This is a genomic window from Novosphingobium sp. FSW06-99, from assembly GCF_001519065.1.
In the GTDB taxonomy this organism is placed as follows: Bacteria; Pseudomonadota; Alphaproteobacteria; order Sphingomonadales; family Sphingomonadaceae; genus Novosphingobium.
The window spans coordinates 1-43680 of sequence record NZ_KQ954269.1; the positions used below are offsets into that span (position 1 = coordinate 1).

Here is a 43680-nt window from a genome sequence, read left to right on the forward strand (position 1 = left end):
CGATGAAGGGATCAGCGGCGCAAAGGGACGGGAACAACGCCCAGCCTTCGACCGATTGATGCAGATGGTCACCCGCCGTGAGATCGACCTGATCGCAGTTTGGTCAGTGGATCGTCTCGGACGTTCACTGCAAAATCTCATTGGCTTCCTCAATGAGATCAATGAGCGCGGCGTCGATCTATATTTGCATACGCAGGGGCTCGACACATCGACCAGCGCGGGCCGCGCGATGTTCTCAATGCTCTCTGTGTTCGCCGAGTTCGAACGCGCGATATTGCGCGAACGCATCATGGCTGGCTTGGCCCGTTCGATCAAGAAACCCGGGCGTCCGCCCATCGATCCCGACAAGGCTGAGAAAATCCGCCGCGAACTCGGCAGGGGGACTTCGATCAACGCAACGGCAAAAAAGCTCAAATGCGGCGTCGGCACCGTCCACCGCATCAAGCAGAAGATGGCCGCCTAAATCGCAGAAAACCGTCGATGCGCCTAGAGACTATCGAGCCACGCAGAAAACTCTTCTCGGGTATAAACCGTCCCCGGCTGTTCCGCAGCCGCATTGAGCATTGCGACGAACTCAGGCGAAAGCTCCGCTCCATCGCAGATTGGGCAAGCCTCATCCTCACAATCGTCATGCTCGTCCGGCTCATCCATCTCAATCGGTCTCCCGTGTTGGTCGTCCAGCTTGCCCATAAATAATGGAGAAAACCTTGTTGCCTCATCCTGACCAAGGTTCAACTGGCCGTTTGCAGATCGTCAACGCGACCGTCTGGTTGATGATCGAGATCGGCGGCGAACGCGTGGAAATCGACATCAACCGCCTCATGCGCGAGCCGTTCTGGTCCATCAGTCTGCACAGCAAGCACGAGGGTGAGGTCATCCTGACACGTAATCCAGAGATCGAGGAAGAGTTCGCCAAGTTCAGCCTCACCATCGGAAAGACGGTCGATGGCTGACGATGAGGTCACAGCGGGGACAATAGGTTCGGGTGCTCTTCTGGCACTCGAACTCACCACCATTGAAAAAGCAGGACTTATCTCGGAAATCGATGAGGACTCCAATCACAGTCCTTCTCTGAGTCCTCTTCTGGGCACCACCGCTTTTCAAAGCGTTGAAAACACTGGGGGATCGTCGTCAAGACGGTCCTCTCAGCGTGTCTTCTACGGTTCCATGCTACGGTCTGGTGCCGATAGTTCGCTCGGAAAGTCGCAGAACTCTGCGGGAAGCCTCCAAATGAGCGCGCGCGACGGGCGGCAGCGACGTGATCAGCGCCGCGAATGTGAATGTCTATCTCGGCAAACCTCGGGGTGTGTTTGGATACCTCAGGCGGTATTGAGTGCGTCGATGATCGGACAGCCCGGCCGCTCGTCGCCTTGGCATTGTTCAGCGAGATCGAGCAGCGCCTTTCGCATCGCCTCCAGCGCAAGGGCCTTGCGATGAAGTTCATCGGCACGCGCCAGGGCGAGTCGCTTCACATCCATGCTCTGGCGGTCGCGATCATTCCATAGTCCCAGCAGCGAGCGGATTTCGTCGATGGGGAAGCCTAGATCGCGTGCATTTGCGATAAAGCGAAGGCGGTGTAGATCGGCATCGGCATAATCGCGATAGCCGCTGTCCCGGCGGGCAGGCGGCGGGATCAAACCGATCGTTTCATAGTGGCGGATCATCCGCTGAGAGACGCCGCTCGTCCGCGATGCCTGTCCGATATTCATAGCTTTGCCCTATTCAGCCGCAACGCATTGGTCACGACGGTGAAGCTTGACAGCGCCATGGCCACCCCCGCGATCATCGGTGACAGGAGCAAGCCCGTGACCGGATAGAGCACGCCTGCCGCTATCGGGACACCGATTCCGTTGAACACGAAGGAAAAGAAGAGGTTCTGCCGAATGTTGCGCATTGTCGCGCATGCCAGACGGCGCGCCCGCACCATCGCAGCCAGATCGCCATTGGTCAGGGTCATCCCGGCGCTTTCGATTGCGACATCCGTGCCTGTGCCCATTGCTACACCGACATCTGCGGCTGCGAGCGCAGGCGCGTCATTGATGCCATCGCCGGCCATCGCGACTTTGGCACCCTTTGACTTCAACTCGCCGATGATCCGCGCCTTGTCTTCGGGCTTGAGCCCGGCATGGACCTCGTCGATCCCGCCGATTGCCTTGGCCACCGCCTGCGCGGTTCCTTCGGCGTCGCCGGTTAGCATGACGATCCGCAATCCTTCCGCCTTGAGTGCGGCAATCGCGTCGCGCGCGGATTCACGGAGTGGATCGGCTACCGCGAGCAGTCCGGCGAGCTTGCCCTCGATTGCGACCAGCATCACGCCCGCGCCGTCGTGGCGATAGCGCTCGGCGGCTTCGGCCAAGGGCCTCGGATCGACACCAATCCGGCGCATCTGGGCGGCATTGCCGATGACCACATGCTTGCCATCGACCTGCCCGCAAACGCCCAACCCGGTTTGTGATTCAAACTGCTCAAGCGAACCCACCTCGAGCTTTGCTTCCTGTGCGGCACCCACAATGGCGTGCGCCAGCGGATGCTCGGATTGGCTCTCCACGGCAGCGGCCGCCGAGAGAACTATATCTTTGTTAAAGCCGTCACAGGGCTCAATCGCCGTTACCTTCGGGCGCCCCTCGGTCAGCGTACCGGTCTTGTCGATCACCAGAGTGTCGACGCAGGCCATCATCTGAAGCGCCTCGGCATCCTTGATCAGCACCCCGGCCCGCGCGCCGCGCCCAGTGCCGACCATGATCGACATCGGCGTGGCAAGCCCCAGCGCACAGGGACATGCAATAATCAGCACTGCAATGGCGTTGAGCAACGCATGACCGAAGCGCGGCTGTGGCCCGACCAGATTCCAGACAATGAAGGTTAGGATCGCGGTTCCAACCACCAGGGGCACAAACCAGCCCGACACACGGTCGGCGATCGCCTGGATCGGCGCGCGGCTGCGCTGTGCCTCGGCCACCATCTTGACGATCCGTGCCAGCACGGTGTTGGCGCCCACTGCACGGGCCTCGATCACCAGCGAGCCGGTGCCGTTGATCGTCCCACCGGTCACGACAGCATCGTGCTCTTTGAGCACTGGTGCCGGTTCGCCGGTCAGCATCGCTTCATCGACCGACGATCGGCCGTCGACCACCACACCATCGACCGGCAAAGCTTCACCGGGACGCACGCGCAGCTTATCGCCGGTCGCAACTTCGGAAAGGGGAACTTCTTCCTCGCTGCCATCTCCGCGCAGCCGACGCGCCGTCTTTGGCGCGAGATCCATCAGCGCGCGGATCGCTCGACCGGTCGCCGCGCGCGCGCGCAGTTCGAGCACCTGCCCAAGCAGCACCAGCGTCACGACCACGCCGGCCGCCTCGTAATAGACTGGCATGACCCCGTGCACGCGAAAAGAGGTCGGGAACAATCCAGGCGTTATCGTGGCCAGAAGACTATAGGCGAATGCAGCCCCGACGCCGAGCGAGACCAACGTAAACATGTTGAGGTTACGCGTGCGAATCGACGTCCAGCCGCGCTGAAAGAATGGCGCACCAGCCCACAGGACGATGGGTGCGGTGAGCGCAAGTTGGATCCAGGGCGAATAGGTCGGTGGCACGAACCTCATGCCGAGCATCTCGGCCACCATCGAAATCGCAAGCAACGGCACGCTTAGCGCCCCCGCCACCCAGACGCGCCTGGTAAAATTGGTGAGTTCTGGGTTCGGGCCGGTGTCGAGCGTCGGGTCTTCCGGCTCAAGTGCCATGCCGCAGATTGGGCAAGTTCCCGGACCGCCTTCCCGAATGCCGGGATGCATGGGGCATGTCCAAACTACTCCTGGTGTTGCTTTCGGCTCGGACAAACGCTGGTCGCTGAGGTAGGTTTCGGGGGCCGCGACAAATTTGCTCCGGCAGCCTGCGCTGCAAAAATGATAGCTGTGGCCAGCATGATCGGCGTGATGTGCGGTCTTCGTCGGATCGACGGTCATGCCGCAGACCGGATCCTTGACGGTGCCATTTTCTCGGTCGACATGCTGATTGTCGTCGCTTTGATGCTGCGCGTGAACGTTGCTGGTCATACGGGACTCCATGCGAATCATGATGGGGTCTGACATCATGTTAAGGTCAAGCCCGAAGTCAGTCGGGTCCATAATTAACCCATCCGTCGGCCACCGGCCGGCCATTCCCGTCGCGGTCATTCGTTCACGGACAACAGGAATGTCCGGTGTTTGGCTGGAACCGACGTTCTCGAGCCGGTCAGCGAACGGCGGTTAAGTCTCGGATCAGGACCTTCCGCCCGATCAGCTTGGATGTGAAAAGACTATGGTTTTTGACGAAGCCATGCCGTCTGCCAAACGATAAGACTTCCTGTTGGTTCGCCCCCCCCGTTGGGGGTTGGCTCAAGGCCGCCATACGAGCGGGGCATTCTTCATCTGAATGGTGGGCGATAAAAATTATCCCACAATTTGATTGCGGCTGGATTTGCGGGATAAAAAGCATCGCTTCCACCAAGCAGGTCTGCCAGTCGGCCACTGGTGATTTCGAGGCCTCCCATGGGCCGTTCGGGGTTGCTTTGCGGATGGTGGCCGGTGTCGACAACGCCCGATGGCAAATGGAGCCTCCGGGAGCGCCATCTAACCCGGCAGCAGCCCTGCCGCGCGATAGCTCGCAATCAGCGTATCGAACAGGGCGATGGCCGCACGGCTCCTGGCGATCACCTGCGCGCCCGCCACGGCCGCATAGATCGCGAAGGCGCGGTCCGCGCTCTCTTCGGCGCTGACAATGCCCGCCGCCGTGAGCTGCCGGCTCAGCCACGCGACATTAACGTCGGCAAAGCTCTGGACTTCCTTGAGCACGGCCTCGGGCAATTCGTCATGCTCGGCGGCCATGAAGCTGCTGAGGCACATGCGGTTTTCGCGCGCCAGCGACGCCCGAAAAATGTCCGGATAACGGCGCAACGCCTCCAGCGGATCGGATGCCGCCGCCGCGATCGCCTCGAGATCGGCGGCGATGTCCTGCCAATAACGCCGCGCCACCGCCGCGCCGAGCGCCGCCTTGTTGGCGAAATGGTAGTTGATGCTGGCCGCCTTGATGCCGACGGTCTCCGCCAGATCGCGGAAATTGAGGCCGCCATAGCCATAGGCCATCGCGGCTTCGCGCGCTGCCGTGAGGATCGCCTCTTTCGCGTTTTCTTTCATCGTATCCTGCTTGCTCATGATTCACCTGCCATATGACAGATAGGGGTTGACCAGGCAAGATTCGAGTCGTAAACGACACCTACCATCTGGCAGGCAGGTGGTGCTCAAACCAAGCGAGACACCCCATGACCGACAAGCTCACCCTCTTCACCTCTCCTTCGGCATTCCCCAATCCGCAGCGTCTGCGCATCTTCATGCACGAGAAAGGCATCGCCGATGCCTTCGCCGAGACGGTCTACGACATGACACCCGGCGGTCAACAGCGCGGCTGGCAGCACCTCAAGATGAACCCCTGGGGCGAAACCCCGACGCTGGCTCTGGCCGACGGCTCGTTTCTGAGTGAGACCGCCGCCATCGCGCGCTACCTCGACGACACGTTCGAGGGCCGCAAGATCATGGGCGCCACCGCCCTTGAGCGCGGCCTCGACCAGATGTGGGACAACCGGATCTGGGTGCACATCCTCTATCCGATCGTCACCGCCTTCCACGTGCTGCACCAGGGCCTGGGCCCCAAGCTGGAGTTGACCAGCAACCCTGCCTGGGGTGAGCATTCGCGCAAGGTGGCGCTGGCGCATGCGGGGCTGGTCGACCGGCATCTGGCGGATGGGCGCGCCTGGCTGCTGGGCGGCGATGCGCCGACGTTCTCGGACATCACGCTGGCCACGGCGATCGCGTTCTCCAAGTTCCCGGTCAATGCCACGCCGCTCGACGAGCGCTTCGAGCATATCGACGCCTTCTGGCAGCGCTGGCTGGGTCGGCCGACCTTCCTGGCCGCCTATGCCGATCGCAACAGCGGCGTCCCCGAACTGGACAACCGCGCCTGACCCGCGCCGCCAGCATCAACCGATGCTCAACCCGCACTGCAAATCCCCCGCACTGCAAATCCAAGGAGGCTATCATGCCGTTTGCCCGTATCGATCTCGTCCAGGGGAAACCCGCCAGTTACCGCTCCGCCATTGCCGATATCGTCTATCGCGGCATCGTCGATGTCCTGAAGGCGCCTGACGGCGACCGCTTCGTCGTCGTCGGCGAGCATCAGGCCGACAACCTGATCTACGATCCCGACTTCCTGGGCTTCAGCCGATCCCCCGACTTCATCCTGATCCAGGTGACCAGCACGGTCGGCAATGCGCGGGAGACGAAGTTCGCGTTCTACCGGTTCATCGCCGACGAACTGAAGCGCAAGCTCTCGGTCCGACCCGACGACATCATGATCAACATGGTCTTCGTTGCCCGCGAGGACTGGTCGTTCGGCAACGGCGAACCGTGGTGAGCCATCGGACGGCGAGCCATTGTTGCCGTCCATCGTCCGGAAAGACCGCGGGCCGGGAATGACTCACCCGGCCCCACCCCCATCGACAGAAGGAACAATCGCATGGATATCCTCGCAACGCTGAAAGCCGAGGGATGGCTTCGCGAACAGAACGCCATCGGCGGCGCATGGCGCGATGCCGACGACGGGCGTCGTTATGACGTTGCCGACCCGGCGACCGGCCGGCAGATCGGCACGATCGCATGGTCCGGCGCCGCCGAGACAACGGCGGCCATCCAAACGGCACAGGCTGCCTTCAAAAGCTGGTCCGCGTTGCTGGCGGGCGAGCGGGCCAACGCCCTACACCGCATGGCATCAATCATCCGCGACAACGCCGACCTCCTCGCAGCCATGCTGACGCTGGAACAAGGCAAGCCATTGGCCGAAGCGCGCGGCGAAATCCTGCTTGGCGCGAACTATGTGCAATGGTTTGCCGAAGAAGCGCGGCGGATCAACGGCGAGATCGTGCCATCGCCGTGGCAAGGGCGCCAGATCCTGGTGCTGCGCGAGCCCGTCGGGGTCGTCGCGGCGATCTCACCTTGGAACTTCCCGTTTTCGATGCTCTCGCGCAAGATCGCACCGGCTTTGGCGGCTGGGTGCACTGTGGTGGTAAAGCCGTCCGAGTTCACGCCTTATTGCGGGGTGGTGTGGGCGGTGCTGGCCGAAAAGGCCGGTATCCCCGGTGGCGTGATCAATGTGGTGACGGGTGACGCCGTCGCGATCGGCGGCGAGCTGACCGCCAACCCCCTGGTGCGCAAGCTGACCTTCACCGGCTCCACGCGCGTCGGCAAGTTGCTCTACCAGCAGTCGGGCGCGACGATGAAGAAGCTGTCGATGGAACTGGGCGGCAATGCGCCGTTCCTCGTCTTCGATGACGCCGATCTCGATCAGGCGGTCGAAGGCGCGATTGCCGCGAAGTACCGCAACAGCGGCCAGACTTGCGTGTGCGTGAACCGCTTCTACGTCCAGGACGGCATTTACGAGGCCTTCGCGGAACGCTTCACCCAGCGGGTCAAGCAACTCAAGGTCGGCAACGGCTTTGACGATGGGGTGACCCAGGGTCCGCTGATTAACGCCGCGGCGGTGCGCAAGGTCGAGGCGCATGTCGATGATGCCTTGGCCAAAGGTGGCGTGTTGCTCGCCGGCGGACAACGCGATGCGCTGGGCGGCACCTTCTTCGCACCGACCGTCATCCGCGATGCGACGCAGGACATGCTGATCGCCGATGAGGAGACCTTCGGCCCGGTCGCCGCGCTGTTTCGCTTCAGCGACGAGCAAGCCGCGATCGACGCCGCAAACGGATCGGAATTCGGCCTTGCCGCCTATTTCTATACGCGTGATCTGGCGCGCACCTTCCGCGTCGCCAGCGCGCTTGAAAGCGGCATGGTCGGCATCAACGCCGGGATCATCACCACCGAAGTCGCCCCTTTCGGCGGCGTGAAGGACAGCGGCATCGGCCGTGAAGGTTCTACCCACGGGATCGCGGAGTTCATGCAGACCAAGTATCTGAGCCTTGGCGGACTGTGACCATGGCGGGAGGCTGGTTCGCTGGCTTCCCGTCGGTCGGTCGGTGGGACAAATGTGTCGGGGTTGCACTGGCGCCGAGCCCTCACTATATGCAGACCGTTCTGTATATTTGGAGTGTCTGCTTGTGACCCAATCCCCCCGCGAACGGCTCGTGGAGACCGCGTTGCGGCTGTTTTATACGCAAGGTTTTCACGCGACCGGGATCGACAAAGTGCTGGCCGAGGCGGGCGTTGCCAAGATGACGCTCTACAAGCATTTCCGGTCCAAGGACGAGTTGATCCTGGCGGTCATCGACCTGCGCGACGAACGGTTCCGCGCCTGGCTGACCGCCGCCATGGACCAGCCCGGCCGTGACCCGCGCGACCAGATGCTGGGGATGTTCGACGCGCTGGACGATTGGTTCAACGGCCGCGCGATGGCGGCGCTTGGCTTTCACGGTTGTGCGTTTATCAAGGCCGCCGGGGAATTCGATGATCCTGATCACCCCATTCACTGCGCCGCGGCCGAACACAAGAAGCGGATTGTTGATCATCTGGCGCAATTGGCGCGGGCGGCGGGCGCGGCAAAGCCTGACGAACTGGCCGAACAGCTCGCGCTGTTGAAGGAAGGCGCCATCGTCACCGCGCAAGTTCGCGGACTGAGCGATGCGGCTCAACAAGCCAAGACCATCGCCCGGTGCTTGATCGAGAGCGCCTGCCCGCAATAGGCGCTTCACGCTGCGATGGGCCCGCGCGATCAGGGTCCCCCCCAGTTGCTGCTCGAGCCGCAGCGCCCAGGCGCGCCATGCGGTCCTGTCCGCGGCGGAGCGTCCGATCCGGCATGGTCTGGTGGATGGGTGAGGGGGAATAAGCCGGTCCGGGGCACAAAGATTCATGGCCTGCAAAAAAAGGCCATTGACCTAGACAGACTAGTCTGTATATCTCTACTCACGCCACGGGGAAGGCACATCCCGAACGCCTCCCACGCACGGCGCAAGCCATTGAGCAGGAGGTGTAACCATGATCAAGCCAACCGATATTCGCCCTCCCTTCACGCGCGAGACCGCGCTGAAGAAGGTGCAAGCCGCCGAAGATGCCTGGAACAGCCGCGACCCCGAACGCATTGCGCTGGCCTATTCCGAAGACACCGTCTGGCGCAACCGCAGCGAATTCCTGACCGGCCGTGAAGCCGTGAAGGCCTTCCTGCGCGCCAAGTTCGCCAGGGAAGGCGACTATCGCCTGCGCAAGGATCTGTGGTCGTTCCATGACAACCGCATCTCGGTGCGCTTCGAATATGAATCCTGCGATGCCGGCGGCCAATGGTGGCGCAGCCACGGCAACGAACAGTGGGAATTCGGCGACGACGGGCTGATGCGCATCCGCGAAGCCAGCATCAACGATGTTGCCATCGCTGCGGATGAGCGGCGGATCGCGGTCTAACCCCGCCTTACGGGGGCATCCGCGCGCACATCGCCCGCTGATCACCCCCGCCGAGATGAGGCCGGTGTCCACAGGACACCGGCCTCGATCGGCCGTTGCACTGGCGCCAAAAGCGCTGGCTGGTCCGTCTGTGCGACAAACGAAATCTGGCCCACGCAACCGTGTCAAGGATGGTGGGGCCGAGAGGCTCTGCTTGCTGTAGGAGTCTTTGTTTTCGCATCGTTTATCGCACAATGCTTTAGGCCGCCGGGCGGATCAGGGGTGATCGCGATGATTTGTTCCTGACGCGGCGCATGGGCAGGTTGCGGCAGTGCCGTTTGAAATAGACGATTTCGAGCAGTGTCGGCCAGATTTCGAGCGAGGAGCGGATCAGGCCGACTTCGTCATCGACCATGCGGCTGACATTCTGCTGAAAGAAATCGGGTTCGAAATCATAGAATGTCCGCGACAGTCCGGCCGCGAAATGGCCGAGCGCGTCGCGTCGCTCGGTCGACCGGGCATCGGCCATGCGTTGCAGCACACGGGCGTGCAGGGCGCGGGCGCTGTCGAGGATCTGTTCGCTGTCTTCCAGCGAGACCGAACCGTCGTAGTCGAACGTGATCGACCATTCGTCGGTCTTTTTCAGGCTGGTGCGGATCTTGCGCTTCAGCAGGCCGCAGATCGCCTCGTTGAACACTTCGGATGCCAGCGGGTTGCGCATGTAGCTGTTCTTGATGTGGGTCTGAGCGGAATCGACATGCGCGGCGACGATGTTGGGCTGTTGCACCCACAGGCGATAGATATAGTCCTCAAACCGTAGCCGGGTCGGGAAAAACGGTGGCAGGCCCGTGCGGTTGTCATAGCCGGCCACGCCGCAATCCATCCGCCAGTTGAGGTTGGTCAGGCAGGGGCGGAAATTCACCAGCACATATGTATCGTTCAGCCGCTCGGCGTCGACTTCGTCCGGGGCGTCGAGGAACATGTCGACGTAGTCGACCGCATCGATGTCGTTGGTGCCGGTGCGATACGTCTGCGCCATCTTCACCACCGCCCCGCGCGGCAGGCGCCCGTCCTGCAGGGTCAGCGCGTTTTCGCGCGCGAAACCGAGCGAGGTGTTGGATTCCAGATCCATCGCGCTGTCGATCACCAGTTCGCCCTGGTCATAATTGGCGGGGGCCTCTGCCACTGTCTTGCCCAGGATATCGCGGAACGATTCGAGGATGTCATAGGATTTTCGGGTGTGCCCGTTGGCACCGCGCGGGATCAGCTTGCCCCGGCTGATCTCGTTCTGGCCCAGCGCCTCGGGGCTGTCCTCGATCAGGGCATAGGGCCGCATGTCGTCATCGGCGCTGACCATCAGATCGCCCAGCGTGTACATCAGCGTAAAATTGCGGTTGCCGCCATAGCTCGGCCGGAACAAGTTGCGCACCAGCACGTCGAGCTTGCGGTCGCGCAGGCGCTTGCAGATGTACGAGACGAACTGTTCCTTTTCCGCAGGCCCGACATACCACAGCTCGTTGGTGGTGCGGGTTGCCTCCAGCGATCCGAAATATTTGTCGTGATTGGCGACCGAGCTGTCATCGAACACGATGATCGGCGCGGTCTGCCCACTGCGGGCGAAATTCTCGTCATAGGCTTCGACCGTTTCCCCGACATCGCGCAGGCGATAAGTCGGGATCACGAAATGTAGATCGGGTTCGGTCACAGCAGCGCTCCGGGTTCGGGGTGTCGGTGCGGGATGCTGTCCGGAAGGCTCTGCCCGGATCGCGGCCTGACGCGTTCGCAAGAGGGCAAGGACGTGCCACATGGCATCATGCCACACCGCCCCGATCCCAAATCTGCCATTCCGTCGTGGTGCCAGCGGCACATTGCCACATCCCTTGATGAGGCAATCCCTCTATTGGCGAGGGTATAAAGATACGAGATTGAACGTGGTGTTCGCCGTAATGTCCGCGTAAACATGGTGCCCGGTCATCACCGGGGCTGGTCACAGGTGCGCCTGCGCGGTGCAGACCCTCTGCCAATGCACCTTGGCTTCATCTGGATCACCGATGTCGAATGCTTGCGCATCGAAGGGCTGAACATCCCCGACTTTGCCGCCGGGGCACTCCCGGCGGCATGCGCGGCGATCGATCGCCTTTCAGTCTGATCCAGCCTGAACCAGCGCGTCGAGCGCGGCCTTAACGCTATCCGGCAGGGCAAGCTGCGCCGCAGCGAGGTTTTCCGCCAGATGGGCCGTGCTGGATGTTCCTGGGATCAGCAGCAGGTTGGGCGCGCGCGCCAGCAGCCAGGCCAGCGCCACTTGCAGCGCGCTCGCGCCCAGGCCGCTGGCGATGTCGGACAGCGCATCGGACTGGATCGGGCTGAACCCGCCAAGCGGAAAGAACGGCACATAGGCGATGCCCTGCCCGGCCAGCACATCGATCAGCGCGTCATCGTGCCGATGGACCAGGTTGTAGTGGTTCTGGACACAGACGACCGGCGCAATGGCCTGCGCCTCGGCCACCTGGCTGGCAGTGACGTTGCTGAGCCCGAGGTGCCGGATCAGGCCTTGTTCGCGCAGCGCGGCCAGCGCTGAAAACGGCGCTTCCAGCGATCCCTCGCTGGGGGCGTGGATATCGCCCATCAGGCGCAAGTTCACCACATCGAGCCGGTCGAGCCCGAGATTGCGCAAATTGTCGTGCACCGCCTGGGCCAGGGCATCCGGGCTTTGCGCAGGCAGCCACGATCCATCCGTGCCCCGCACCGCGCCGACTTTGGTGACGATCACCAGATCACCGGCGTAAGGATGGAGCGCCTCACGGATGATCTGGTTGGTGACATGCGGGCCGTAGAAATCGCTGGTATCGATGTGGTTGACCCCGGCGGCGACGGCGGCGCGCAGCACGGCAAGGGCAGCATCGCGGTCCCGCGGCGGACCGAACACGCCCGGCCCGGCCAGTTGCATCGCGCCATAGCCCATGCGGTGCACCACCTGGTCGGCAAGGGGGAAGGTTCCGGCTGCGGCAAGATTGGTCATCGTGGGTCTCCTTGAAGGGCAGGTCCGTATGATGGACTTTCCGGCCGTGATCGATAATCCATTCCATTCGGCACAGGCTGTACGGAATTTTGCACAATGCCCATCGAACTCGATGATCTGTCCGCGTTTGTCGCGGTGGCGCGCGCTGGCGGTTTTCGCGAGGCCGCGCGCATTTCAGGCACATCGCCCTCGGGCCTGAGCGAAGCGCTGCGGCGGCTCGAAACGCGGCTTGGCGTCAGGCTGCTCCACCGCAGCACGCGCAGCATTTCGCCGACGCAGGCGGGTGCGCAATTGCTGGCGCGGCTGTCGCCCGCGCTGGCAGAGATCGGTGCCGCGCTTGATGCCATACACGCCGACAGCAACGCACCGGCGGGCACCTTGCGGCTGAATGTCCCGGCCAATGTTGCGCGAACCGTGCTGCCGGACATCGTGCCGCCATTCCTGCGCGCCCATCCGCACATTCGCGTCGAGGTGGTGGTAGAGGACAGCTTTGTCGACATCCTCGCCTCGGGCGCCGATGCCGGCATCCGCTATGAGGAACGGCTGGAGCAGGACATGATCGCGGTGCCGATCGGGCCACGCACACAGCGCCTGGTCACTGCCGCCGCGCCGTCCTACCTCGCCGCGCGCGGGCGCCCGTTGCACCCGCGCGACTTGCTTGGCCATGCCTGCCTGCGCCTGCGCTTTTCCAGCGGCGCGACGGCGATCTGGGAGTTCGAGAAAGGCGACGAAACACTGCGCCTCGATCCACCCGGGCCGCTGCTGGTTCAGCCCGGATCGGCCTGCGACTTGCTGCTTGATGCGGCCCTGGCGGGGCTCGGGGTGATCTGTCTGTTCGAGGACTGGCTGGCCCCGCATTTGCGCAGCGGCGCGCTGGAGGTGCTGCTGGATGACTGGACCACCCCCTTCACCGGCCCAAAGTTGTACTATTCCGGTCGTCGGCAGGTGCCCCCGCCGCTGCGGGCCTTTATCGATTTCACGCGAGCCGCGTAATTGTTCCTGTCGCGCAAACGAGAAATCCGCCCATCTTGCGCATTTGCCCTCATTGCGCGGCAAAACCGATCTTAAAGCGCGGCGGATAAGCCTGGATGGGCAGAATATCCCAACGAATGGCCGATCCACCATGATTTCAAGCAACATTACGGCTCGGTTGATGGCACCGCTGGCACTGTCCATGCTGCTGCTTTGCGCGCTGGCCGGTGTGGTGCTGTGGACCCAGATCGATGTTGCACAGGCCAATACCTCGGCGATGGCGGCCCAGACCGATGCAATAGCCCTGGCCGAATTGCGCTCGACCAGTCGATCGCTGCAACGCGACGCGCTCAACCTGATTACCGAGACCGACAGCGACGAACGCACAAAGATCGCCACCAAGTTCGACCAGCGCATCGAGGCCATGGCATCGGGTCTGGAACGCCTGTCAACGCAGCCCGATCACAGCTTTGTGCCACCCGAATTCTTTACCGGGCAGCACCAGGTGGTCGATGCGTTGAAAACCACCGCCGCCAAGGCGCTGAGCGGGGATACCGGCGGAGCGCTCGACGATTTCCATCACGTCGTGCGCCCGGCGGAACGAGCCGCATCAAAGATTGCCGATCAGAGCATCGAGGCACTCGACCACAAAGTGGCCGACTTGCGCGCCTCTGCAGCGCAATCAACGCGGTTTGCCCAGATTCTGTTGCTGGTGGCGACCGCGCTGACCGGGTTGGCCGGGGCAAGTGCCGGGTTCGTGATGATCCGGCGCAGCGTGGTGATGCCGCTGCACGATCTGCGCAACGCGATGGAGCGGCTGGCCGCCGGGCAGACCGGCCATGCCATCCCGCATATCGACCGCACCGACGAAGTGGGGCAAATGGCGATATCGATGGCCATGTTCCGCGATCAACTGGCCAGTGCCGAACAGGCCATGGAAGCCCAGGCGGAACTGATCGTGTCGAGCATCGGCCAGGCGCTCGGTGCCCTGGCCCGTGGGGATCTGGCGGCGCGTGTCGAGGCCGATCTGGTGGGGCGCTTTGCCAATCTCAAGCGCGATTTCAACAATGCCATGGTGGCCATCGGGCGGGCCATGGCGTCGGTCAATGCCGCCAGCGCGGGGATCACCGGCGGGGCGGCGGAAATTCGCCAGGCCTCCGACGATCTGGCCCAGCGCACCGAGCAACAGGCAGCCAATATCGAGGAAACCTCTGCCGCGCTGGACCAGGTTACCAGCGGCGTGCGCCAAACCGCCGATGGTGCCAGTGCGGCCAACACCGCGATCGGCCAGGCCGAAGCGCAGGCCAGCGAAGGCCGCGATGTGGTGACACAAGCGGTCGAAGCGATGGCCGGCATCGAACGATCGGCGCAAGAGATTGCCCAGATCCTGACGGTGATCGATGCCATCGCATTTCAGACCAATCTGCTGGCGCTCAACGCCGGGGTCGAAGCCGCCCGTGCCGGTGATTCGGGCAAGGGCTTTGCCGTGGTGGCCAACGAAGTACGCGCGCTGGCGCAACGTTCTGCCGAAGCAGCCGCAGACATCAAACGCCTGATCACCGCCAGCGGGCAGGAAGTCGTGCACGGGGTGCAACTGGTCGGTCGCACCGGCGCGGTGTTCGAACGCATTTCCGCGCAAGTGACCGAAGTGTCCGGGCTGGTCGCGGGCATTTCCAATCTGGCCGGGGTGCAGGCCTCCAGCCTACAGCAAGTCAACAGCACCGTGCGCACGATGAACATGGCCACCCAGCAAAACGCCGCGATGGTCGAACAGGCCAACGCCGCCGCGCGCAGCCTGGCCGACGAAGCCAACCGGCTCGACAGCCTGGTCGCGCAGTTCAACTTGCCGCAGGACCACGGCGCAGACGCCGTGGTGCCGATGCGTCGCCGCGCCTGACCCGAACGGCTAGGCCAATTGCCCCGCGATGGGCAGATGGCGGATACGCTTGCCCGTGGCGACGAACAGCGCGTTGGCCAGCGCGGGTGCCGCAGGCGGCAGGCCGGGTTCGCCAATGCCGCCGATCGGGGCATCGCTTTCGATGAAATGGACATCGATCGGGGGAGCATCGGCAAGTTTGAGGACCGGATAGTCGGGAAAACTGCTCTGATCGACCGCGCCGCCGGTCAGCGTGATGGCTTCGCCAAGCGCGGTGGACAGGCCCATCAGCACCGCGCCCTGCACCTGGGCCTGCGCATTGCGCGGGTTTACCGTGGTGCCACAGTCAACCACGGCCCAGACGTGATGCACTTTGGGCGTGCCGTCGGGTGTGACGCTCGCCTCGATCACATGTGCGCAGATCGTGCCAAAGCTTTCCACCAGCGCGATGCCCCGGCCGGTGCCCGATGGCAACGGCGTGCCCCACCCACTGCGCTGGGCCACAGCATCGAGCACGGCCAGATGGCGCCCGCCCGCAGGCAGATGCGCGCGGCGGAACCGGTAGGGATCGGCGCCCGCCAGATGGGCCAGTTCGTCGATGAAGCTTTCGTTATAGAATCCGTGCTGGGTGGAATTGACCGAGCGCCAGTACGCATCGACCTGGTTGGAGATATATTTGAAATGGCGCCGCGCGGTGGCCGGGACGCGATAGGGAAACACCACTTCGCTTTCGGCATCGGCAAACTGGGCATAGTCGGTCTGCCAGCCGGTGATCGTGCCGTCGTGGCCCAGCGCGGCCTGCAACTGGCCCAGCGATTGCGGGCGATAGGCGCCCTGTTTGACATCTTCCTCGCGCGACCAGATCAATTTGACCGGATGATCGACCTGCATCGCCACGCGCGCGATCTGTTCGATGATCTGGGTATAGGGCGGAAAGCGCCGCCCGAAACCGCCGCCCATGATCATCGGGTGAAAGGTCACATTGTCGATCGACAGCCCGGAAAACTGCGCCAGCAGATTGCGCGTCTGAAGCGGGTCCTGCGTTGCGCCCCACACCTCCAGCTTGCCATCGGCGTGGTGCCCGGTCATCGCGAAGGGCTCCATCGCTGCCTGATGCAGAAACGGCACGCGATATTCCGCATGCAGCACCCGCGCGCCCGGCGCATGGAGCGCAGCGGCAACATCGCCCGCGCCATAATGGTTGTCGGGCTTGGCTTGCGCGATCAGTTGCGCCTGCGCCGCATAGATACCGGCCGTATCGAGATGGCCATGGCCACCATCGCTGAATTTCGGCGCAAGCGCGCGCACGCCCTTGAGCGCGGGCCAATAGCCACTGGCCACGACCACCACCGCATCGTCGAGCGCGATGACCTTTTCGACGCCTTTGACTGCCATCGCCGGGCCATGATCGACCGACAGCAATTTGCCGCCGCGCACGGGCGCGGCGATCACGGTGGCCACGCGCATGTCGGGCCGGATGACATCCATGCCGTATTGCGCGCTGCCGTTGACTTTGCCCGGAATGTCGAAGCGATCGATCGGCTTGCCGATGAAGGTATACTGGTCGCGCGTTTTCAGCGCTGGCGCATCGCGCAAGTCGCGCCGCGCCGCCGCCTCGGCCAATTCGCCATAACGCAGCACTTTGCCTGTGCGGGTATGGGTGATCCGACCTTTCGCTGCGGTCAGTTCGGTTTCGGGCACGCCCAGCCGGTCTGCCGCGGTTGCCAGCAGCGCGCGCCGCGCCGCTGCGCCAACCACGCGCATGCCGTATTGCCCGGTACCGCGAATCGCCGAGGACCCGCCGGTGATCTGCAACGGCACATTGCGCGCCAGCAGCGAAAACACCGGATCGGGCAGACGCTTCATCACATCGGGATGCCCCGACATCGTCGGCACGAACAGCTTGGCGATCGACGTGTTGCCAAAGGCATAGTCGGCGGGTGCCTGTTCGACGCGCACCGTGCCCCAATCGGCATCGAGTTCGTCGGCCAGCATCTGCGCCAGCGCGGTGTGCGAGCCCTGGCCGAAATCGATGTGCGGCGAATAGATCGTGACCGTGTCGTCGTTGGCGATCTTCAGCCAGCCGGCAAACGAGCTCTGGCCCGGCCCGGTGGTCAGGCGCTCGGCGCGCGCGGTGGCCGCCTTGTCGCTCCACCACACCGAAAACACCCCGGCGCCGACCAGGGCCGCGCCACCGATCAGGAAATATCTGCGTTGCAGTTTCATGCGCCTGCTCCTGCAACGGCATGGATCGCCTCGCGAATGCGCGGATACGTGGCGCAGCGGCAGATGTTGGTCATCGCCGCGTCGATCTGATCGTCGCTGGGATGGGGCGTGGTCGCCAGCAGCGCGGCCGCCGCCATCAACTGGCCCGATTGGCAATAGCCGCATTGGGGAACCTGGTGCGCGATCCATGCCACCTGCAACGGATGCGGCGCGTCGGCGCTGCCCAGCGCTTCGATGGTGGTGATCGATTTGCCTGCGATGGTGCCGACCGGCACGCTGCACGATCGCATGACCGCGCCATCGACATGCACGCTGCATGCCCCGCAGGCGGCGATGCCACAGCCGAACTTGGTGCCGGTCAGCCCCAGCTCCTCGCGCAGGGCCCACAACAGCGGCGTATCGTCATCGACGTGAAAAGTGACCGGCTTCCCATTCACCTGGGCTTCGATCGCCATTGGCATGCTCCTGTGTCCCGCATCGTTGACAAGTAGCATATAAGGACTGGTCGTGCACACAAGTGGATTGGCGTCAGCCGCGCTCCGCCTGCGCCGGAAGCACCGCCGCGCGCGCCGGCGTGCCGGTGGTATGGCCGATGACCACACGATTGCGGCCCTGGTGCTTGGCCACATAGAGCGCGGCATCGGCCGCGCGGTATAGCGTGGCAAACGTGTCGCCGGGGCGCGCCATGACCAGACCGATACTGACAGTGATGTCATTCTGGCCGATCGCTGCGCCGTGATCGCACGCGGCAATCGCCTGGCGCATGCTTTCCGCCAGCGCGCGCGCGGCAAACAGGCCCATGCCCGACACCATCACCGCGAATTCCTCACCCCCCAGCCGCGCCACCACTTGCGCCGGTGCGTCCCAGCGTTGCAGGCGTTGGCCGATGGTGACCAGCACGTGATCGCCGACATCGTGGCCATATCTGTCGTTGACCGTCTTGAACTGGTCGATGTCGAGCAGCAGCAGCGCCAGCGTGCTGTCGCCATCGGCGATCTGCGCGCGGTCGGCATGCGCGCGCAGCAGCGGCGCGATCCGTTCGACAAACCCGCGCCGGTTGGTAAGGCCGGTCAGCGAATCGCGTCGCGCCTGTTCCTGCGCCAGCGCCTCTGCCGCCAGCGCGGCATCGCGTTCGTGACGCATCAGGTTGAACCGGCGCGTCGCGGCCACCGACAGCCAGATCGTCTGCCAGGCGCCCGACAGCAGCACCAGCATCTGTTCCCCGCCGCCCCACAGCACGTCGCCCAGATCGAAAAATCCGGTCAGGCTCATCACCAGCAGCGGCACCAGCCAGGCACCGGCAAAGGCGCGTGCCGCCGTGCTGCCGCGCCGCCAGGCGATTGCCAGACAGGCCAGGATCACCACCACCAGCACGGCGAACAGCACTGCCACCGCCATCGCCAGTTGATCGATCGCGCCCGATCGCATCAACCCCAGCGGCAGGCCCAACAGGCCGACCATGACCGCCAGCACCACCGCCAGCCGGTTCATCCAGCGCGGCACTTTGCCCGGCTCCAGCGCGCTGATCAGGCTGAGCGCGGTGAGCATCAGCAGTGCCAGTGCCAGCATCGTGTCGACTTGCGACGACAGCGTCCCGGCCATCCACGGCAGCACGAACAAGTGCAGTTGCGACCAGATCACACCCCACAGCGCCAGGACCGCCGACCACATGCCCTGCAGCATCGGGAACACCCGGCGCGCGGCGACCGCCAGCGCAAAGTTGTAGATCGCGCCGATCACCAGCAACATCAACGCCGCGCCGATCAGGCTGGCCAGCGCGATGGTCTGCAGATCCGACACGTCGGACCGGACCAGGCGCATGCGCAGGACTTCGGCGCTGGCCAGCCGATCGAACCGCAGTACTACCCCGGTCAGCCGCGCATCGCGCATCGGTGCCTCAAATCCGACCTGCCCGCCCAGCCGCCAATGGCCGGAATAATCGCCGCTGCGCACGCCCTGCCAGGCCATCGCCCCATCGGCATAGCGGAACCCGACCAGCAAGCGGTCATACCGCGAGGAATGGACCATCAGTACCGGGGTACGCCCGCTGCCGGACACCGCGCGCATGCCGGCCTCAAGCCACAGGCTGCCGTGCTGATAGCCCTCGGGCCGGCCCCCGCAGAAAAACCCGCCGGGCACGTCGTGGTCGTGCGCGGGTGCGGGCAGCGCGGTCGAGGTATGGCATAACGCGGTCAGCGGCAAACTGCCGTCTGCCGATCCATCGGATGCAAACAGCGCTGCGGGAAAGACCAGCAACAGGCCAAGCAGGCCCGAGGCAAACGCCAATCGCGCCTGGACTACCATCTGCCTGGCGGCAGTGGTCAGCCAGTGAAGATTCCCGAACATGCCCCGTTTTTGTCACAAACCCCTGAGAAATGTATTAAAAACCCAAGTATTTGAACCATAATGGGGGTGATCCCCGATCACCCCTCGGCAAAGGGATCGGTCACCGCGCCGGTCACGACCAGGCCCTGCCGCACGATCCACAATTGCCACCAGGCCAGCCCCGCAATCAGCCACACCATGCCCAGCACCAGCGCGGCATGGTTCATCCCCGCCAGGATCGCCAGCACCACCATAATCCCGAGCAGCGGCGACACCACGTGCATCAACACATTGCGCCGCTGTGTGCGGGCAAAATGCACCATCACGCAGACATGGATCAGCGCGAAACCGAACAGCGCGCCAAAATTGACGAATGCGGCAAGCTGATCCATCGCTTCACGCAACCACAGCGCCACCACCAGCGAAACCGCGGTAGAGGCCAGCATCGCCACATGCGGGGTGTTGTGGCGCGGGTGCAGGCGGGCCAGACCAGACGGCAATTGCCGGTCGCGCGCCATGGCATAGAGCACGCGCGCCACCCCCACCTGCATCGGCAGCGCATTGCTGAACCCGACCAGGATGGCATAGGCCCAGGCCAGCGCGATCCCCGCCCAGACCCCGCCCATCTGCCCGGCCAATTCATAGGCGGCGGCATCCAGGCTGCGAAAATGGGCGCCCATCATGGCATTGCCCAGCACCCAGGCGCTGACCACGAACAGCCCGGTGGCAAGCGCCAGCACCAGCACGATCGCGCGCCCCAGCGTGCGCCCGCTGCGATCGGCGGTGTCTTCGGCCAGCGTCGACACCGCGTCAAAGCCAAGAAACGACATCACACAGATCGATGTTCCCGCCAGCACCGCGCCAAGCGAAAACGGCGCATGCCAGAACGGCGCCAGACCCAGCCCGGCCGCACCGAAGTGGTGCAGTTGCACGAATACCGCCAGCGCCAGCAGCGCCAGCATCACCACGATCTGGGCAATCACCGCGCCGAACGACACTTTGGCGGTGGACCCGATGCCGAACCAGTTGACCGCTGTGGTGAACCCCGCCAGCAGCACGATCCACACCCCGCGATCGATCCCCGGCATCAGTTCGCCCAGCGCCACGGCCATCACCACATAGACGAAGGCCGGGATCAGCAGATAGTCGAGCAGGATCATCCACCCGGCGACAAACCCTGCAAACGGCCCCAGTACGGCGCGGGCAAAGCCATAGACCGACCCGGCGCTGTGCACTTCGCGCACCATCGCGGCATAGCTGAATGCGGTGAACGCCATGCACACCCCGCCCAGCAGATAGGCCAGCGCCAGCATCCCGTGCGAGGCCGACCACACCAGCCCGAGCGTCGACAGCGGCGCAATCGGCGCAATATAGGCCAGCCCATAGGCAACCAGATCGCCCAGTTGCAATTGGCGGCGAAACCGGTCCGGCGCAGCGGCATGGTCCATGTCAGGCGTCCTTGAAGGCGGTCAGCACGGCCGCCACATTGCCGCCGATATCGGCCACCGCATAGCCGCCCTCCATCACGAACAGGCTCGGCGCACCCAGCGCGGCAATCCGCCGGCCGATCGCGCCAAAATCGGATGACTCCAGCTTGAAATGGCTGATCGGGTCTTCGACAAACGTATCGACCCCCAGCGATACGACCACGCTGTCGGGCGCAAAGGCGGCAATATCGGCAATCGCGGCATCGAGCGCGGCCAGATATTGCGTGCCTGTCGTGCCCCACGGCAGGGGATAGTTGCGATTGGCGCCCAGCCCGTCGCCGCTGCCGCGCTCGTCGGCATAGCCCAGAAAGAACGGATATTCCTGACGCGGATCGCCGTGCAGCGAAACGAACAGCACATCGCCCCGGTCATAAAAGATGCTCTGCGTGCCATTGCCGTGGTGATAATCGACGTCGAGCACCGCGACGCGGGCATGACCCTGATCGCGCAAGTGCTGCGCCGCAATCGCCGCGTTGTTGAGATAGCAGAACCCGCCCATCGCGCGCGCACCGGCGTGATGGCCGGGCGGGCGGCACAAGGCGAACGCCGCATCGCCGCCTTGCGCCAGATGGCGCGCGCCGGTCAGCGCACAATCGGCGCTCGACCGCACCGCCGCCCAGGTTCCGGCGGTGATCGGCACTGCCGCATCGATCGAATAGAACCCCAGTTTGCCATCGATATGATCAGGCGGCACATCCTGCCGCAACCCCGTGGCGGGCCAGGCATAAGGCAGTGCATCGCCGGTTTCGCCCAGTGCAGACCATTCGTCCCACACGGTTTCGAGAAAGGCGACATAATCGTCGGCATGGACCCGGGTCAGCGCCGCGCGATCGAACCGGTCGGGCGCGACAATCGCCCCCAGCCCGGCGCTGCGCACCCGGTCGAGCACCTGATCGGCGCGCGCGGGCATTTCGAAACAGGGCACCAGCCGCCCGCGATAGAATTCGGCGGCGCCATGATGCAGCCGATGGTCGTCGCTATAGATGGTCAGCATGGCCCGCCTGTCGCTAAAGTCGTTGTGGAATGCGTGATCACAGAAACTGCCCGCTGCGTGGCGGCGATGCAAGCCGGGCGTTGGCAGACGATGCGGCGCGGATCACTTGTAGCGGCCAAACGCCTCTGCCCCCACGCCTTCAAGCCGCCGCACGCGACAGGTCAGTCGCCCGCGATCGAGCATCAGGTCGTTGAACGTGGGCGGCGTGGTGCGCAGCCGCTGCGACAGCGTGCCCGCGCCGATCATCCGCACCGGCCCGGCAGGCGTCTGCTGGATCAGATCAAACGCATCGTGGACATGGCCCGACAGCACCGCCAGCACGCCGCGCCGGGCCAGTTCGGCCAGCGCGCGATTGCCCCCGTGGGTCAGCGCACGGCCCTTGGTGCCCGCTTCGACCAGTGGATGGTGGCAGGTCACCAGCACCGCGCGATCGAGACCGATGGCATCGATCTGCGCCAGCGTCCGCCGCAAGGCGCCCACGCCCACCGTGCCGCGCGACCAGTTGAACCGCCATTGCGCCGCCGCCGTGGTCGGCAGGCGCACGATCGCCAGCGGGCCCAGTTGCAACGGGCGTTCGATCGAGGCTTCGAGCGCGCGGAACCGCCGATAGGGATCGGCAAAGCGTTCGATCGGGTTGAAATAGGGCAGATCGTGATTGCCCGGGTCGATCTGCACCGGCACGCCCAGCGTCGCGATCCAGCGCGCGGCGGCGGCAAATTCGCCTGGCCGTGCGCGCATGGTGAAATCGCCGGTGATCACCACCCCGTCGGGCACTTCATCGCGCACCGCCCTGGCCACCCAGTCGAGCGCGCGCGTGTCCTCCAGCCCGAAATGGAGATCGCTGATATGGAACAGGCGGATCATCGCGCCCGACTTGCCGTTGCCCGCGCGCACAGGTCAAGCGGGTTGTTGCCAGGGCATGTCGTTCGGCGGCGATTCCAGGCAGTTGGTCCGGCGGTCGCCCCGCCTGTGCCATCGGTCGAGCCGGTGCTGCGCCCGGCGCGAGGATCGGTCACACCACGATCAAGCGATGCGCGGCACTCTCCCCCGGAAAGAGCGAGTGCCGCAATCGCCACCGGCGGGGGCTCGTTGGAGGCGCGCCCCCGCCGGTTCCCCGCCGCGCCTTCGCCCGTTCACTTCGCAACCAGAGGATACCCGACATGCAACATGCATTCGCATGGCGTCGCGCCATGTTCGCCAGCCTCGCGCTGGTCCCCGCGCTGGCCCTGACCACCGCGCCCGCCCGTGCCGCCGACAGCGATATCGCCGTGCACAAGCTGGAGGTGCACTTCAGCAACGCCGACCTGTCGACGGCAAAGGGTCGCGCACGCTTGGAACACCGGCTGCAACATGCCGCCGAAATCGTCTGCAGCCCGTCAGGTGAAAATGGATTCTGGCGCGGCGACGACCAGCAACTGGCCTGTTACAACCAGGCGATGACGCAAGCGCACACCGCGCTGGCCCTCGCCCAAAAACCGCAGGAAATGGTCAGGCGCTGATCCGCTCTGGCGCTGCAGGCTCAGGTGCTGCAGACAGGGCCCGGTCGGCCATGCCGAGATCGACCGTGTCGCGCCAGACGAGTTCGCCCGGCCCCACCACGCGCCCGTCGTGCGCGCGGATGGTGATCGGGGCGATCGGCAACCCGTCACGCGCATCGCACAGCACCGGATTGCAGGGCACGCCCAGCGACCACTTTTCACCCCACTGCCGCAACGCGAGCATGGCCGGCAGGAGATCGTTGCCTTTCTCTGTCAGGCGATATTCGATCCGGCGCCGGTCATCCGCGCAATGTTCGCGCATCAGAATACCGGATTCGACCAGTCGCCCCAGCCGATTTGACAGGATATTGCGCGCAATGCCCAACTGATCGAGAAAATCCTCGAAATGGCGCACGCCGTTGAACGCGGCGCGCAGGATCATGAACGACCAGCGTTCGCCCATGGCTTCCAGAGCCGACGGCAGGCCGCAGCCTTCAAGGCACGACAGAGGTTCACGCAGCTTGTCCATGGCTGCATTGCATAGACCACAATCGGGGCAAATATAAGCACCGATATGACAGCCGTGCGACGGGCCGCGTCGACGCGGGAAATTTCAGTTGCATTCCGCAACGGACAAACTTAAGTCTTGATTCGCAACCGAACACCCCCCTCTCCAGCGGACGCCCTTACCAACCACCTTTTTGGGCACGCTGATCCTGGCCCCCGGATGATCCCTGGTTCATCCGGGGGCCTTTTCGTCGGCGCGCAGCACGGGTATGGCGCCGCATGATGCGCAATATGTTCTCATCGATCGTGCCGCTGTTGATGGGCCTGTTGCTGTGCGCCGAAACCCGGCCGGCCGTGCCGGTTGTGCCCGCGCTGACCGAACGCCACCATCACGATCTGCGCTGCGCGGCGGCGTTTGCGGTGGTTGCCGTGGCACAGACGCGGGGCGATGCGGCTGCGCTGGCGCTGCCGCCGCTGGGGATTCGCGGCAAGCACTACATGGGCCAGGTGGGCGAACGCGTGGCCGCCGAAACCGGGTTGAGCGGCGAAGCGGTGCACGATCTGCTGATCGAGGCCGCCCGGATCGTGACGCACGATGGCGCAACGACGGTGGCGGTGGCCTGTCTGGGCGATCTGGATGGCGCAGTGCCGCCACGCCCCGCGCCCGATGCGGTGGCCTGCCTGGGCTTGCTGGGGGTCTATGCCGATGTGCTGGCCACGCGCGATGGCGACAGCGCGCTGGCGCGCACGCTGGCGCGTGAATCCGCGCGGCTTGGCCCGGCGGCACACGGGCTGCTGGTCGCGCGCGGACTTGACGATGCCGGACAAGCTGCCGCGATCGATCGCCAGCGCGCATTGGCGCGCGAGGCGCTGAACGGTGGCCCCGCCAGCATCGATGCCGACGATTTTGCGCTGTGTCGCAAGCTGGCCGAGGCCGCGCCTGGTTGAACCGCGTACCCGGCAGACCCAGATAACACGCAGATCCCAACGAAAGACCCCGACCATGACCGACAAGATCACCCTGACCGATCGTGAATGGCGCGAACGGCTGACCCCTGAACAGTACCATGTCCTGCGCGAAGCGGGGACCGAGCGCGCGTTCACCGGCAAGTACGACAAGAACAAGGCGCCAGGCGATTATTTCTGTGCCGGATGCGGCGCGCCGCTGTTCGAATCCGACACCAAGTTCGACAGCGGCTGCGGCTGGCCCAGCTTTACCGCGCCCGCGCAAGACCAGGCGGTGACCGAATTGACCGACACTACGCACGGAATGATCCGCACCGAAGTGCGCTGCGCCCGGTGTGACGGCCATCTCGGCCACGTCTTTCCCGACGGCCCGGCGCCGACCGGCCTGCGCTATTGCATGAACAGCGCGGCGCTGGATTTCACGCCCAAGGATTGAACTTTGCCCACGGCTTTCGCACGGGGCGCCAAAACTTGGCCATTAACCCTGCGTTACACTTGGTCTATGCATGGCGCGCTGCGGCGCGCGCCTGCGCCCGGAATTTAAGGGAACGATACCAGTCTGATGGCCCCAAGGGACAATTCCCGTCGCCGCAAATCCGGTGGCGAAGGCCCGCGCAGCGGCTCGTTTCTGGGCCGGCTGGTAAAAGGGCTGGTGATCTGGAGCTGTGCGGTGGTCCTGCTCGCCGCGATCGGGCTGACCGCTGCCGTGCTGGTCACCGCGCGCTCGTTGCCCAGCTATGACCGGCTGAAATCGAGCCAGACCGGGCACATGATCGTGGTGCGCGCGGACGACGGGTCGGAAATCGTCACGTTGGGGCCCAGCTACGGCAAGTGGATCCCGATCAGCCGCATGCCCAGGGTCATGCAGGATGCGATGATTTCGGTCGAAGACCGCCGGTTTCACGACCATTGGGGCGTCGATCCGATCGGCATCGCCCGATCGGTGATGGTGCGCGTGCAAAAAGGCCACTGGCGCCAGGGCGGTTCGACCATCACCCAGCAATTGGCGCGCAACACGTTCCTCAATTCCAGCCGCACGTTCGATCGCAAGATCCGCGAGATCGTGATCGCGCTGGCGCTCGAGACCAAGTTCAGCAAGGACCAGATCCTCGAGCTCTATCTCAACAAAGTCTATTTCGGCGGCGGTGCCTATGGCGTCGATTCGGCCGCACGCAAGTTCTTTGGCCATTCGGGCGAACAGTTGAGCCTGGGCGAAGCCTCGATCATCGCCGGGCTGGTCAAGGCCCCGTCGCACTATTCGCCCACCGCCGACGCCAAGGCCGCGGTCGATCGCGCGCAAGTCGTGCTGGAAACCATGGAAGACGCCGGCGCGATCACCCCCGCCGAGGAAAAGGCGGTCGATCTCAAGAGCGTGAAGATGGCCGAAGAAGCGGGCCAGAATTCGGCGCGCTATTTCACCGACTGGGTGCTGCCGCAGCTCGACCAGATCCTGCCCGACAACGATCAGCAGATCGAGGTGTGGACCACGCTCGACCCCGCCGCGCAACGCGCCGCGACCGAGGCGATCCAGACCAATGCGCCCAAGGGCGCGCAAGGCGCGCTGGTCAGCGTCGATCGCGATGGCGCGGTGCTGGCGATGGTCGGCGGCACCGACTACGTGACCTCGAACTACAACCGCGCCACCAACGCCGTGCGCCAGCCGGGTTCGTCGTGGAAACTGTTTGTCTATCTGGCCGCGCTGGAGGCGGGGTACAAACCCGATGACAAAGTGGTCGACGAACCGGTGACCATCGATGGCTGGACCCCGCGCGATTCGGGCGGGAAATATGCCGGGCAGATCGACGTGCGCACCGCCTTTGCCTATTCAAAGAACACCGTCGCGGCGCAATTGGGCAACGAAGTCGGGTTTGGCGCAGTGGCCAATATGGCACGCCGGTTCGGCATCAGCACGCCGATCAACACGCTGCCCTCGATGGTGCTGGGCACCAACGACGTGCGCATGCTCGACATGGTCCGCGCGTTTTCCGAAATTTCAGCCAAGGGCGCCACGGTGATCCCCTATGGCATCCGCAAGGTGACCACGACCGAGGGCGAAGTGTTGTACAGCCATCGCCCCGATCCCGCCCAGCAACTCGTGCCCGACTATGTTGCGGCGGGCATCACCGACTTGTTGCAGACCGCTGTCGCCATCGGCACCGGGCGCGCCGCACAGATCGGCCGCCCGGTGGCGGGCAAGACCGGCACCACGTCATCGAACAAGGACGGCTGGTTCCTGGGCTTTTCGAGCGGAATCACCACCGGCGTGTGGATGGGCCGCGATGACGCAAAGCCGGTTCCCGGCCTGCAAGGCGGCACCGCGCCTGCGCGCGCGTTTGCCGCCTATATGCGCGTGGCGACCGCCAAGCGTCCGCCCGAAAAGTTCCAGACCGAGCTGAAACTGCCGACCCAGCAGCTCGAACCCGATGACGAAACGCTGCAGAACAATCCCGACAGCTATTTCTACGTCGATCCCAACGGCAACATCGCCAATCACCAGGGCGCCGACGGCACGGCGGTGGCGCCCGCCCCGGCGCGTCCGCGCGACGATACCACGCCAGTGCAGGAAGACGGGGGCGCCGCCGCCAACGATGATTTCCTCGACCGCGCGACCGGGCGCCCCGCCGGTTCGGCGCATCGCCCGCCCCCCACGGGCCGGGCGACACCGCATCCGAACTGAGGCGCGTTACGCCCAGCCGAGCTGCTTCAGCGCCCAGCCATCGTTCCATACTTTGGTCATGTGGCTGACTTTGCCGTCGGTGAAGCGGATCACATAGACATAGTCCGACTGCGCCGCCTGTCCGGTGGCGGGCACCGGCCCGCCAGATGCGGTGTGCGTTCCGGTAAATACCGCCGCGGCAACCACCGTCTGACGCGGCAGGTCTTCGGCAAAGGCGGTCAGTTCATAGGCTCCGTCGGGCAGGATACCCAACAGCGCCTTCATCCATTCGGCATAGTCGGCCAGCGTCGCGATCTCGGCAATCGCGCCCGCCTGCGCGCTGAACGTCGCATCGGCGTGGGCAAACGGGGCAATCCCCGCCGCACCCTGCCCCGTCTCGCATGCCTCGAAAAACGCCTGCGCCGCCACGATATTGCTCGTCATGCCATGCCTCCCCTGGCCAGTCGCGGCCCGGTTGGCAGGCTATGCGCGGCACACCGGGCCGACAAGGTGCACACTCGGGCCGATGCCAACAAGGAAAGGGCGGTGCCGGATTGTCCGGCACCGCCCTTTCCTTGTCATCCAACCGGACCTGCCGCTCAGTGCAGGCGGATCGGGAAGTAGAACGGGGGCTGGCCGCGACGCTGGATGCGCAGCAGGACTGCCTCGCGGTTTTCGGCCTTGGCCTGTTTGACCACCGCATCAAGTTCGGCGCTGGTGGTGATCGGCTTGTAATTGGCCGACAGCACGATGTCGCCACGCTGCAGGCCCTTGGCCGCGGCGTCGCTCGATTCATCGACTTCGGTGATGACCACGCCATGCACTTCCTCGCCCACGCCCAACTGGCGTGCGATCTGCGGGGTCACCGGGATAACCGCAACGCCCAGCGCCTGCTGGATCGACGGACCCGCATGGTGCGCATTGCCGTTGCTGTTGGGACCAAAGTCTTCGTCGCCGTTCTGGTCGGGATCGAAGCTCTGTTTGGCCAGTTCCTCTTCGCTCGGCCGTTTCCCGACCAGCGCGCTCAAGGTCATCTGCTGGCTGTTGCGAATGATCACGATCGCCACGTGCTTGCCCGGCGCGGTGTTGGCGACGATATAGGACAGCGACTGTTCGGGGGTCACATCCTTCCCATCGACGCTCAGCACGACGTCACCCGCCTGCAACCCGGCCTTGGCCGCGCCCTGGCCCGGTTCGACAGCCTGGATGAATTCGCCGCGCTTTTTGGCAAGACCCAGCGATGCCGCCAGATCGTCAGACAGCGGCTGGATGCGCACACCCAGATAACCGCGTTCGATCGCCACACCCTTGATCAGCTTGTCGACGATCGGCGCGGCGGTGTCGGCGGGGATCGCAAAGCCGATCCCCACGCTGCCGCCGGTCGGCGAAAAGATCGCGTTGTTGATGCCGATCACGTTGCCGTGCATGTCGAACATCGGCCCGCCCGAATTGCCGCGGTTGATCGACGCATCGGTCTGCAGATAACGGTCATAGGCCGATCCGGTGCCGGTGTTGCGATAGACCGCCGAAATGATCCCCTGCGTCACCGTGCCGCCCAGGCCGAACGGATTGCCGATGGCGATCACCCAATCACCCACCCGCGCATGACGCGAATCGCCGAACTTCACGAACGGAAACGGCTTGGTTCCGGTGATCTTGAGCACCGCCAGGTCCGACGCGGCATCCTTGCCGACCAGCTTGGCCGGATAATCGGTGCCGTCGGTCATCGTCACGGTGATCGATTCGACTTCACCCTGCCCTTCGGCGGTGATCACGTGGTTGTTGGTGACGATATAGCCGTCCGACGAAATCAGAAAGCCCGACCCCAGCGACTGCGCCTCGCGCGTCTGCGATCCGCCGCCACCGCCCTGGCCACCGAACATGTCGCCAAACGGCGTTCCGGCAAACGGGTTCTGGGCCTGCACCTTGACTCGCTGGCGCGTGGAAATGTTGACCACCGCCGGTTGCAGCAACTGGGTCAGATCGGCAAAGCTGGCCGGGGCACCGGCGCGGGGCACCACGGCCTCGATGGCTGCACTGTCGTTCTGGGCAACCTGCGCGCCGGCGGGAAAACCGGTCGCCAGGGTCAGCGCGCTGCCGGCGAGGAGCAGCGCCGTTGTAACTCCATAAGCGTATCGCACGTGGCCAAGTCCTCTTTTCATCATTCCGACCGGGTCGGGTTATCGAATCCGCCCCCGTCGAAGCCTTCAAATCACTTCTCCCGCATGAACGGGATTTGAATGCTATTTGCCGCGGAACTGTCGTAAATAGGCATTGTCGGGCGACAGGACGATTGTCGTCTTGCTGCCTTTTTGTGCAAAAGTTGCATCATAGCTTTGCATGGCGCGGTAAAAATCATGGAATTGCGGGTCTTTGCCGAAACTGGCGGCATAGATTTGCCCGGCACGTGCTTCAGCATCGGCGCGGATCAACTGCGCGTTGCGATGGCCTTGCGCGGCCACGGTGGCGGCATCGGCGTCGGCACTGGCGGTCATCCGCGCATAGGCTGCATCGAGCGGGGCCCCGTCGGGCAGCGCCACGCGCGCCAGCCGCAGATCGACCACGCCGATGCCATACCCCGCCAGTTCGCGCTCGAACGCCGTACGCAAGGCCGCCAGGTTCTGCCCGCGCGCCAGCGCCAGCGTGTCGGTCAGGCTGGCCTGGCCGATATTCTGCCGCACCACGGCGGACAGGATCGCGCGCAAGGCGTCCCCCGCATGATCGGGCGTGCCCAGCGCCTGATAGAACCGCACCGGGTCGGTCACCCGCCAGGTGACATAGGCATCGATCGCCAGCGGTTGACCGTCACGCGTGGTGATCCGGTCATCCTCGGCAGTCACCGTCATCAACCGGCGGTCGAGCCAGACCACGTGTTCGACCAGCGGCAGCCGCCAGGCCAGCCCGGCGCCGCCCGCCGCCGCGCCCCAGCCGTTGATGACCCGCACCGGCTGACCAAACCGCAGCACCAGCGCGGCACGACTATCGGGCACCGGCATGGCCACAGCCAGAGCCAGCGCGATCGCCGCACCGGCCCCGCAAGCCAGCGCGATCAGGCGGCGCCAATCGGCGGACAGACGCTCAGCGACCATTGCCCGCCCTTGCTGCGCCAGACGCCGCCTCACCGGGCGGTGCGGACAACGGCGGCAGCGTGGTGACCGTGCCCGGCGCATCGACGATCACCTTGTCGCTTTGCCCCAGCACGCGCTCCATCGTGGCGTAATACATCTCGCGCCGGGTCACATCGGGTGCCTGGCGATATTGCGCATAGAGCCGGTCGAACGCGCCCGCTTCGCCCTCTGCATGCACGATCAACTGCTGCGACCAGCTATGCGCCTCGGTCGCTTCGTTGGCGGCATCGTTGCGCGCGCTTGCCACCGCGCGCAAGGCATCGGCCACCCGCGCGGGCGGATCGGCGCGGCGGATGTCGATACCATCGATGGCAATCCCGGCCCGGTCACGATCGAGCAGCGCCTGCAACCGGCGCGCCGCCTCATGCCCCAATGCATCGTGCCCGCCGCCCATCAGTGTGGCGAAATCCACCCCCGCCACCGCCGCACGCATGGCGGTTTCGGCGCCCAGCCGCAAAGTCGCGTCGGGATCGGCCAGATCGAGATCGTGGCGGCGCAGATCGCCGATCCGCCAGCGCACGTCATAGGCCACATCGATCACACTGCCATCGCGTGTCAGCATCAGGTGCTCGCCATCGCCGTCGGGCATGGCAAGATGGCGCACACTGGTCACATCGGTGACATGCGCAGCGCCGATCGGCCAGGGCCAACTGAGCGCCAGACCGGGCCCGAGCGTGGGGCCGGAGGCACCGAATGTTGCCACGATCGCCTGGTCGTGCGGCCCGACCGGATGGAGCGTGGTGGTGCCCAGCCACGCCAGCACCAGCGCCCCGCCCAGCCAGCGCAGCCACACCCTGGGCGGCGGCGGGCTGACCTGCGGCAGAACGGTGCGACCCAACTGACCCAACCGGCCCAGCGCGGCGATGCCCGACCCCGGTGTCACTGCCGGGCGGGCAGGGCGCCGCGCGGCCCGCTTGGGCCGGGAATGGTGCCAGGGATTGTCGGCGCGGGGTTCCGGTTTGGCCGGTACAGCAGGCTCGGTGGCAGGCGGTTCCTCGCCCGTGGCGGCAGGCTCTGCCTCGCGCGCAGCAGACGCGGCTTCGGGCCCTGTCCAAGGGCTGTCCTGTCTGGCCACACCAACCCGCCCGTCATTCGCCGGGCCGGTGGTCGCCTCACCCCTGTCAAGACCACTCATGCATGGGGTTATAGGATCGTTCGTTCAGAAAAACAGGTCTCGTTCCCATTTTTCCTTTGCTAGGGAGGCTCCCCAACGGGCGGATGTGCCACAACAGGACCGGAACAAGACAATGACCGAGACGACAGCGCTGGAACTGGCCTTGCGTGCCGTGGCCGGCGCGCGCGTGCAGGCGGTGCGGATGGCCGCCGATGGATCTGCAAGCGTGGTGGTCGATGCCGAAGGGCTCGACGATGCCGCGCGCAAGACGCTGGAAACCCGCCTGACCGAGGCCGCCACCGGCGCGGGCGCATACCCGCTGCGCGTGGCGATGTCGGCATCGCGACGGCGGCGGCGGATCATCGCGGTGGGCTCGGGCAAGGGCGGCGTGGGCAAATCGACGCTGTCGGCCAATCTGGCGATCGCGCTGCATCGGCTGGGACGTCCGACCGGGCTGGTCGATGCCGATATCTATGGCCCGTCGCAGGCGCGGCTGTTTGCCACCGAGGACCAGCGTCCCGAAGCAAAGGACAAGCAACTGATCCCGGTGATGAGCCGGTTTGGCGTGCCGATGCTGTCGATGGCGCATCTCGTGCGCCCCGGTCAGCCGATTGCCTGGCGCGGGCCGATGGCGGGCAATGCGCTGGGCCAGTTGATCGAGGCCGATTGGGGCGCCACCGACCTGATCGTGGTCGATCTGCCCCCCGGCACCGGCGATGTGCAACTGACCATGCTGCAGAAATACAAACCGGCGGGCGCGGTGATCGTGTCGACCCCGCAGGATCTGGCGCTGATCGACGCCACGCGCGCGGTCGGCCTGTTCGAACAGGGGCAGGTGCCGCTGATCGGCATGGTAGAAAACATGGCCGGCTATCTGTGCCCGCATTGCGGCCAGACCAGCGAACCGTTTGGCCATGGCGGGGCCGAAGCGGCGGGGCAGGACATGGGCCTGCCGTTCCTCGGGCGCATTCCGCTGGCGCTCGCGATCCGGCAGGGCAGCGATGCGGGCGAACCCCCGGCGGCCGGCGAAGGCCCGCTGGCCGAGGCCTATCTGGCGATCGCGCGGCAGATCGGCGCCTGGCTGGACCGCACCGCCTGATGGCACTGACCGACCGGCTTGCCCCGTTGAGCCGCCGCGCCGTGCTGATCGGCGCGGGCGGTGCGGGTGCGCTGGTGGTCGGGCTGGCGGTGGTGCCACGCCATTTTCGTGCGCCGTTGGTGGCAGGCGACCACGAACAGGTGTTTGACGGGCTGATTCGCCTGGCGCGCGACGGCACGGTCAGCGTGGCGGTTCCGGCAACCGAGCTGGGCCAGGGCGTGACCACGCTGGCCGCGCAGATCGTCGCGGTCGAACTGGGCGCGGACTGGCGCAAGGTCGGGGTCGAACCCGCCCCGCTCAGCCCGTTCTATGCCGATCCGGTGATCGCTGCAGAATGGGCAGCGATGTGGATGCCGCGCATGGTGGCCGGGGCGCCGTGGATCGGCGGCGCGCTTGACGACCTGCTCGCCGGATCGCCGCGCGACGCGCTGACGCGGTATCAGGCCGATCGCGTGCCGGTGCTGATGACCGCCTGCGGCACCACGCTGGCGGTGTTCGAACCGCGCCTGCGGCTGGCCGCCGCCGCCTTGCGCCAGGCGCTGATTGCGGCAGGCGCGGCGGCACTGGGGGTGGACCCGGCACAATGCGACACGCATGGCCACTTTGTCGTGTGCGGGCGCCAACGGATCGCCTTCAACCGGCTGATCGACGACGCGCTGGGCCCGGTGAGCCCGGTGCTGCGCTCCGCCCCGGCGCGCGAGGATGGCGACGCCACGGGGGGCCACACGGTTGCACCCGATTTCCCGCGTCTGGATCTGCCCGCCAAAGTCGATGGCAGTCTGGTGTTTGCCGCCGATGTGCGGTTGCCCGGCATGGTCCACGCCGCCATCGCGCAGGGGCCGCAGGGGCATTGCCGTCTGTCGAGCCACGATGCCGATGCCGCGCGCAACATTCCCGGCATGATCGCGGTGGTGACCGCCGATCGCTGGCTGGCCGCCGTGGCCACCCACTGGCACGCCGCCGACCGCGCGCTGACGGCAATGGAGCCGCGCTTTCGCATCGATCCGCACCATGGCCACGTGGTCGACAGCACGGCGTGCGAGGCGGCGCTCGACGCCGCCCTGCACCACGGCAGCGCCAGCCGGATTGGCGCAGCGGGCGATCCCGATGCCGTGCTGATCCACCCCGCGCTGACCGCGCGCTACGAAGCCGAACCCGCGCTCCACGCCCCGCTCGAACCGGCCAGCGCGACCGCGCGGCTGACCAACGGGCGGCTGGAACTGTGGATCGCAACGCAGGCCCCCGAAGCCGCCGCCCATGCTGCCGCGCGCGGCGCCGCGGTCGCGCGCGGCGCGGTCACGGTCTATCCGCTGCCCGCCGGGGGCAGCTTTGACGCGCGGCTCGACACGCGAATTGCCGAACAGGTCGCGGTGATCGCGCGGCAGGTTGCCCGGCCGGTACAATTGACATGGTCCCGCTGGCAGGAAACGCTAGGCGCTTATCCCCGCGCCCCGGTCAGCGCCACCATGAGCGCCGCGTTCGATCCGGCGAAGGCGCGGCTGATCGGCTGGCGCGCGCGCATCGCCACACCATCGAGCGGGATCGAAACCGGCGCACGGCTGTTCGGCGGCCAGGATGCCCAGAGCGCGCAGGACCATGCGGCGGGCGCCGCCGATCCGCTGGCGCTGGCGGGCGCGCTGCCGGTCTATGCCATTCCCGAGCGCGCAGCCGACCATGTGCCGGTGGCGATCAGCCTGCCGACCGGACGGATGCGCGGCGGGGCGCATGGCTATACGGCGTTCTTTACCGAAAGCTTCCTCGACGAATGCGCGCATTTTGCAGGCGCCGAACCCTTGTCATTCCGGGTGGCGATGCTCGGCGATCAACCGCGCCTGGTCGCCTGCCTGGAAGGGGCGGCGCATCTGGCAATGTGGGGCGGCGGGGGCGGTGGATCGGGGCAGGGCATTGCCTGCCACACCATGACACTGGCCGCGCCCGAAGGCGCGCGCGCGGGCCATATCGCGGTGGTCGCCACCGCCCGCGCGGCGGCGGGCGCGATTCGCGTCGAAAGCCTGTCGGCCTATTGCGACATCGGACGAATCATCAATCGCGACATCGCGCGCCAGCAGATCGAAGGCGGACTGCTGTTCGGACTGGCTTATGCGGTGGGGGGAAGCACGCGCTGGAACGCGGGCCTGCCGCTCGCCGGACGACTGGCCGGGCTCGGCCTGCCCGTGCTGGCCGATTGCCCCAAAATCGCGGTTGCCTTTGCACCCAGCGACGCCGAACCGTTCGACCCAGGCGAACTGGGAATGGTTGCCGTCGCGCCAGCAATCGGCAATGCACTGTTTTCTGCCAGCGGCATGCGATTTCGTCGCCTGCCACTCCTGTCTGAAGGTCTCTAACGCGTGATGCCACAAAGTGGGTACCGGTGTTTGACCAAGATCACGCGACAACAAGGATTCTGATGCCCGATCCCAATCCACCGCACTGGCCGCTCGATCATCCCCCGGTCGCCACCGGGCGCGTGGGTGTGCTGCTGGTCAATCTGGGCACTCCCGATGCCCCGGATACGCTGTCGGTCAAACGCTATCTCAAGCAGTTCCTGTCCGACCGGCGCGTGGTGGAGATTTCTCCGCTGGTGTGGCAGCCGATCCTGCGCGGGATCATCCTGAACACCCGCCCGCAGAAATCGGCCCATGCCTATGGTCAGGTGTGGACCGCCGAAGGATCACCGCTGGCCGCGATCACCAAGGCGCAGACCCGCGCGCTGGACGAACGGCTGGGCGGAGTCGCAGTGGTTCGCCATGCCATGCGCTATGGCAAACCGGCGATTGCCGAACAGCTCGACGCGCTGGTTGGCGAAGGGTGCGAACGCGTGCTGATCGCGCCGCTCTATCCACACTATTCCGCCGCCACCACCGCCAGTGTGCTCGACGATGCGGCGCGCTGGATCTTGCGCACGCGCCGCCTGCCTGCGCTGCGCACGTTGCCCGCCTATCACGATGATCCCGGCTATATCACCGCGCTGCACCGCGACTTGTCGCGGCAGATCGGCGCGCTGGAATTTGTGCCCGAACTGCTGATGCTGAGCTATCACGGCATGCCCGAACGCACGCTGCATCTGGGCGATCCCTATCACTGCCATTGCCGCAAGACGTCGCGCCTGCTGGGTGAAGCGTTTGCCGTCAGCCACCCAGACTTGCGCCTGAGCACCACGTTCCAGTCGCGGTTCGGCCGCGCCAAATGGCTCGAACCCGCAACCGATGTCACGCTGATGGCCGAAGCAAAGGCCGGAACCCGCCGCGTGGCGATCGCCGCGCCCGGTTTTTCCGCCGATTGCCTGGAAACGCTGGAGGAACTGGCAATTCGCGGCCGCGAGGAATTTCTGGGCTCGGGCGGCAGCGAATTTGCCGCACTCGATTGCCTGAACGCGGGCGAAGTGGGCATGGACTTGCTCGAAGCGCTGGTCCGGCGCGAACTGGCGGGCTGGATCTAGACCCGAAATCGACCACATTTGCACGCCGTGATTGCCTTCAGAAGCTCCGTGGCGAGAAGCAGTGCGCAGCGCGGGCGGTTGCCCCGTGCAAGCGCTGCGACGCTGCCACGGAGCTTCTGAAGGCAACCCCTTCGGGGCGGGCCGCTTTTGGCCCATCGCAGCGTCCTTCGTCGGGCACAATGTCCCCGCATTGCACCCCCCTCTATCCCGACAAGGAACGCTTTGCGTTCCGCAAAGCTTGGGGCGCTGGGCCAAAATCGGCTCCGTCACGGTGTGCAAATGTGGTTGATTTCGGGTCTAAACGGGCTCGTAGGCCAGCCGCACCGTTTCCGGCCCGATCCGGTCGCTGCCGATCACGCGCAGCGGCGGCGGCGATCCGGCGAAGAACGGTGTGCCGTGCCCCATCACGACAGGATGATAATAGAGCCGGTATTCATCGATCAGGCCCAGATCGCCCAGGCTCTGCGCAATAGCCGGCCCGGAAACCGACAATTCGCCGTCATTCCCGGCCTTCAGCGCGCGGATCGCGGTCTCCAGATCCCCGGTCAGCAGGGTCGCATTGGGGCCGACCGCGGCGAGCGTGCGCGACACCACCCATTTGCGCTGACGCCGCCACACCGCGGCATAGGCCCGTTCCTGATCGCCCCAGCCGGGCTGATCCTCGTCCCAATATTGCATGATCTGGTAGACGTGGCGGCCATAGATACAGCCGGCAAGGCTGGCGACATAGTCGGTCCAATGCGCAAACAGCGCGGCATCGGGCCGCATGCGCAGATGATCGACATAGCCGTCGAGCGACAGGTTCATGGCGTAGACGAGCATTGCCATCCGGCAGCCTTCCGCTTCGCGTGCGGATCAGATTACCGCGAACCGGTCCAGGGTTGCAACTGGCATCCCCAGCCATCGTGGAATGTTGCGGTCTGGCTGGCCAGCAGAGGATAGCTGGCGGTAACGCTGCGCGTGGCGGGGTCTTCGCTCAGGCTGGCCCAGGCGGTCTGGCGTTCGAGGTCCTTGTGGCAATCGGCCAGGCTGCGCCCGCCGATATAGCGGCACGAACAGGCGACCCGCGCGCCATAGGCTGCGCCGGTCACCGCATAGCGCCGGGCCGGGGCCCACACCCACGCCAGCGCGGCGATCACCACCACCGCCAGCAGCAGTGCCAGCGCCTGCGGCCAGCGGCGGGGACGCGGTTGCCGCGAAGAAGCTTGGTCGGTGGTTGTATTTGTCATTGCCCGCCGGATCGATCTGCCTGAAAGGTCGGCAACGATGATTCCCGACCGTCTTGCCTTTATCGCCCCGCTCGCGCTCGTGCCAGCGTTGATCGGTTGCCATCCCGCACCGGTGGCCACCCCGTTGTCGGCCGCCGCGCTGTCGGCGGTGGTGGCCGATCCCGGCGACACCACGCGTGCCGATCTGGCGCAGGCGATCGACCCGCTGTTCACCGCGCCCGATGCGGGCGAAACCCGCGCGGTGGTGGTGTGGCACGACGGCAAACTGGTCGCTGAACGCTATGCCCCCGGCTATGACCGCAACACCCGCTTCATCAGTTGGTCGATGGCCAAATCGGTGACCGGGGTGCTGATCGGCATGCTGGTGTCCGACGGCCGGCTGCGGCTCGACGATTCGGTGCCGATCCCGCTGTGGCAGCGCCCCGGCGACCCGCGTGGCGAAATCACCCTGCGACAACTGTTGCAGATGCGTTCAGGCCTGCACCATGTCGAAGGCGGCGATCCGCCGTACCAGTCGGACGAAGTGCGCATGCTGTTCCTCGACGGGCGCGACGACATGGCGCGCTATGCCGAGGCGCAGCCCCTGGAATATGACGCCGGCAGCAAATGGGTCTATTCGACCAACACCGCGGTGATCCTGGCCGATCTGGCCGCGCGCGTGCTGGCGCCGGGCGGCACGCCCGACATGCGACGGCGCGCGGTGCTCGAATATCTGCACACGCGGCTGTTCGATCCGGTCGGCATGCGGTCGGCCACGCCCGAATTCGACGCCGCCGGGACGATGGTCGGGGGCAGCGCGATCCACGCCACCGCGCGCGAATGGGCGCTGTTCGGCGAATTCCTGCGCCATCGCGGCGAAGCGGGCGGGGTGCAATTGGTGCCACGCCAGTGGATCGAATTCATGACCACGCCCTCTCCGCGCGAGGCGCAATATGGCGCGCAGATCTGGCTCAATCGCCGCCCGACCACCGGTGGCGCCTCGCTGTTCCCCGAACGCGGCCCCGCCGACTTGTTCGCCTGCGAAGGCCATCTCGGCCAATATGTGCTGGTGTCCCCCTCGCGCAAGCTGGTGGTGGTGCGCCTGGGCATGACGCCCGAGGATCACCTCGACAAAGTGACGGCGAAGCTGGGCGATATTGTGGGGTTGTTCGGATAGCGGCCTACCCCCTGGGACGTCCCTGTGCCAGCACGGCGGTGCTTTCGGTCAACAGGTCGGGCGCGCCCAGCAGGGCCTGATCGACGTGGCCTTCGGGATCGGGGTGGATCAGGATTTCGGTGTCGGGAAACTCGCGCGCCAGCAGCGCCTCGATCTCGTCCATCACGTTGTGTGCCGCCGTCACCGTCATCGCGCCATCGACCCACACGTGGAACTGCACGAAATCGCGGTTGCCGCTGGTGCGCGTGCGCAGATCGTGAATGCCCTTCAGCGCGGGATGGCATGCCGCGACGGCCAGAAACCGCTCGCGCTTTTCCAGCGGCCATTCGTGATCCATCAACTGTTCGATCGCGTCCTGCGAAGCGCCCCACGCGCCCCAGCCCAGCCATCCGGCAATCGCCAGCGCAAACCCGGCATCGACCCCGCGCACATGCCCCCAGTGATCAAGCGCCAGCGCGGCGATCACCGCCAGGTTGAGCACCAGATCGGCGCGGTAATGCACATGGTCGGTGCTGATCGCCAGACTGCCGGTGCGGCGGATCACGTGGGTCTGATAGGTCACCAGCGCCAGCGTGGCGATGATCGCAATCGCCGACACCACGATGCCATCACCCGGATCGGCCACGCCGCCGGGCGTGAACAATTGCCCGATCGCGCGAATCGCCAGGCCAAACGCCGATAGCGAGATCAGCACGACCTGGAACATCGCCGCCAGCGCTTCGGCCTTGCCGTGGCCGAAGCGGTGGTTGTCGTCATCGGGGATCGCCGCGATCCACACCCCCAGCAGCGTCATCAGGCTGGCAATCAGATCGAGCGCCGTGTCGGCCAGACTGCCCAGCATGGCCAGCGAGCCGGTCGACAGCACCGCCCAGCCCTTTAACGCAAACAGCAGCGTCGCCACGCCGATCGAGGCCAGCGCGGCGCGACGGTTGAGCGCGCCCCGGTCCAGGCTGGTTTCCGTATTGGCGGCGTGAATCACGGTCATCATCGACCCGACGTTTACGGATAGAGCAGGGTGCTGGTCCAGTCCTGATCGCCGACACGCACAAACTGGCGCCGTTCGTGCAGCCGGAACGCGCGGTCCTGCCAGAATTCGATCCGTTCGGGCCGCACGCGATAGCCCGACCAGTGCGCCGGACGCGGCACCGCGCCATCGGGATATTGCGCGCGCAGCGCGGCCACCCGGTCGAGATAGGTTTCACGGGCATCGAGCGGACGTGACTGGTCGGACCCTGCCGAACCCAGCCGCGATTCGGGATGGCGGCTGGCGAAATAGGCGTCGGCTTCGGCCGGGGTCACTTCGCGGATCGGCCCTTCGATGCGGATCTGGCGATGCAGGCTTTTCCAGTGGAACAGCAGCGCTACGTGCGGGTTGGCCGCCAGTTCGCCGCCCTTGCGGCTGTGGAAATTGGTGTAGAACACGAAACCGTCGGGCCCGTGGCCTTTCAGCAGCACCATCCGCACCGACGGCAACCCGTCGGGTGTCGCCGTCGCCAGCGCCATCGCGTTGGGATCGCTGGGTTCGCTGACGCGCGCCGCATCAAACCAGGTCTGGAACAGGGCGAACGGATCGCCATCGGAGATGGTGTCGGCATCGGACTGGGTTTGGGACATCGGGCTGGCTTTCACTGGTTCGTTGCGGGATCGTTGTGCTGACAGACCGGGCCGGGATCGGCCATGATCGCGATCAAGTCGGGCTGTTAGCCACCTGGTAGTGCCATGCCCAGCAGGACAAGAGTGCGATCGGCCCAAGAAAAGCGCAGTCTATTCCTTGCAGGAAACGGGGTGGGGGCCTAGCTAGCAGCTTATGGCAGACCCTTATACCATCCTTGGCGTCAGTCGCAGTGCCAGCGAAAAGGACATCAAAGCGGCCTATCGGCGGCTGGCCAAAGACCTTCACCCCGATCGCAATCAGGGCAAGCCCGACGCATCCGAACGGTTTGGCGAGGTTACCCGCGCCTATGACCTGTTGTCCGACAAGGACAAGCGCGCGCAATTCGACCGTGGCGAAATCGATGGCGACGGCAACCCCGCCGCCCCGTTCGGCTTTGGCGGCGGCGGTGGTCAGGGCGGTTACCGGCACGACGGCTTCGAAGGCTTTGCCGCGCGACCCGGCGATGGCGCGGGCCCCGATCTGGGTGACTTGTTCGAAGGGCTGTTCGGCGGGCGCGGCGGCGCGGCGGGCGGGTTTGGCGGTCGGCGCGGCGCACCGCCACGCGGGGCCAACGTGGCCTATCGGCTGGTGGTACCGTTTGTCGATGCGGCCACCCGCGCACCGCAACGGATCACGCTCAAAGATGGCAAGACCATCGACCTGAAACTGCCCGCAGGGGTCGAACATGGCCAGCAGGTGCGCCTGCCCGGCAAGGGCGATGCGGGCCCGGGCGGGGCCGGTGATGCCACGGTGACCATCGAGATCGCCGCGCACGCGGTATTCGAACGCGATGGCGACAATATCCGCATCGAAGTGCCGATCACGCTCGACGAAGCGGTTGGCGGCGCGCGGATCAAGGTGCCGACGGTCGATGGGGCGGTCATACTGACGGTTGCGCCCGGCACCACCGGGGGCAAGACGCTGCGGCTCAAGGGCAAGGGTTTTTCGCGCAAGGACGGCGAACGCGGCGACCAGCTTGTAACGCTGCAGATCGATCTGCCCCCCGATGACGAAGACTTGCGCCGCCGGCTCGAAGGCTGGCACGACACGCGCAATCCACGCGCCCGCCTCGGGGTCTGAGCGATGGCGCCCGGTGACCACGCGGCCACCGGGCCCACCAGCGACATGGCAGACAATTCCTCCGGACTGTTCGGCCCGCCGGTACCCGACGTGCCCGTCACCAGCCTGTCGCCAGAGGCGCGTCGGCAACTGGCACTGCGCCTGCTCGACCAGTTCGATGCCACGCGGTTGCGCGCGCGATCGCGGCGCCGGGTGGTGCGGGTAGTGCGCCGGGTATGGGCCGGGGTGATCAACGACGGCACCATCCATGCCGGCAACTTTGCCTATATGGTTCTGATTTCGCTGTTCCCGTTCTGCATCACCGCCGCCGCGCTGTTTTCGCTGGTGGGCGAAGCAAGCGAGCGCGGCGCCGCGATCGGCACGGTGCTGGCAGCCCTGCCCCCCGATGTCGCCAGCGTGCTGGGCCCGGTGGCGCGCAAAGTGCTGGCCGCGCGTACCGGATCGCTGCTGTGGATCGGTGGCGCGGTCGGGTTGTGGACCGTGGGCAGCCTGGTTGAAACCATCCGCGACATGCTGCGCCGTGCCTATGGCACGCCGATCACCAGGGCCTATTGGGTGCGGCGGCTCGGCTCGACCGGGCTGATCATCGCCTCGGTCGTGCTGATCCTGCTGGCGATCACCGTGCAAGTCGCGCTGGGCGCCACGCTGGAGGCGCTGTTTGCGCTGGCGCCCGAATTGCACGGGTGGATTGCCGGGCTGACGCTGTCGCGATTTGCGCCCGCGCCTTTGCTGTTTGGTGCCTTGTGGGTGCTGTTTGTCAGCCTCAGCCCCGGCGCCTATGGCGCCGCGCGCTATCCCAAATGGCCGGGCGCGCTGTTTGTGACCGCATGGTGGCAAGGGATCGCCATCCTCTTGCCAAAGCTGTTGCGCTATCTTTTTACCTACGATCTGACGTACGGCAGCATGGCTGGCGTGATGATCGCGCTTTTCTTTTTCTGGCTGGTCGGCTTAGGGATGGTGATAGGAGCCGAACTTAACGCCGCGCTGGCCGAAACGCCGGAAGAGCACGATGTGGTAAGCCAGGCCGATACAATGTTGACTGATTTCAAGCGAACCGAGGGCGCATGACCGGACTGATGGAGGGAAAGCGAGGCCTGATCATGGGCCTGGCCAATGACAAGTCGCTGGCCTGGGGAATTGCCAAGCGACTGCACGAAGCAGGAGCGGAACTGGCGTTTTCGTACCAGGGCGAAGCGTTGGAAAAGCGCGTGCGTCCTCTGGCGGCAAGCCTGGGCAGCGATTTCCTGATCCCGTGCGACGTGTCCGATATGGACGCGCTGGATGCCACATTCGCCACGCTGGCCGAACGCTGGCCGACGATCGATTTCATCGTCCACGCCATCGGCTATTCGGACAAGAACCAGTTGCGCGGGCGCTATTACGACACCACGCTCGACAACTTTCTGATGACGATGAACATTTCCGCCTACAGCCTGGTGGCGGTGACCAAGCGCGCGCTGCCGCTGATGACGCAGGGCGGATCGATCCTGACGCTGACGTATTACGGCTCGGAAAAGGTCGTGCCGCATTACAACGTGATGGGCGTCGCCAAGGCCGCGCTGGAGGCCAGCGTGCGCTATCTGGCCAACGACTGCGGCCCGGCGGGCGTGCGCGTCAATGCTATTTCGGCGGGGCCGATCAAAACCCTGGCAGCCAGCGGGATCGGCGATTTCCGCTATATCCTCAAATGGAACGAGCTCAATTCGCCGCTGCGCCGCAATGTCACGATCGAGGATGTTGGCGGGTCCGGGCTCTATTTTCTGTCAGACCTGTCGTCGGGCGTGACCGGCGAAGTGCACCATGTCGATGGCGGGTATCACACCGTCGGCATGAAGCAGGAAGACGCGCCCGACATCGCGCTGGGCT

Annotated in this window: 40 protein-coding genes; 20 read left to right on the plus strand and 20 right to left on the minus strand. The window is 65.3% G+C overall.

Annotated features, from left to right (window positions below):
- A partial coding sequence (locus AQZ49_RS20680) for a recombinase family protein (protein WP_067620585.1) occupies window positions 1-463 on the plus strand: 463 nt, incomplete at its 5' end.
- Window positions 464-710: 247 nt separating this feature from the next.
- Window positions 711-953 carry a hypothetical protein gene (locus tag AQZ49_RS20690; protein WP_231739354.1) on the plus strand — a complete coding sequence of 81 codons (243 nt, stop codon included), beginning with the start codon at window positions 711-713 and terminating at the stop codon, window positions 951-953.
- Window positions 954-1319: 366 nt separating this feature from the next.
- On the opposite strand, the gene cueR is transcribed toward AQZ49_RS20690, so the two are convergent.
- The 3 genes from cueR to AQZ49_RS20710 all read right to left on the minus strand — a co-directional run bounded on the left by cueR (window position 1320) and on the right by AQZ49_RS20710 (window position 5191).
- Window positions 1320-1709 (minus strand): Cu(I)-responsive transcriptional regulator, encoded by a 390-nt coding sequence (gene cueR, locus AQZ49_RS20695; RefSeq protein WP_067620594.1) that lies wholly within the window; start codon window positions 1707-1709, stop codon window positions 1320-1322.
- Window positions 1706-4054 carry a heavy metal translocating P-type ATPase gene (locus AQZ49_RS20700; protein WP_082701959.1) on the minus strand — a complete coding sequence of 783 codons (2349 nt, stop codon included), beginning with the start codon at window positions 4052-4054 and terminating at the stop codon, window positions 1706-1708. The genes cueR and AQZ49_RS20700 overlap by 4 nt, the downstream gene beginning before the upstream one ends.
- Window positions 4055-4609: 555 nt before the next feature.
- Window positions 4610-5191, minus strand: a complete 582-nt coding sequence (locus AQZ49_RS20710) for a TetR/AcrR family transcriptional regulator (RefSeq protein WP_231739355.1) — start codon at window positions 5189-5191, stop codon at window positions 4610-4612.
- Between the two features lie 107 nt (window positions 5192-5298).
- Here AQZ49_RS20710 and AQZ49_RS20715 point away from each other — a divergent pair, with 107 nt between their 5' ends.
- From AQZ49_RS20715 to AQZ49_RS20735, 5 genes are all read left to right on the plus strand, one after another.
- Window positions 5299-5997, plus strand: coding sequence for a glutathione S-transferase family protein (locus tag AQZ49_RS20715; protein ID WP_067620603.1), 699 nt, complete (start codon window positions 5299-5301; stop codon window positions 5995-5997).
- Between the two features lie 74 nt (window positions 5998-6071).
- Window positions 6072-6446, plus strand: coding sequence for a tautomerase family protein (locus tag AQZ49_RS20720; RefSeq protein WP_067620606.1), 375 nt, complete (start codon window positions 6072-6074; stop codon window positions 6444-6446).
- 102 nt (window positions 6447-6548) lie between these two features.
- A complete protein-coding gene (locus AQZ49_RS20725; protein ID WP_067620609.1) occupies window positions 6549-8012 on the plus strand; it encodes an NAD-dependent succinate-semialdehyde dehydrogenase in 1464 nt (487 codons plus the stop codon).
- 124 nt (window positions 8013-8136) lie between these two features.
- Window positions 8137-8718: a TetR/AcrR family transcriptional regulator gene (locus tag AQZ49_RS20730; RefSeq protein ID WP_067620612.1), complete on the plus strand. Its 582-nt coding sequence runs from the start codon at window positions 8137-8139 to the stop codon at window positions 8716-8718.
- 292 nt (window positions 8719-9010) lie between these two features.
- Window positions 9011-9430 carry a nuclear transport factor 2 family protein gene (locus AQZ49_RS20735; RefSeq protein ID WP_067620615.1) on the plus strand — a complete coding sequence of 140 codons (420 nt, stop codon included), beginning with the start codon at window positions 9011-9013 and terminating at the stop codon, window positions 9428-9430.
- Between the two features lie 238 nt (window positions 9431-9668).
- Here AQZ49_RS20735 and AQZ49_RS20740 read toward each other — a convergent pair whose 3' ends face one another.
- Together AQZ49_RS20740 and AQZ49_RS20750 are read right to left on the minus strand one after the other, a co-directional pair.
- Window positions 9669-11114 carry a hypothetical protein gene (locus AQZ49_RS20740; protein ID WP_067620618.1) on the minus strand — a complete coding sequence of 482 codons (1446 nt, stop codon included), beginning with the start codon at window positions 11112-11114 and terminating at the stop codon, window positions 9669-9671.
- A gap of 435 nt (window positions 11115-11549) precedes the next feature.
- On the minus strand, window positions 11550-12428 hold the full coding sequence (locus tag AQZ49_RS20750) for an aldo/keto reductase family oxidoreductase (protein ID WP_067620624.1): 879 nt from the start codon (window positions 12426-12428) through the stop codon (window positions 11550-11552).
- Between the two features lie 96 nt (window positions 12429-12524).
- Here AQZ49_RS20750 and AQZ49_RS20755 point away from each other — a divergent pair, with 96 nt between their 5' ends.
- Window positions 12525-13421, plus strand: a complete 897-nt coding sequence (locus AQZ49_RS20755) for a LysR substrate-binding domain-containing protein (RefSeq protein WP_067620627.1) — start codon at window positions 12525-12527, stop codon at window positions 13419-13421.
- A 160-nt stretch (window positions 13422-13581) separates the two neighbouring features.
- On the plus strand, window positions 13582-15297 hold the full coding sequence (locus tag AQZ49_RS20760) for a methyl-accepting chemotaxis protein (RefSeq protein WP_067620630.1): 1716 nt from the start codon (window positions 13582-13584) through the stop codon (window positions 15295-15297).
- A gap of 9 nt (window positions 15298-15306) precedes the next feature.
- Here the strand turns inward: AQZ49_RS20760 and AQZ49_RS20765 are convergent, their stop codons facing one another.
- The 6 genes from AQZ49_RS20765 to AQZ49_RS20790 all read right to left on the minus strand — a co-directional run bounded on the left by AQZ49_RS20765 (window position 15307) and on the right by AQZ49_RS20790 (window position 23172).
- Window positions 15307-17502 carry a xanthine dehydrogenase family protein molybdopterin-binding subunit gene (locus AQZ49_RS20765; RefSeq protein ID WP_082701962.1) on the minus strand — a complete coding sequence of 732 codons (2196 nt, stop codon included), beginning with the start codon at window positions 17500-17502 and terminating at the stop codon, window positions 15307-15309.
- On the minus strand, window positions 17499-17957 hold the full coding sequence (locus AQZ49_RS20770; protein WP_197411154.1) for a (2Fe-2S)-binding protein: 459 nt from the start codon (window positions 17955-17957) through the stop codon (window positions 17499-17501). Before AQZ49_RS20770 ends, AQZ49_RS20765 begins: the two co-directional genes overlap by 4 nt.
- A gap of 73 nt (window positions 17958-18030) precedes the next feature.
- On the minus strand, window positions 18031-19848 hold the full coding sequence (locus tag AQZ49_RS20775; RefSeq protein WP_067620636.1) for a GGDEF domain-containing protein: 1818 nt from the start codon (window positions 19846-19848) through the stop codon (window positions 18031-18033).
- A 77-nt stretch (window positions 19849-19925) separates the two neighbouring features.
- Entirely contained in the window at window positions 19926-21275 is a 1350-nt protein-coding gene (locus AQZ49_RS20780; RefSeq protein WP_067620639.1) for an APC family permease, read from the minus strand.
- Window position 21276: 1 nt separating this feature from the next.
- Window positions 21277-22308 carry a histone deacetylase family protein gene (locus tag AQZ49_RS20785; protein WP_067620642.1) on the minus strand — a complete coding sequence of 344 codons (1032 nt, stop codon included), beginning with the start codon at window positions 22306-22308 and terminating at the stop codon, window positions 21277-21279.
- Window positions 22309-22410: 102 nt separating this feature from the next.
- Window positions 22411-23172: a metallophosphoesterase family protein gene (locus AQZ49_RS20790; RefSeq protein ID WP_067620687.1), complete on the minus strand. Its 762-nt coding sequence runs from the start codon at window positions 23170-23172 to the stop codon at window positions 22411-22413.
- A 296-nt stretch (window positions 23173-23468) separates the two neighbouring features.
- On the opposite strand from AQZ49_RS20790, the gene AQZ49_RS20795 reads away from it, so the two are divergent.
- A complete protein-coding gene (locus AQZ49_RS20795; protein ID WP_082701963.1) occupies window positions 23469-23807 on the plus strand; it encodes a UrcA family protein in 339 nt (112 codons plus the stop codon).
- Here the strand turns inward: AQZ49_RS20795 and AQZ49_RS20800 are convergent.
- Window positions 23797-24315 carry a winged helix-turn-helix transcriptional regulator gene (locus AQZ49_RS20800; RefSeq protein WP_067620649.1) on the minus strand — a complete coding sequence of 173 codons (519 nt, stop codon included), beginning with the start codon at window positions 24313-24315 and terminating at the stop codon, window positions 23797-23799. The two genes, AQZ49_RS20795 and AQZ49_RS20800, sit on opposite strands and share 11 nt — an antisense overlap.
- A gap of 269 nt (window positions 24316-24584) precedes the next feature.
- Between AQZ49_RS20800 and AQZ49_RS20805 the strand changes: the two genes are divergently transcribed.
- The 3 genes from AQZ49_RS20805 (at window position 24585) to AQZ49_RS20815 (ending at window position 27936) form a co-directional block, all read left to right on the plus strand.
- Entirely contained in the window at window positions 24585-25241 is a 657-nt protein-coding gene (locus AQZ49_RS20805) for a hypothetical protein (RefSeq protein ID WP_197411155.1), read from the plus strand.
- A 55-nt stretch (window positions 25242-25296) separates the two neighbouring features.
- Entirely contained in the window at window positions 25297-25695 is a 399-nt protein-coding gene (gene msrB, locus AQZ49_RS20810) for a peptide-methionine (R)-S-oxide reductase MsrB (RefSeq protein WP_067620654.1), read from the plus strand.
- A gap of 126 nt (window positions 25696-25821) precedes the next feature.
- Window positions 25822-27936, plus strand: coding sequence for a transglycosylase domain-containing protein (locus tag AQZ49_RS20815; protein ID WP_067620657.1), 2115 nt, complete (start codon window positions 25822-25824; stop codon window positions 27934-27936).
- 6 nt (window positions 27937-27942) lie between these two features.
- Here the strand turns inward: AQZ49_RS20815 and AQZ49_RS20820 are convergent, their stop codons facing one another.
- The 4 genes from AQZ49_RS20820 to hflK all read right to left on the minus strand — a co-directional run bounded on the left by AQZ49_RS20820 (window position 27943) and on the right by hflK (window position 32178).
- Window positions 27943-28359: an ester cyclase gene (locus tag AQZ49_RS20820; RefSeq protein ID WP_067620660.1), complete on the minus strand. Its 417-nt coding sequence runs from the start codon at window positions 28357-28359 to the stop codon at window positions 27943-27945.
- A 155-nt stretch (window positions 28360-28514) separates the two neighbouring features.
- Window positions 28515-30056, minus strand: coding sequence for a Do family serine endopeptidase (locus AQZ49_RS20825; RefSeq protein WP_231739356.1), 1542 nt, complete (start codon window positions 30054-30056; stop codon window positions 28515-28517).
- A 102-nt stretch (window positions 30057-30158) separates the two neighbouring features.
- Window positions 30159-31004, minus strand: coding sequence for an SPFH domain-containing protein (locus AQZ49_RS20830; RefSeq protein WP_067620662.1), 846 nt, complete (start codon window positions 31002-31004; stop codon window positions 30159-30161).
- Window positions 30994-32178 (minus strand): protease modulator HflK, encoded by a 1185-nt coding sequence (hflK, locus tag AQZ49_RS20835; RefSeq protein WP_082701965.1) that lies wholly within the window; start codon window positions 32176-32178, stop codon window positions 30994-30996. Before hflK ends, AQZ49_RS20830 begins: the two co-directional genes overlap by 11 nt.
- A gap of 112 nt (window positions 32179-32290) precedes the next feature.
- Here hflK and AQZ49_RS20840 point away from each other — a divergent pair, with 112 nt between their 5' ends.
- From AQZ49_RS20840 to hemH, 3 genes are all read left to right on the plus strand, one after another.
- Window positions 32291-33256: an Mrp/NBP35 family ATP-binding protein gene (locus AQZ49_RS20840; protein ID WP_067620668.1), complete on the plus strand. Its 966-nt coding sequence runs from the start codon at window positions 32291-32293 to the stop codon at window positions 33254-33256.
- Window positions 33256-35601: a molybdopterin cofactor-binding domain-containing protein gene (locus tag AQZ49_RS20845; protein ID WP_067620671.1), complete on the plus strand. Its 2346-nt coding sequence runs from the start codon at window positions 33256-33258 to the stop codon at window positions 35599-35601. Before AQZ49_RS20840 ends, AQZ49_RS20845 begins: the two co-directional genes overlap by 1 nt.
- A 62-nt stretch (window positions 35602-35663) precedes the next feature.
- Window positions 35664-36695, plus strand: a complete 1032-nt coding sequence (gene hemH / locus AQZ49_RS20850) for a ferrochelatase (RefSeq protein ID WP_067620674.1) — start codon at window positions 35664-35666, stop codon at window positions 36693-36695.
- A 297-nt stretch (window positions 36696-36992) separates the two neighbouring features.
- Here the strand turns inward: hemH and AQZ49_RS20855 are convergent, their stop codons facing one another.
- Together AQZ49_RS20855 and AQZ49_RS20860 are read right to left on the minus strand one after the other, a co-directional pair.
- The gene (locus tag AQZ49_RS20855; protein WP_067620675.1) at window positions 36993-37523 is read right to left on the minus strand and encodes a dihydrofolate reductase family protein; all 531 of its coding nucleotides are present in this window, start codon (window positions 37521-37523) and stop codon (window positions 36993-36995) included.
- A gap of 32 nt (window positions 37524-37555) precedes the next feature.
- Window positions 37556-37924 (minus strand): hypothetical protein, encoded by a 369-nt coding sequence (locus tag AQZ49_RS20860; protein WP_231739357.1) that lies wholly within the window; start codon window positions 37922-37924, stop codon window positions 37556-37558.
- Between the two features lie 37 nt (window positions 37925-37961).
- Between AQZ49_RS20860 and AQZ49_RS20865 the strand changes: the two genes are divergently transcribed.
- Complete coding sequence (locus tag AQZ49_RS20865; protein WP_067620677.1) at window positions 37962-39080, plus strand: serine hydrolase domain-containing protein; 1119 nt, start codon at window positions 37962-37964, stop codon at window positions 39078-39080.
- Window positions 39081-39084: 4 nt separating this feature from the next.
- Here the strand turns inward: AQZ49_RS20865 and AQZ49_RS20870 are convergent, their stop codons facing one another.
- Both AQZ49_RS20870 and pdxH read right to left on the minus strand, forming a co-directional pair.
- Complete coding sequence (locus AQZ49_RS20870) at window positions 39085-40068, minus strand: cation diffusion facilitator family transporter (RefSeq protein WP_231739358.1); 984 nt, start codon at window positions 40066-40068, stop codon at window positions 39085-39087.
- Between the two features lie 11 nt (window positions 40069-40079).
- Window positions 40080-40694 carry a pyridoxamine 5'-phosphate oxidase gene (gene pdxH, locus AQZ49_RS20875; protein WP_067620696.1) on the minus strand — a complete coding sequence of 205 codons (615 nt, stop codon included), beginning with the start codon at window positions 40692-40694 and terminating at the stop codon, window positions 40080-40082.
- A gap of 193 nt (window positions 40695-40887) precedes the next feature.
- Between pdxH and AQZ49_RS20880 the strand changes: the two genes are divergently transcribed.
- From AQZ49_RS20880 to fabI, 3 genes are all read left to right on the plus strand, one after another.
- Window positions 40888-41814 carry a DnaJ C-terminal domain-containing protein gene (locus AQZ49_RS20880; RefSeq protein ID WP_067620680.1) on the plus strand — a complete coding sequence of 309 codons (927 nt, stop codon included), beginning with the start codon at window positions 40888-40890 and terminating at the stop codon, window positions 41812-41814.
- Window positions 41815-41817: 3 nt separating this feature from the next.
- Window positions 41818-42882, plus strand: coding sequence for a YihY/virulence factor BrkB family protein (locus tag AQZ49_RS20885; RefSeq protein WP_082701966.1), 1065 nt, complete (start codon window positions 41818-41820; stop codon window positions 42880-42882).
- Window positions 42879-43680 (plus strand): enoyl-ACP reductase FabI (gene fabI / locus AQZ49_RS20890; RefSeq protein WP_067620681.1); only part of this gene is annotated, 802 nt, incomplete at its 3' end. The genes AQZ49_RS20885 and fabI, both read left to right, overlap by 4 nt.

Excerpts from the sequence above, each read along its gene's own strand:
- cueR (WP_067620594.1), bottom strand. The coding sequence starts at position 1,709 with ATGAATATCGGACAGGCATCGCGGACGAGCGGCGTCTCTCAGCGGATG.
- AQZ49_RS20700 (WP_082701959.1), bottom strand. The coding sequence starts at position 4,054 with ATGACCAGCAACGTTCACGCGCAGCATCAAAGCGACGACAATCAGCAT.
- AQZ49_RS20710 (WP_231739355.1), bottom strand. The coding sequence starts at position 5,191 with ATGAGCAAGCAGGATACGATGAAAGAAAACGCGAAAGAGGCGATCCTC.
- AQZ49_RS20715 (WP_067620603.1), top strand. The coding sequence starts at position 5,299 with ATGACCGACAAGCTCACCCTCTTCACCTCTCCTTCGGCATTCCCCAAT.
- AQZ49_RS20720 (WP_067620606.1), top strand. The coding sequence starts at position 6,072 with ATGCCGTTTGCCCGTATCGATCTCGTCCAGGGGAAACCCGCCAGTTAC.
- AQZ49_RS20725 (WP_067620609.1), top strand. The coding sequence starts at position 6,549 with ATGGATATCCTCGCAACGCTGAAAGCCGAGGGATGGCTTCGCGAACAG.
- AQZ49_RS20735 (WP_067620615.1), top strand. The coding sequence starts at position 9,011 with ATGATCAAGCCAACCGATATTCGCCCTCCCTTCACGCGCGAGACCGCG.
- AQZ49_RS20750 (WP_067620624.1), bottom strand. The coding sequence starts at position 12,428 with ATGACCAATCTTGCCGCAGCCGGAACCTTCCCCCTTGCCGACCAGGTG.
- AQZ49_RS20755 (WP_067620627.1), top strand. The coding sequence starts at position 12,525 with ATGCCCATCGAACTCGATGATCTGTCCGCGTTTGTCGCGGTGGCGCGC.
- AQZ49_RS20760 (WP_067620630.1), top strand. The coding sequence starts at position 13,582 with ATGGCACCGCTGGCACTGTCCATGCTGCTGCTTTGCGCGCTGGCCGGT.
- AQZ49_RS20765 (WP_082701962.1), bottom strand. The coding sequence starts at position 17,502 with ATGAAACTGCAACGCAGATATTTCCTGATCGGTGGCGCGGCCCTGGTC.
- AQZ49_RS20770 (WP_197411154.1), bottom strand. The coding sequence starts at position 17,957 with ATGGCGATCGAAGCCCAGGTGAATGGGAAGCCGGTCACTTTTCACGTC.
- AQZ49_RS20775 (WP_067620636.1), bottom strand. The coding sequence starts at position 19,848 with ATGTTCGGGAATCTTCACTGGCTGACCACTGCCGCCAGGCAGATGGTA.
- AQZ49_RS20780 (WP_067620639.1), bottom strand. The coding sequence starts at position 21,275 with ATGGACCATGCCGCTGCGCCGGACCGGTTTCGCCGCCAATTGCAACTG.
- AQZ49_RS20785 (WP_067620642.1), bottom strand. The coding sequence starts at position 22,308 with ATGCTGACCATCTATAGCGACGACCATCGGCTGCATCATGGCGCCGCC.
- AQZ49_RS20790 (WP_067620687.1), bottom strand. The coding sequence starts at position 23,172 with ATGATCCGCCTGTTCCATATCAGCGATCTCCATTTCGGGCTGGAGGAC.
- AQZ49_RS20795 (WP_082701963.1), top strand. The coding sequence starts at position 23,469 with ATGCAACATGCATTCGCATGGCGTCGCGCCATGTTCGCCAGCCTCGCG.
- AQZ49_RS20800 (WP_067620649.1), bottom strand. The coding sequence starts at position 24,315 with ATGGACAAGCTGCGTGAACCTCTGTCGTGCCTTGAAGGCTGCGGCCTG.
- AQZ49_RS20805 (WP_197411155.1), top strand. The coding sequence starts at position 24,585 with ATGTTCTCATCGATCGTGCCGCTGTTGATGGGCCTGTTGCTGTGCGCC.
- msrB (WP_067620654.1), top strand. The coding sequence starts at position 25,297 with ATGACCGACAAGATCACCCTGACCGATCGTGAATGGCGCGAACGGCTG.
- AQZ49_RS20815 (WP_067620657.1), top strand. The coding sequence starts at position 25,822 with ATGGCCCCAAGGGACAATTCCCGTCGCCGCAAATCCGGTGGCGAAGGC.
- AQZ49_RS20820 (WP_067620660.1), bottom strand. The coding sequence starts at position 28,359 with ATGACGAGCAATATCGTGGCGGCGCAGGCGTTTTTCGAGGCATGCGAG.
- AQZ49_RS20830 (WP_067620662.1), bottom strand. The coding sequence starts at position 31,004 with ATGGTCGCTGAGCGTCTGTCCGCCGATTGGCGCCGCCTGATCGCGCTG.
- hflK (WP_082701965.1), bottom strand. The coding sequence starts at position 32,178 with ATGAGTGGTCTTGACAGGGGTGAGGCGACCACCGGCCCGGCGAATGAC.
- AQZ49_RS20840 (WP_067620668.1), top strand. The coding sequence starts at position 32,291 with ATGACCGAGACGACAGCGCTGGAACTGGCCTTGCGTGCCGTGGCCGGC.
- AQZ49_RS20845 (WP_067620671.1), top strand. The coding sequence starts at position 33,256 with ATGGCACTGACCGACCGGCTTGCCCCGTTGAGCCGCCGCGCCGTGCTG.
- hemH (WP_067620674.1), top strand. The coding sequence starts at position 35,664 with ATGCCCGATCCCAATCCACCGCACTGGCCGCTCGATCATCCCCCGGTC.
- AQZ49_RS20855 (WP_067620675.1), bottom strand. The coding sequence starts at position 37,523 with ATGGCAATGCTCGTCTACGCCATGAACCTGTCGCTCGACGGCTATGTC.
- AQZ49_RS20860 (WP_231739357.1), bottom strand. The coding sequence starts at position 37,924 with ATGACAAATACAACCACCGACCAAGCTTCTTCGCGGCAACCGCGTCCC.
- AQZ49_RS20865 (WP_067620677.1), top strand. The coding sequence starts at position 37,962 with ATGATTCCCGACCGTCTTGCCTTTATCGCCCCGCTCGCGCTCGTGCCA.
- AQZ49_RS20870 (WP_231739358.1), bottom strand. The coding sequence starts at position 40,068 with ATGATGACCGTGATTCACGCCGCCAATACGGAAACCAGCCTGGACCGG.
- pdxH (WP_067620696.1), bottom strand. The coding sequence starts at position 40,694 with ATGTCCCAAACCCAGTCCGATGCCGACACCATCTCCGATGGCGATCCG.
- AQZ49_RS20880 (WP_067620680.1), top strand. The coding sequence starts at position 40,888 with ATGGCAGACCCTTATACCATCCTTGGCGTCAGTCGCAGTGCCAGCGAA.
- AQZ49_RS20885 (WP_082701966.1), top strand. The coding sequence starts at position 41,818 with ATGGCGCCCGGTGACCACGCGGCCACCGGGCCCACCAGCGACATGGCA.